Genomic DNA, 42,695 nt, shown 5'->3' with positions numbered 1-42,695 from the left:
GCTAAGTTCGGAATCGATAACCGCTGAAAGCATCTAAGCGGGAAGCGAGCCCTGAGATGAGTTTTCCCTGACGCTTTAAGCGTCCTAAAGGGTTGTTCAAGACTAGAACGTTGATAGGCAGGGTGTGTAAGCGCTGTGAGGCGTTGAGCTAACCTGTACTAATTGCCCGTGAGGCTTAACCATACAACACCCAAGGGGTTTTGATGGACTCAAAGATACAAACGCTTGAATGAGTTTGAAGAGAACAAGAAACAGCTTTCCGAATTTTAAAATTTGCTTGGCGACCATAGCATTGTGGACCCACCTGATTCCATGCCGAACTCAGAAGTGAAACACAATAGCGCCGATGGTAGTGTGGGGCTTCCCCATGTGAGAGTAGGACATCGCCAGGCTTTAAATTATGAACGACTTGTCAGCGACGACAAGTAGTCCACTGCGGAGTGGTAGTTCAGTTGGTTAGAATACCGGCCTGTCACGCCGGGGGTCGCGGGTTCGAGTCCCGTCCACTCCGCCACTTATNATTTGCTTGGCGACCATAGCATTGTGGACCCACCTGATTCCATGCCGAACTCAGAAGTGAAACACAATAGCGCCGATGGTAGTGTGGGGCTTCCCCATGTGAGAGTAGGACATCGCCAGGCTTTAAATTATGAACGACTTGTCAGCGACGACAAGTAGTCCACTGCGGAGTGGTAGTTCAGTTGGTTAGAATACCGGCCTGTCACGCCGGGGGTCGCGGGTTCGAGTCCCGTCCACTCCGCCACTTATTCGATAACCTCGCCTAGTGCGAGGTTTTTTCGAATCTAAAGTATACAAAGTTTTAGGGGTGTAGCTCCAATTGGCAGAGCAGCGGATTCCAAATCCGCGTGTTGGGAGTTCGAATCTCTCCACCCCTGCCACATTAAAAGGCTCTAGCAGAAATGCTAGAGCCTTTTTACTTTTCACAACTCCAAATTCCAGTCAACTATTCCCTCGTTTCGCTAGTTCTGATGAAATAATGTAAGTGCTTACTTATCTCAGCCTCATTTATTAATAGCCAAACCACAAACTTCATTTCTTTATGAGAATTATTCTCAATATTTTGTTACATTTTGGTCGTTATTACTAAAAGGCTACAAATATGGATATCTCTCGTCGTAAATTTATTCAATCATCTCTTGCTATATCGGCACTCACAGTACTTCCTGCTTGTTCAATGAAGCGATCTGTTGATGAGAAGGGAGGATATGTTTATGACTTAACTGCTGAGCCTTCGTCTGCTGAAATTGTACCTGGGTTTACTACTAACGTTTTGGGGTTCAATGGCCAGATCCCTGCGCCGACAATTCGCTGTCGGCAGGGCGAAAAAGTTACGATTCGTTTCACTAATAAACTATCAGAACCAACTACAATTCACTGGCATGGTTTAAGAATCCCTATCGAAATGGACGGGGTGCCTTTCTTGAGTCAGCCACCAATCATGCCCGGTGAAACGTTCGTCTATGAATTTACTCCGCCGGACGCGGGTACGTTCTGGTATCACCCACACATGAACAGTGTTAAACAACTTGGTATGGGCTTAGTTGGTCTAATTGTTGTTGAAGAGAGCACATCACCTCAGTTCGATGAAGAGCATGCTTTGATGCTTAAACACTGGCACCTTAATAAACAAGGTCAGTGGAAGGACTTAATGATCCCACGTCTTAGCGCTCGTATGGGCACTCCTGGGGAGTGGAGCAGTGTTAATGGAGTACATGAGCCTACTTATCAACTAAAGCAGCATGCAACGACTAGGCTTCGTATAGCCAATGTCGATAATACAATCACGTATCCTATCGCTGTTGAAGGTGCTGAGGCATGGGTTATTGCTATAGATGGTAACCCGATAAAGACACCTTATAAGCTGACTCAACACAAAATTGGTCCAGGTATGCGTGTCGACATCGGACTTATTGCTCCAAAGGCTGGCAAGCGTGTGAATGTGCTGCAAATGAAGGGACGTTTTCCTTTTTCCTTATGTGAGTTTGAGGTTGTAGATTCCGCGCTCATAGAAGGCCAAACACTTCCGCTATTACCTCTTAATCCTGTACCTAAGTTAGATCTCGCTAATGCAGAAGAGATCGATTTTGTGTTTGAGTGGGAAGGGGCGGTGTCGCCGGTTTCCAAAGACGGGAAATCCATGCCTAAGTTTTGGCTGACCAATAAAAGAGCCTGGGAGGGGATGAGTAAAGACAATATCCCAGAACCACTCGCTACATTAGAGCTCGGCAAGACTTATATATTCGATCTTAAGAATGTTACCCAATACCATCACCCGATCCATATACATGGTCATACGTTCACGGTACTTGAGTTAGATGGCAAAAAAATTGAGGAGCCTTTTCACACGGATACCGTGTTACTTGGAAAGAACGGCCGAGCGAAAGCGGCATTTGTAGCGGACAATCCCGGACGTTGGATGTATCACTGTCATGTGATTGAACATATGAAAACAGGACTGATGGGTTATATCGAAGTTAAGTGACACCTGTAACGTTTAATATTTGCGCATACATTCTTAGTTTCCATCCTCGCTTTTATCGGCTGTAAAGCTAGAATATAGGGACTGTTATTTGGGAGGATTCATGGGTCAGTTATCTATTTTAGGCTTTATTGCCATTGGTGGTGCATTTGGTGCTTGTTCACGTTATCTGATTTCAGAGCTGTGTGTACTACTGCTAGGGCGTGGTTTTCCTTATGGTACGCTAACTGTTAACGTGATTGGTTCTTTTATTATGGGTTTACTGATCGCTGCATTTGAAAATGAGATGGTTGCAACTGAACCATGGAGACAGATCATTGGCTTGGGCTTTCTTGGTGCTTTGACTACATTCTCAACTTTTTCGATGGATAACGTTCTTTTAATGCAGCAAGGCGCATTTTTCAAAATGGGACTAAACGTACTACTCAATGTGGTGTTAAGTATCTCTGCAGCATGGTTCGGCTTCCAACTTTTGATAAAGTCATAAAATCTTCTTACGATTTGTTAACAACTCGGCTTGGTTTATCCAAGCCGTTTTTATATACTCGATAGTACTTGTCGGAGTGCCATATGGCTGAGACCGTTAACTCGGGATCCGTTGAACCTGATCAGGCTAATACCTGCGAAGGGAACAAGAGTAGATATCTAACTAGAATCCCTCTAGAGATCTATCACCAGATCACAGCTGTATTTCTTACCGTGATCCCTCTTGTAGCATCAATCCGTCAAGCATTTTTATCCCAATAAATAATGGCTAAAAGCCAAGGAAAAATGCTATGTCGAGTCGTAAACGAGCAAGACTGGAAGCGAAGAATTTCATCGATTCTTTATCAGTACAACCTTATCCAAATTCAAAGAAAGCTTACATCCAAGGCTCTCGCGAGGACATTCAAGTCCCTGTACGAGAGATATCACTCGCTGATAGCCTTGTTGGTGGTACCAAAAAAGAGCCTGTATTTGAACCGAATGCACCTATTCATGTCTACGACACCTCCGGTGTTTATACCGACCCAACGCACGAGATAGACCTTTATAATGGCCTTCCAAAGCTAAGAGAACAGTGGATTGAAGAGCGTAGTGATACTGAACTATTAGATGATGTTAGCTCCGTGTACACCAAAGAGCGCTTAGAGGACGAAACCTTAGACGAGCTTCGTTACGGAAACCTACCTAGAATTCGTCGTGCGGCTGGCGAGCAATGTGTGACTCAGTTGCACTATGCTCGTAAGGGGATTATTACTCCTGAGATGGAATACATTGCTATTCGCGAGAATATGGGACGTCAGAAGTTCGCAGATGAGCAACTGAACCACCAACACCCTGGTCATAGTTTTGGCGCAAATCTTCCAAAAGAAATTACCCCTGAATTCGTACGTAAAGAGGTAGCTGAAGGTCGAGCTATTATCCCTTCAAACATCAACCACCCAGAATCAGAGCCGATGATTATTGGCCGTAATTTCCTCGTGAAAGTAAACGCAAATATCGGTAACTCTTCGGTAAGCTCTTCGATTGAAGAGGAAGTTGAGAAGCTGGTTTGGTCAACTCGCTGGGGCGGCGACACGGTGATGGACTTGTCGACTGGTCGAAATATTCATGAAACACGAGAGTGGATTCTACGTAATAGTCCAGTGCCAATTGGTACGGTCCCTATGTATCAGGCGCTTGAAAAAGTGAATGGCGTAGCCGAAGACCTTAACTGGGAAGTGATGCGTGATACCTTAATTGAGCAAGCAGAGCAGGGCGTCGACTACTTTACGATTCATGCTGGCTTGCTTCTTCGCTATGTCCCTATGACGGCTAAGCGTGTTACCGGCATTGTCTCTCGTGGTGGTTCTATCATTGCGAAATGGTGTCTTGCTCATCACCAAGAAAGCTTCTTATACACCCACTTCCGTGAAATTTGTGAGATATGTGCGAAGTACGATGTAGCACTTTCATTAGGTGATGGCCTACGTCCTGGTTCTATTGCTGATGCTAATGACGAGGCTCAGTTTGCTGAACTTCGCACCTTAGGTGAACTGACAAAAGTGGCGTGGGAATATGATGTACAGGTGATAATCGAAGGCCCTGGGCACGTTCCAATGCACATGATCAAAGAGAACATGGATGAGCAACTAGAGCATTGTCATGAAGCGCCTTTCTATACATTAGGCCCGCTTACTACAGACATTGCCCCTGGTTACGACCATATCACTTCTGGTATTGGTGCAGCGATGATCGGTTGGTACGGCTGTGCGATGCTTTGTTACGTGACTCCTAAAGAGCATTTAGGTTTGCCAAACAAAGAGGATGTGAAGACTGGTTTGATTACTTACAAGCTGGCGGCACACGCTGCTGATTTGGCAAAAGGGCATCCAGGCGCACAAATCCGTGACAATGCACTTTCTAAAGCGCGCTTTGAATTCCGCTGGGAAGACCAATTTAACCTAGCACTAGACCCGGATACAGCCCGCTCTTTCCATGATGAAACCTTGCCACAAGAATCAGGTAAGGTTGCGCATTTCTGTTCTATGTGTGGACCTAAGTTCTGCTCGATGAAGATTTCTCAGGAAGTGAGGGAGTACGCGAAAGACACAGAACAAGTAGCAGCGGATCAGGCCATTGAGATTAAGATGCTAGACAATCCGTTGGAAGGGATGCGTCAAAAATCACAAGAGTTCCGTGATACTGGCTCTGAACTTTACCATCCTGCCGTTGGTGCGAAAGAAGCTCAATTAGAGGAGTAATGACAGTGAAAATTCTAATCCCATCTCAATCTATTGAGTTAACGGGAGAGGTTCAACACTGTCTATTGGTTGCTAAGCGACAAGGTTTAGCAACCGATGCAGTTGAGTTGGGTGTCAGCCCAACTCAATACTTCTCTATCGTTGATTCTCATCACTCACTTGCTATTGGCTTTGCTTCCGATGTCGTTTCAGTTAAAGCGGCTCAGTTAAGCTCGCTTGATCATATCGTAAGTTATGACGAGTCTTTATCGCTGACAGATGTTCGCAATGCTTTAGCGCAATACCCTAATACGATACATGTTGGTGTAGCCGATGAGGCTGCGGTATTAGATATTTGGTCACACTTAAATGCCAATCGAGCTATCAAAAGTATTACCACTGACCATCAAGCAATAGATAGCCGCCATCACTTTGCGTGGTTCCTAACGCTATTAGCTCTAGATTTCCCACTAGAAGATGCACTGGTTCTTGCGCGCGCAGCGTCTAATGTTTCACGTGGAACATGGCCAAGCCATTACCAAGAGTTCCCAATTCCAGTGTTAGAAGACAAGCGTTTAGGTATTAGCGTTGGTTGGACTCATCAAGGAACGTCACTTTCATTCCCTGACTTGACGAAGAAAAGCCTTGGGCTATACCCAGTTGTCGATGATGTCGATTGGATTGAAAGGCTCCTTAAGCTTGGAATCAATACGGTACAACTGCGAATTAAGAACCCTCAGCAAGCTGACTTAGAGCAACAAGTCGCACGATCGATCGAACTTGGTCGAGAACATAACGCTCAGGTTTTTATCAATGACTATTGGCAACTTGCACTCAAGCATGGCGCTTTTGGTGTGCACTTGGGACAAGAAGATATTGAAGAGTCGAACCTTTCACAATTGAGTAAAGCGGGCATCAAGATAGGTCTATCGACGCATGGCTACTATGAGTTGTTACGCATCGTGCAAATAAACCCAAGTTACATCGCGTTAGGACATATTTTCCCAACCACTACGAAACAGATGCCATCCAAACCTCAAGGTTTGGTACGTTTATCTTTGTACCAACAGCTAATTGATACCATCCCATACACGGAAAAGCTTGTTGGTTATCCGACCGTGGCTATTGGTGGTATTGACCAATCGACGGCAGAGCAGGTATGGAATTGTGGTGTCTCCAGCCTCGCGGTAGTGCGTGCAATTACATTGGCGGAAGATCCAAAAGCGGTTATTGAGTTTTTCGAGGCTCTTATGAATGGCAACTCTTCAACCTTTACTGAAGAGGTTAGTCAGGAGTTGAGCCATGCTGAGTGACTTTGAATTTGTTCGCTATCAACGTCAAATTACATTACCTGAAATTGGTGAACAAGGACAAAGAAATCTACTAAACGGTCATGTGTTAGTGATTGGTTGTGGTGGTTTGGGGAATGCTGCGGCTCTTTATCTAGCGGCGTCTGGCATCGGAAAAATCGTACTGGTTGATGATGATTGTGTCGACTCGTCTAATCTACAACGACAGGTCGCGTTCAAAGAAAGCGATCTTGGTACAGCTAAAGTCGATGCACTGAAACTACAGCTGAGTGAGCTAAATGGTAGAAGCCAAGTTAGGACTATCAACAAGCGAATGGCAGAAAGCCAGTTAAAACTTGAAGTGATGCTAGCTGACGTTGTGTTGGACTGTACCGACAACTTCACGACACGCCAACAGGTTAACCAAGCGTGTTTCGAAGCTAACACACCATTGATATCGGGCTCCGCAATTGGTTGGAAAGGTCAGTTTGTTGTCTTCGATTACCAAAACCAGCAGGGGTGTTACCACTGCCTTTTCCCGTTTGACCACCATCCACAAACAACGCGTTGTAGTGACAGTGGCATCATTGGGCCTGTGGTCGGGACTATTGGAAACCTCCAAGCTCTTGCTGCTATTCAGCGCGTTAGCAGTGGCGAGTTTCAAGTGGCGACACATCAGCTCAAGCTGTTCGATGGTAAGAGCATGAACTGGCAAAACCTAATGGTCACGCAAGATATCGAGTGTCCGGTGTGCAATTCGTCAGTGACCAATAATTTAGAAGAAGAAGCACTATGAGCAACATAACTATTTCAATAAACGAGCAACCAGAGCGGGTCGCGCAATCATCTTCTCTTGCAGATATCATTCATTCGCTTTCGCTACCTGATTTAGGGTGTGTATTCGCTATCAATAACGCAGTTGTCCCACGCAGCCAGTGGCAACAAACCATCGTCAATGAAGGTGATTCTATCTCTCTTTTTCAAGCTATTGCAGGGGGCTAACCATGTTAACCATCGCAGATAAAACATTCCAATCAAGACTGTTCACTGGCACAGGCAAGTTCGCCAACAAGCATTTGATGGCGAGTGCTATCGAAGCTTCAGGTTCTCAACTGGCTACCATGGCACTGAAGAGAGTCGATATTCGTTCTGAACAAGACGATATCTTACAGCCCATTATTGATGCAGGCGTAAATCTACTTCCGAATACCTCTGGCGCGAAGAACGCGAAGGACGCCATTTTTGCTGCTCATTTAGCTCGTGAAGCGCTTGGCACCAATTGGCTAAAACTTGAAATTCACCCAGATCCAAAATATTTGATGCCAGACCCAATCGAGACACTTAACGCGGCTGAGCAACTGGTAAAAGATGGCTTCGTTGTTTTGCCTTATTGCCATGCCGACCCAGTGTTGTGTAAGCGCCTAGAGGAGGTTGGTTGTGCAGCTGTAATGCCGCTTGGTGCACCGATTGGTTCTAATAAAGGAATCGCTTCAGCCGACTTCTTAGAGATCATTATCGACCAAGCGAATGTCCCTGTGATTGTTGATGCTGGTATTGGTGCTCCGTCACATGCGGCTCGAGCAATGGAGATGGGTGCTGACGCTGTGTTAGTGAATACCGCGATTGCTGCTTCTCAACAGCCGGTTGAAATGGCGGTTGCTTTTAAGTTGGCCGTTGAAGCGGGACGTATGGCTTATCTTGCTGGTCTCGCAGGCCAAGTGTCTCATGCGGTTGCTTCCAGCCCGCTAACTTCATTCCTAGACGAGTAGTATTACTATGACGTTTGTTGATCGATTTAAACAGCTCAACTGGGATGACATTGGTATGTCGATCTTCAGTAAAACGGCAGCGGATGTTGAATGTGCCCTGAGTAAACCCAAACGAGACTTAGAAGACTTTAAGGCTTTGATCTCTCCGGCGGCAGAGCCTTACTTAGAGCAGATGGCACAACAATCGTTGGCGCTAACACGTAAGCGATTTGGCAACACGATGTCGCTTTATATTCCTTTGTATCTATCTAACTTGTGTGCGAATGCGTGTACGTATTGTGGTTTTTCGATGGAGAACCGCATCAAGCGTCGTACGTTAACTTTAGATGAAATTGATGCTGAGAGCGCAGCCATCAAAAAGATGAAGTTCGATAGCGTGTTGTTGGTTACCGGCGAACATGAAACGAAAGTTGGTATGAAATACTTTCGTGAGGTGTTGCCGAATATTAAAGCGCAATTTAATTACCTCGCGATGGAAGTGCAGCCGCTTGATCAAGATGACTACGCGGAGCTTAAAACACTAGGCTTAGACGCCGTGATGGTTTACCAAGAAACATATAGCCCAAGCACCTACGCTGAACACCACTTGCGTGGTAGCAAAATGGATTTTGAATACCGGCTTGAAACGCCCGATCGTTTGGCAAAGGCGGGTATTGATAAGATAGGTATCGGTGCTTTGATTGGCTTAGAAGATTGGCGAACGGACTGCTTCTTCGTGGCTGCTCACCTGGATTACTTAGAGCGAACGTATTGGCAAACGCGCTACTCGATTTCATTCCCACGTCTTCGTCCTTGTGAGGGTGGTTTGCAACCTAAGTCGATCATGAGTGACAAGCAGTTGGTACAGCTTATCTGTGCTTATCGACTATTAAACCCTGAGGTTGAGTTGTCTCTTTCGACTCGTGAGTCTGCAACGTTCCGCGATAATGTGCTGCCGTTAGGTATCACTAGCATGTCTGCGGCATCAAAAACGCAACCTGGTGGGTATGCCTCTGGTGAGGAAGAGCTCGAGCAATTTGAGATAAGTGATGAGAGAAGTGCTGCTGATGTTGAAGCCATGATTCGTCAACGTGGCTTCGATCCGGTGTGGCGAGATTGGCACAGCGCTTACTCTGGCTAACCCATTGATTGGTTGATGTTCCACGTGAAACATCAGTAATGTGATATCGACACATAAAAACGGCTACCAAAAGGTAGCCGTTTTCGTATCTAACTTAGCTAAAATGGTTTGGCTAAGTTGCCTATCTAGTAAGGCATTAAGCGTGAGCTAGTGGCGTTGTTGCTTGGCGTAGCCATTCTAACGTATCACCTTCAACTAGTGGGCTAACATCGTTCCACACTTTTTGGTGGTAATCGTTTAGCCAAGCAAGTTCCGGACGTGTCAGTAGATCGACGTTGATGTTGCGCTTATCGATAGGGCAACGTGTTAGCGATTCAAACGTTAGCACTGAGAAGTCGCCTTGAGTTGGAAGTTCAACAACCAGCTCTAAGTTTTCGATGCGGATACCAAATTCATCAGCACGGTAGTAACCCGGCTCGTTTGATAACACCATACCTTCAACAAGCGGAACGTCGATTAGCTTTTTGGAGATGCTTTGCGGACCTTCATGAACACTTAGGAAGTGGCCAACACCGTGACCAGTACCGTGGTCATAGTCGAAGCCTTCCGCCCATAAGTGCTGACGCGCTAGGATATCCAGTTGGAAACCACGAGTACCTTGTGGGAAGCGTGCGCGTGCAATTCCGATGTGACCCTTAAGTGCAAGAGTGAACTGTTGAATCATCTCTTCGCTTGGCTGGCCAATGGCGATAGTACGTGTGATGTCTGTTGTGCCATCTAGGTACTGACCGCCTGAATCGACTAGGTACAGAGTATTCATTTCTAGCTGACCCGGCTCAGGCTGGTTCTCATGGTTGTAGTGACACATGGCTGCGTTTCCGCCTGCCGCTGAAATTGTGTCGAAACTTAGGTCCATCAGGGTTGGATCTTGCTCACGGAATGACTGTACTTTGTCAGCTAATACCGCTTCGTTATGCAGGTTACCTTGCGCGACTTCTGCATCAATCCAAGATAGGAATTTTGCCATCGCCACGCCATCACGGATGTGACATGCTTTCATGCCTGCAATTTCAGTTTCGTTCTTCGCGGCTTTTGGCATTAGGCATGGGTCAGCGGCTTCAATGATATGAGCACCAGCATTTTGTAGAACAAGCGTGTACCAAGCATTGCTTGTGCCTGAATCAACTGACACATTCTTACCCTCTAAAGATTGAAGGCGAGCTTCAAGCTCTGATGGGTGAGAAACACGAATACCATTACCAACGTGTGCTTCGAAGCCTGCAGGGATACGAGCTGGGTCTAAGAAGAAATCGACACTTTCATCGGCGTGAATGATGGCGTTAGATAACACGACTGGTAGACGAGATACGTCTAAACCACGAATGTTGAGTAACCAGCAGATTGAATCCAATTCAGTAAGGATAGCGGCATCAGCACCTTTGGATTTTAGTAGACCTGCAATTTCAGCGCGTTTGCTTTCACTTGATTGGCCAACGGCGTCAGTTGCCATGAGGCGAACGTCAGATACAACAGGCTCTGGGCGATCAGACCAAAGCTCATCAATAGGATTTGTCGCTAACGTTGTAAGTTCTACTTTATCAGCTAGTTTAGCTTGGGCGCCTTTCAACCAAGCGGCTGTGTGCATGCGTGGGTCAAACGCAACTTTACTGCCTTGCGCTAGTGAATTGATGATCCAATCTAAAGCTGGTTCTTCAATAAGGTGGCGATACTCAAATAGCTCACCAGGTACTTGTTTGCGAACCTGAACGGTATAGCGACCATCAACAAAAATCGCCGCGTTTTCACGTGTGATAACAGCCGCACCTGCAGAACCAGTGAAACCGGTTAGCCAGTGAAGTCGCTCGTTATGAGCTGGAACGTATTCACCTAGGTATTCATCTTCGTGTGGAATGATAACAGCATCTAGGTGGTTTGCTTCAAGCCAAGCTCGAACCGCAGTAACGCGTTCCGCAGTGATATTGTGCATCTGTGTTTATCCTTATTGTTAGGGTCCTTGTTAACACTCACAGCCGATATACCTGTGAGGGGACTTATTAGGTCAATAAGCTAGCGCTTTTGTTCGTTTGCTGCAAACGCTGTACGCCATTTTTATCTAAGGTGCAGAGTTTTTTCTTTGATGATATCTCGCAGCCAAGTTAAGGCTGGGTCGTTTTCTCTATCACGGTGCCAAAACAGAGTGTATGCCATTGGTGGAAATTCCATTGGCAGAGGCACAACCACTAAGTCGAGCTGCTTCGCAACAAGATGGGTGAAGTGGCTTGGTGCGGTAAATACAAAGTCGGTGTAGGTACATAGGCTCGCCGCGCTGTTGAAGTCGGGCACTGAGATAGCGATGTCGCGTTGATGACCGAGGTCAGCCAACTTGTAGTCGAGTAGCCAACGATCGTTACCATCACACCTTACTTGAACATGGCGCTGTGCCAGATAGGTTTCTAGATCCCATTGACCACTTAAAGCGGGGTGGTTGCGCCTCAATACGCACATCTGCGCGTCGCGGTAGATCTCTTGCTCGCAGATATCATCTGGTGGCAGCATTGTCAGGCGTGCATCGTTGATGTCGATGTCTTTGCCTGTGAGGCCGATATCTAACTCACCAAGTTGTAACTTTTTAAAGGTTTGTTCTGTCCAAGCGTGGGTGTTGATATTTACTTTTGGTGCTTGGCGAAAGATCGCTGGTAAGAAGTGAGGAAGAATCAACGGGTAGACACTTTCAACTGCTGCAATATGAAAACTGTGGTCACTGTTGTTGGGAATGAATGTCTCAGGCTGGGTAAGCACATCAAGTTGATTGATCAGTGTTTCCAATCGTGGTTTTAGGAATACCGCTTTGGGTGTTGGGCGTAGGCCGTGTGCACTTCGCGTAAAAAGAGGATCATTAAATTGTTCGCGAAGTTTGGCCAATGACTTACTCACGGCTGACTGGCTTAGGCACAATCGATGCGCAGTGCGCGTAACACTCAACTCTTCCATTAGCACCTGCAAGCAAACGAGCAGATTGAGGTCGAGGCGCGATAGTTTATCGAGATTCATGTGAGTTTCCTTATTGGAATAATGCTAATGATTATATGCCATTTTTGTTCATATCTTTAGTTGGTTATTATGTACTTAAATTAACTCATCCGGAGAATCTTGTGCCTTCTAACGCGCTTCCAACCCCTAGTAAACTGCAGGTTGCTTTATTGGCAATGCTGGTTCTTTTTAGCCCTTTGGCTATTGATATCTATCTACCAGCTCTGCCACAGATTTCGACAGCGTTTCACGTGGAACATGCACTAGCACAAGATACGATTACTTGGTTTTTGTTTGCTATGGGTGTCGGCCAACTATTTGCCGGTCCTTTGGCGGATAAGCTAGGACGTCGAACCGTTGCATTGGGAGGTGTTAGTATCTATGCATTGAGTGCTTGCTTGGCGTGGGCAGCTCAATCGATTGATATGATGCTAATAGCTCGGCTGCTACAAGGCTTAGGAGCTTGTGCGACTTCTGTGGCAGCCTTTGCAACGGTTCGCGATCTATTTGGTCCAGAGAAGAGCGGCCGAATGATCAGCTACCTTAATGGTGCTATTTGCTTCATTCCTGCATTGGCACCGATTCTTGGCGCTTGGCTAACTCATCAATTTGGCTGGCGTTCGAACTTCAGCTTTATGGCGGGTTTTGCAGTCGTTGTCGGTACTATCTTATTCTTCCAAATGAAAGAGTCGAACCCGGTGACGGAAAAGGTAGCGGTGTTCAAACTAGAGCGCTACTGGTCAGTATTAAAAACACCTTCATTCCTATTCCACGCAACTCTATGTTTGATGGCGATGGCGGTGATTCTCGCTTATGTAACCTCAGCACCGGTGGTGTTGATGGAGAACCTTGGCTTAACCATGAAAGAGTTTACCTTCTGGTTCGGAGTGAATGCAGCGATTAACATCGCGGCTGCATTTACGGCTCCTAAATTTATGGACCGCTTTGGTACCTATAAAGCACTGGTGGTTGGTATCTCAATGCTAGGTTTAGCGGGCGTGATTATGTTGGTGCTTGCAGAGCATGCGACTCCAATCGCATTCATGCTTCCTATCTTCTTATCATCGGTTGGCTTTGCTTGGATTCTAGGTGCGGCTGCTGGTAAAGCGTTGGAACCATTTGGTGACCGTGCAGGTACAGCAGCAGCGCTATTAGGTTTATTCCAAATGAGTGGTTCGGGCTTACTTGTCGGCACCATGCAACGCCTTGATTTAACGTCACAAGAGATGATTGCGTTACAAATGTTCCTGATTGTTCCTGCGCTATTCGTGTTGGCGAGCAAGTCTGGTAAGTCGTGGCATGCAACGTTTGCAAAGGCATAAGCAATAAGGGTGGCAAAATATACAAATGGCGGTTTGCGAAACGTTAAAACATGGTATATTTGTCACTCATTGAAACGTAAGTCTCCAACGGAAAAATACTGTAATGTCATTAACAACCTACGAAATGGCGCGCGTCTTAGAACAAATGGAAGATGCACCTGAAAAGGTTATGTTTGGTAAATTGCTTAAAGAGCTAGGCAACCAAAGTGAAGAGCGTATTCGCAGTGCGGCAAAACAAGTTCCAATCGATACTTTGCGAGATATCATCTACCAATTTCAACGTGTGGTAGAGTCTCGTAAAGGTGAACAAGTTCAGCTATTAGCAAAAGAGCTAGCAGAGCAAGGCATCTCGGCTGAAGAGCTTCAGGCTTTTCTAGAAAAGTAAGCTTACCCCAGTTAAAAAAGAAACCACTCAATTGAGTGGTTTTTTGCGTTTGGGGATATCTATCTTTTAGTTAGCCTCTAAATTGCGCCTTCAAAACTCTATCTAGTGAAAACGGTCCAGCACCCCATACGATGACGATAAGAATCATCAATCCCCAAAGTTGGTGGTCGTAGAAGCCTTGATCCCACAGTACTGGATAAGAAACGACAGCAATAATGTTGAAAACAAACAGAGCGGCGGCCGTCGGGCGTGTTAACAAACCAAGCGCTAAGAATACCGGTAGGATTAATTCAGCAGCTGTTCCCATATAGGCTGCTAACTCCCACGGTAATAGAGGCACCTGATATTCCAATTCAAACAAGTAGAGAGTGCTATCCCAGGTCGCTATCTTAGTCAGCCCTGAGTTGAAGAATACCCACGCTACCCAAAGGCGACAGAAAAGAAGTAGCACAGGGACGAAAAGTGCCTGAGATTTCTCAATCAAATTGTCGTATTGAGCCATCATGTTAGTGACTGTGTTGTTATCCATATTATGTCTCCAATTCATCATTGATTGAAAAACCTGAGATGACGTTGAGCGCCATGACAGCATTCAGATGTTGCAGTAGTGAAGGTGTTACTTCTCCGAGCGCTTTACCAGATTGAAGCTCAATCAGCAGTTGGTGGCACTCCTTGGTTAGGCAATGGCTTTCGAGCTGTGAATTCTCAGCTCGGATTATTATTCCAAACTCTGCGCGATTGATGTCTAACCCTTCCAGTTGCTGTTGGTAGATAGCGTGTTCAAGCGCTAATACGGCATAGCAAGAATCGAATAGCGTTACCGAATACTTGAGGTGGAAAACCAAGGCGCCTTGCTGCTCTTGTGGCACGGAAGCTAAACAGGAGAGAGGCTGTTGATTCGGGGGAGTTGCACACGCGTGTCTCGCTAAACTGTCCTTTTGCCATTCATAGCGTGCCACTTCACTAAGATAAGGTGCAGCCTCTACAACCGAAGGAAAGGCTTGTATGGTTTGTTCGAAGTGCTCGCCATAACCACCGACATCTCCAGAGGTCGATGGGTAACTAAGAACATGTTGACGCGCCATTTGTTGGAAGCATTCCTCACCAACTAACATCTCAGTCAGTGGGTAAGTCGCAGCGAGAACTTCGCTTAAGCTAATCACAAAGTTATTGCGGTAAATTTGAATGCGTTGCTGATCGCTAAAATGATCGCTCACGATGTCGCAGTGCTCGCCGTCACTGTGATAGCGCAGTGCATTCGCAAACTCGGATTGAACATCCGCTAGGGAGTAGCTCATGAGGCGCGACTCCTTTGATTGTCATGTTGATATAGCTTTTCACTGGCTTTGGCTGCTTCTGCCAATAGAATTTGTGGCTCTGGAATATCTAAATCCCACTCAATCAAGGTGTGGCGAGAGCCATGTTGCTCTATCCACTGAGTGTAAAGTTGCCACACTTCATCACAGACGGGTTTGCTGTGCGTGTCTATCCAAATCTCACCTTGTTCGAGCTTCTTTTTGGTAAAACCTGCCAAGTGAATCTCTTCCACTTGGTTTGCTGGTATGCCATTGAGATACTCTTCACAGCTAAAACCATGATTAAACGATGAGACGAAAATATTGTTGAAATCGAGCAGTAAGCGACACTCGGTGCGCTTTTGTACCTCAGTCAAAAACTCCCATTCTGGAATCGTTGAATGCTTGAAGGCAAGGTAGCTTGATGGATTCTCAATTAACATTGGACGTTGCAAACTGTCTTGCACCTCAATGACGTTACGGCAGAAGACGTCCAACGCTTCTTCGGTATAAGGTAGCGGTAGCAGGTCATTGAAGTAGTGACCGCCAGTTTGGCTCCAACTCAAATGATCAGAAACCAAGAAGGGTTCGATATCATCAATAAGTGCTTTGAGTTGCAGCAAGTGCTGTTGGTTGATTCGTTCAACAGAACCAAGCGACAACCCGACACCATGACAGCTTATGTGGTGATGATGGCGAATCTCTCGGAGTTGTTGGCGCTGTGAAGAATGGGGTAAGAAGTAGTTTTCGCTGTGAACCTCTAACCAACTTACCAAATCAGAATTCTGGTTGAAGAAATCTAAGTGCGGTGTTCTAAGGCCAACCCCTACGTTGGGGTGAAGAGTTTGAGTCACAACGATTCTCCTTATAGGTAGTGGAGGTGAGCTGGTATTCAGCTCACCGTACTTAGTGGTTCAGCTATGCCTTCAAGGCATTATGATGATTGAGTGCTACCACCAGTTAACTTGCCACATAGTCCTTTAGGAACGACCACGAATGCATCGGATTGGTTGTCTTCTTTTGCTGTACCAGCACATGAACTTGTTTTAGTTGCACAGTCGTTTTGGCCAGCTTTTGATACGCCATAGCATTTTTCTTTCGCTGCTGCTTCCGCAGGTGCTGATGTAAGAACGGCACCGCCAAACGCTAGTACACTTGTGATTGCAGCTGTAACAGCAAGATTAGAATTTTTCATAGTCATTCCCTCTAGACTTAATAGTATTTACACATCGCAGGTTAATGAGTTGTTAACTTGCTTACTAAAAAGGATAGGAACAACCAGAAAATAATTTCACAGTATTATAAAAAATATCAAAATTAGTGATGATTAGGCTGTTAAGTGTTTGATTGGGTGATGTTATTTTTTGATTGTTTTTTCTTCTTAATATTCTAAACGCAGCCTAGTGTTTAGGTTATAATCAACTTTTATGTATAAATACCCAGTAGTGAGCATATCCAATGATAGATCCTTCGCTTTTACTCGATGGCCTAAACGACAAACAACGTGAGGCGGTCGCAGCACCTTTAGAAAACCTACTTATTCTGGCTGGTGCTGGTAGTGGTAAAACGCGAGTGTTGGTGCATCGTATCGCTTGGCTGCAGAGCGTCGAGCAAGCATCGCCGTTCTCTATTATGTCAGTAACCTTCACCAATAAAGCAGCGGCAGAGATGCGTGGTCGTATTGAAGAGTTGATGATGGGTAGCTCGTCAGGCATGTGGAACGGTACCTTCCATGGTATTTGTCACCGTATTCTGCGTGCTCACTACCTAGATGCAAAATTGCCAGAAGATTTCCAGATCATTGATTCCGATGATCAGATTCGTCTACTGCGCCGCTTAATCAAAGCGCAAAACCTCGATGAAAAGCAGTGGCCTGCTAAGCAAGCTTCGTGGTGGATCAATGGCAAGAAAGATGAAGGCCTGCGTCCGAGCCACATTGATGCCTACCATGATCCAGTCACTCAAACATGGTTAAAGATTTACTCGGCTTATCAAGAAGCGTGTGACCGTGCTGGATTGGTGGATTTTGCTGAGATTTTGCTGAGATCACATGAGCTACTGCGCGACAAGAAACACATTCGTGAGCACTACCAAGCCCGCTTTAAGCATATTCTGGTCGACGAATTCCAAGATACCAACAACATCCAATATGCTTGGCTGCGTATGATGGCGGGTCCTGATTGTCGAGTGATGATCGTAGGTGATGATGACCAATCTATCTATGGCTGGCGTGGTGCAAAAATCGAGAATATTCAGAAGTTCTTGGATGAATTCCCGGGCGCTTCAACCATTCGATTAGAGCAAAACTACCGTTCAACCAAAACCATCTTGCAAGCATCGAACGAGCTTATCTCAAACAACACCGAGCGAATGGGTAAAGAGTTGTGGACCGATGGTAACGATGGTGAGCCAATCTCCGTCTACTCCGCTTACAACGAGCTTGATGAAGCCCGCTTCACGGTAAGTAAGATTAAAGAGTGGCAAGAGAAAGGTGGTGCACTCGAAGATACCGCGATGCTTTATCGTAATAACGCCCAATCTCGTGTTCTGGAAGAAGCGTTGATTCAAGCTGGCTTACCATACCGAATCTATGGTGGCATGCGATTCTTCGAACGTCAGGAGATCAAAGATGCGTTGAGCTACCTGCGTTTAATGGGTAACCGTAACGATGATGCCGCTTTTGAACGTGTGGTTAATACGCCAACACGTGGCTTGGGCGACAAGACTCTCGAGACGATTCGATTTGCAGCGCGTGACCGTGGTGCGACGATGTGGCAAGCGAGTATCGCTTTGTTGGAAGAACAAGTACTGCCGGGGCGTGCAGCGGGTGCCTTAAGCCGCTTTATCGAGTTAATTAATGCCCTTGAAGACGACACGTTAGAGCTGAACTTACATGAGCAAACCGACCATGTGATTAAATCTTCAGGTCTATTTGCGATGTACGAGCAGGAGAAAGGCGAGAAATCGAAAGCGCGTATTGAGAACTTGGAAGAGTTGGTAACAGCAACTCGTCAGTTTGAGAAGCCTGAAGAAGCTGATGAGATGAGCATGCTAACAGCATTCTTAACGCACGCAGCTTTGGAAGCAGGTGAAGGTCAGGCTGATGAGTTTGATGATGCGGTTCAGCTTATGACTCTACACAGTGCTAAAGGTCTAGAGTTCCCAATGGTGTTCATGGTTGGTGTCGAAGAAGGTATGTTCCCAAGCCAGATGTCTGCTGAAGAAGCGGGGCGTTTGGAAGAAGAGCGTCGCCTATGTTACGTAGGCATGACCCGTGCGATGGAGAAACTGTACATTACTTACGCAGAGATGCGTCGTTTGTATGGACAAGACAAATACCACAAACCATCACGCTTTATTCGTGAACTGCCAGAAACCTGTCTGGATGAAGTGCGTATGAAAGCACAGGTCAGTCGCCCTGCGAGCAGTGGTCGCTTTAGCCAAACTGCAGTCAAAGAGAACTTTAATGAAACAGGCTTTAGCTTAGGTTCTCGCGTGAAGCACCCTAAGTTTGGTGAAGGGACTATCATCAACTTTGAAGGAAGTGGTCCACAGAGCCGAGTACAAGTGGCGTTTAATGGGGAAGGCATTAAGTGGTTAGTAACGGCTTACGCGCGTTTAGAGCAGCTTTAACTTGTTACTTCGACATCTAATAATCGTTCATTATTGAAAACAAAAAGAGCAGCCAATGGCTGCTCTTTTTTTATTGCGTATCGCTTTAAGCGATCACAATACATGACTGACTAGAAGAGAGTTTACAGTGCTGCAAGTGCCGCTTCGTAGTTTGGCTCTTCAGTGATCTCTGCAACCAACTCGCTGTGTGTTACCACACCTTTTTCATCAACTACAACAACCGCACGTGTTGTCAGGCCTGCTAGTGGGCCTTCAGCAATTGCTACGCCGTAGTCAGATGCGAACTCAGGTGAACGGAAAGTCGAAGCGTGTTGAACGCCTTCAATACCTTCAAGCTCGCAGAAGCGACCTGCAGCAAATGGGAGGTCAGCAGAAATACAAACAACAACTGTGTTCTCAAGTTCAGCCGCTTTTGCGTTGAACGTACGTACGCTCGTTGCACAAGTTGCTGTGTCGATGCTTGGGAAGATGTTTAGAACCACTTTCTTACCTGCAAGAGAAGCAAGAGTCAGTTCAGAAAGGTCGCCTGCAGTTAGTGCAAAGCTTGGTGCCTGCTCGCCAGTTTGTGGGAATGTGCCAGATAGCGGTACAGCTGCGCCTTTGAAGGTAACGTGTGACATGAATTTGTCCTTAATTTAATTATGGTTATGAAACTAGTTGAGCCTAGTAAGGCTTACGTTACTCGGAAGCGGCGAAGAAGTGAATGGTTTAAGTGTCAGAATTGTAATTAAGTTGAAGCGTTTCTTAGATTCGAGGAGGGAATGAAACAGCAATCGATAAGAGACAGATAAAGAAAAACCCCGAGAGCTTGCGCTCATCGGGGTCTATAGTCTTACTCGCAGCAATCCGGCTACTAAGTGTGCTCCATGCATCAAATCCATGATAGTGTGCTGTTATCCTTCAGCGTATTCCTTTCGTCGCCTTCCTAGCGGTGTCCTTGATCTTATCCTGATCTGCCAACAATCCTCGTTAGCGCGCGTCACTTGTTCCTTGAGCGGTGTCCTTTACATCGTCCTGATGTTCAGTCCTTTCCTCATCCAGAGGTGTCCATTGTCTTTCCTTAGTAGCAACCATCCTAGTTACTATTGCGTCCATTCAATGTCCATTTCGCTATCCATGCCGATTATTCATCCTGAGTAATCGAATCTTCATCCTGAAGATAACCAAGTCCTTGGCGTTTCCTGTTCCGTGTCAGCATCCTTCCGACACCATCCATACTACCGATTCCTTATTTATCAGCAATGGTGCATAAGTGAATTTCTATATAATTATTTGAACGATAAATGTACGTATTGTTTTATTTCAATTGGTTACGATATCTTAGTGCTTAAATTCGCAGTTAAATATCGATATTTACTCACTGCCTTGTGAGAGATCTCGCACAAGACAGGGAGTAAAAAGGGAGTATTTTCTCTTATTGGCCGATGGCTGCGCCTTCACGACGAGGGTCTGCTGCACCTTCTAGACCATCTTTTGTGATGCGAATAGCGTGTAAACCGGAGTTAAGATCGCGAATGTTAACTTCAAATCCCATCTTTTCGAGCTCAGGTTTAAAGTTTTCCGCCCATGTTCCTTTTTCCAGATCTAGCGTGCCGAAGCGGTTTAGGAAGTGCGGTTGGTTGATCGCTTGCTGGATATCCATGTCCCACTGGGTATGAGCAATGATCGCTTGCGCTACATAGCCTATGATGCGGCTACCACCTGGAGAACCAATCGCCATGTAAGGCTTATCGTCTTGCATGATGATAGTCGGTGCCATTGAAGAGCGTGGACGCTTACCTGGCTCAAGTCGGTTTGCGATAGGTTTGCCATCGTTGTGGGTCTTGAACGAGAAGTCGGTCAGTTCGTTGTTCAGTAGGAAGCCTCTTACCATCAAGCGTGAGCCAAATGCATTCTCAATGGTGGTGGTCATCGATACGACATTGCCTTCGCTATCGACAATATTGAAGTGGCTAGTGGACGGCAGTTCAATAGATACATCTTGGCTGCGCAGCATTGCGTGATCCCACGGCGGGGTGCCTGATGGCGCACTCTCTAGAGCCTTACCTGCGGTAATTAACTGGGCACGTTCCTGCAAATAGTCAGTATTCACTAACCCTTGAGCTGGCATTGGTACGTAATCTTGGTCTGCCATGTACATACCTCGGTCTGCGAAGGCTAGGCGAGAAGCGTCCGCTAACACTTGCCAAGATCTCGCATCGTTTGGCCCCCAGGATTTGAGGTCAAACTGCTCTGTCATCGCTAAGATTTGTCCAACCGTTAATGCACCTGAACTTGGTGGCCCCATGCCACAGATATCGTAGCTTTCATAAGCTGAACAAACCGGCTCACGTTGTTTGATTGAGTAGGTGTCAAAGTCTTTTTGTGCCAATACACCCGGATTGCCTTTGGCGGTTTGTACCGTGTTAATGATATCGGCAGAAATCTCACCTTGGTAAAATGCCTTAGCACCATCTTTTGAAATTGCATTCAATGTTGCAGCGTATTCTGGGTTCTTAAGTACTGTGCCTGCGGCTTTTGGACTGCCATCGGCATTAAAGAAGTAAGCTTTGGTTGTGGCAAAACGGCTCAGTCGTTCTTGGTCATTTTCAATTAAGGTGGCCAAACGTGGGCTGATGGTAAAACCTTTCTCAGCCAGTTGAGCAATAGGTTTGATCAGCGATGTCCATTCTAACTTGCCGTATTTCTGGTGAGTGTCCCACAACAATTGCACTGTGCCCGGTGTAGCAACAGAGCGACCACCAACAACTGCATCATAAAACTTAAGCGGTTGACCGTTTTCGTCTTGGAATAGACGTGGTGTCGCATCAAGTGGTGCGGTTTCACGGCCATCGTAGGTTTTAAGCTGTTTGTCCTTTCCATCAAAATAAACAAGGAAGGCGCCACCACCAATACCGGATGACTGTGGCTCAACTAAGCCAAGCATCAGCTGCACTGCAACCATGGCATCAATCGCGTTACCACCACGAGCAAGTACATCGGCACCAGCTTGGGTTGCCAGAGGGTTGGCTGCGGTAACCATCCAATCGTTAGCTTTTACGAGTTGCTTGGTTTCTAAACCACTACTTTGTTCGGGAGCGACGGAATCGGCAGCTTGATTTGCCCAACTGACGTGAGAGGCAAAAAGTAGGGTAGAAGTGGCGAGGGTTGTTAGTTTTGTTTTCCACTGCATGATCTTCTCCTTTTAATATGCAGAGCTAGATTGGCAGTGGAAAGATAAGATAGCCAGTGCGTTGTCAACGAATTGTAATCTTGATTCGAATTTAAGCGATTAAACCAGACAGCGACTGCCAAAGAATACTGACGCCAATAAGGCTGAACACAACACCACATAAGCCATCAATGTAGACTGTCGCTTCACTTAGTTTCTTTTGCAGTGCCTTCGTAGAAAGCATCCACGCTAATAGAGAGAACCAGAATAGTGATAGGCCGAATAGGATCAGCAGTGCAAACCCTTTCCCTGAAAGCGACATGTCAGCCGGTACCAAGCTCGACATCAAACTGATGAAGAACACTAACGCCTTGGGATTAAGAATATTGGTCGCAAAGCCTTTAGAAAATGCCTGACGTTTATTGGTCAGAATCAGATCTTTCGAATTGACCGTGTCTGTCTCTTCTTCGTGGTGGCTAATGAGTTGCCATGTTGCTTTTAACGCACCAAAGCCGAGATACAGTAAGTAGCTGCCGCCAGCCAATTGCATGAGCGCAAAAAGAGTTGGGTGCTGGTGGACTAGGTAACTGATGCCCGTCAGGCTCAGCAATGAATGCAGTAAGATCCCGCAAGACAGTCCGAGAGCAATGTATAAGCCAGTTTGTCGCCCGTGGCGTGTTGCGTTTTGTACCACAAGTGCAAAGTCAGGACCTGGGCTCATCAAAGCGATAAAGTGGATAGAGGCGAGGGTGACTAATATGGTGACTTCATTCATATCTGTTCCAATAACTGGGTTGTTCTGTTGAGAGTTGTTGAGCGCAGCTTACCGTGATTTCGATTCTCTCAATTGTAAATTATCAACACTTAGTTAATTTTCGATGGAGAAACACCAAATGCGGTCTTAAATGCTTTTGAGAAATGGGCTTGATCGTAGAAACCCACTTGATGGGCAACCTCGGTTCCGCCGACACCTGATTTAATCAATCTCATACCTTGCTCCATGCGTAAGCGGCTTAACCATGCATAAGGGGTGATGCCCATTTTGTTCTTAAAATGACGCTGAAATTGAGTCGTTGTCAGGTCACACAGCTCAGAAAGTTGCTCTAAGCGCACCGGCTGGTCAAGGTTTGCCATTAAATAGTCTTTGAGTGTATTCACTGATTGAGTACCAAGCTTCACCTGAGTTTTCGATCCAAACTGCGCGTAACGATCAACAATCGTCGAAAAACCTTCGAATGGCAGGCAATCTTGGGCGAGTTGACTGATATTTGGATTGATAAGTAGTCCATGAAGGTTACGCAATTGTAAAAAAAGTTGCTTGATCGGAGAGGATCAACTCAGAAAAGCTCAAAGCGTGACCATTTTGGCCGTGATCGGCAAGATCGCCAAACCATTGAGGTGAGACTGAAAATACACTTACTTGGTAACCCGATTCGAGCTTTGAATGACCATCATGCAGCTCATCAGGTGGCATCATCACCACTTGTCCGGCGCCTGCGTGGTAACTCGTCCCGTTATAGACAAACTTTTGCTGCCCTTGGGTGATTAGGCCGATATGAAAGTCCAAATGATAGTGGCGCTGAAAGGCAAACTCTTGGTATTGAGCTTGGATCAGGCTGATATCTTGGCTAGATGTCGAGTAGTAGTGGACTTTATCCATGGCATAAAAAAGCTTGGTCAAATTATCATCAATTCAACCAAGCTTATCTCTGTATCTTTAGATTGTCTTGTAAAAAACGATCAGTGTTAGCTTTTCGCTTGCTTACTCTTCTTGTTATTACGCAGACCGTCGAAGCTGAAGATCACCAGTGCGCCCCAAATGAAAGCAAAGGTAATTGCCTTATCCATGGTAAAGGCTTCACCGTAGATCAACACGGCAAGCAAGAACATCAAGCTAGGGCCAATGTATTGGAAGAAGCCCAATGTCGAAAGCTTGAGTCTGGTTGCTGCACCCGTGAAGCAAAGCAGTGGCAGAGTGGTAATTACCCCAGCAGCGACCAGCAGTAAATTTAGCTGCATTGGATTCGCTAAGAAATCAGAAGTTGCTGTGTCTGCAATGAATAACAAGTAGATCGCCGCCGCTGGCAGCATCACTAAGGTCTCAATAAACAAGCCAGTCTGCGCTTCTAGGTTCACTTTCTTACGGAGCAAGCCATAGAAACCAAAAGAAAAGGCCAGTGCAATAGCGACAACTGGAATCGAACCAAAGGCGATTAGCTGGATAAGCACACCGATAGCCGCAAGCGCCACCGCACACCATTGAAGCTTTCTCAGACGCTCCCCAAGGAAGAACATCCCAAGCAATACGTTAATCAAAGGGTTGATGTAGTAGCCAAGGCTGGCATCCAGCATATGATTGGCATTGACTGCCCAGATGAAGATCAGCCAGTTAGCGCCCACCAAGAGAGAGGTTGCCACCAAAAACATCATTTTCGGTTTTGAAGTCAGAGTATCGCGCACTTTGCGCCAACCACGACCAACGTGCAGCAGTAAAGCGAGTAGGAAAAAGGACCATACTACACGGTGGCTCAGGATCTCGAGAGGGGATACTTCACTGAGAGATTTGAAGTATATGGGAGCGATTCCCCACATGGTGTACGCGCCAATCGCAAGCAGTATTCCTTGGCGTGTACGCTGTTGTTCGTCTTGTGTCATGTCACTTTCTCTGGCACGAAGTGCTTATTAATAGGATTTATATTGAGAGTTGGTCAGTATAGGAGCGTTAACCCTTTTCACCTAACAATTTGCGGTTTAATTCGCCAGCATTCCACTCTACAATGTGCGACTTGCTTGCCGATGCTGCATGCTGACTTTATACCTCGATTAGGAACCACAATGACCGCCACTCTGATTGCTGAGCAAACACCAACTCCCGCGAATGATGCGCAAAACATCCTCGAAGATGTATTTGGCTATCAAAGCTTTCGCGATGGTCAGCAAGAGGTCATTGATTTGGCTGTTCAAGGCCGAGATAGCTTGGTGATAATGCCTACGGGTGGTGGTAAATCTTTGTGTTACCAGATCCCGGCTTTAGTCCGTGAAGGACTGACTTTGGTTATCTCACCGCTTATCTCGTTGATGAAAGACCAAGTCGATCAGTTGAAAGCCAATGGTGTAGCAGCGGAGTGCATTAACTCTTCTATGCCACGTGACCAGCTACTGAGTGTGTTTAATCGCATGAACTCAGGCCAGCTCAAGATGGTTTATGTGTCACCTGAGCGTGTGTTGATGCGTGATTTTATTGAACGCCTACAGGGTTTACCGCTTTCGATGATTGCGGTCGATGAGGCGCACTGTATCTCTCAATGGGGACATGATTTCCGCCCAGAATATGCATCATTAGGTCAACTTAAACAGTATTTTCCGCACGTGCCTTACATGGCGCTGACGGCAACCGCTGATGATGCAACGCGCAAAGATATTGTTTCTCGTCTGCAGCTGGTGGATCCGCATACCTATTTGGGCAGCTTTGACCGTCCTAATATTCGCTATAACCTTGTTGAGAAACACAAGCCAGTGTCTCAGGTGGTTCGCTACCTAGAAACTCAGAAGGGCAATTGCGGCATCATCTATTGTGGTAGCCGTAAAAAAGTTGAGATGGTCACCGAGAAGCTGTGTAACAACGGTATTCGTGCTGCGGGTTATCACGCGGGTATGGACACCGACGAACGTGCTTACGTACAAGAAGCCTTCCAACGTGATGATATTCAGATCGTAGTCGCGACGGTGGCGTTTGGTATGGGTATCAATAAGCCTAACGTGCGCTTTGTGGTGCACTTTGATATTCCACGCAATATCGAGTCTTACTATCAAGAGACCGGTCGTGCGGGTCGTGATGGCTTGCCTGCTGAAGCGATGATGCTATTTGACCCTGCTGATATGGGTTGGCTGCGTCGTATGCTGGATGAGAAAGAAGAAGGTCCGCAAAAGCAGGTTGAGATGCACAAACTGAATGCGATGAGTGCCTTTGCCGAAGCGCAAACTTGTCGTCGTCAGGTACTGCTCAACTACTTTGGCGAATATCGTGAGAAGCAATGTGGTAACTGTGATATCTGCTTAGATCCGCCAAAACACTTTGATGCGACCCAAGAGGCGCAGAAGGCGTTGTCTTGTGTGTACCGTGTGAATCAGTCGTTTGGTATGGGTTATGTGGTGGAAGTGATGCGCGGTATGCAGAACATCCGCGTGCGCGATAATGGTCACGATAAGCTCTCAACTTACGGTATTGGCCGCGACCACAGCCATGATTACTGGATCAGTATCTTCCGTCAGCTCATTCATAAAGGCTTGTTGTTCCAAAACATCACGCGCAACTCAACCTTGCAGTTAACTGAAGAGGCGCGCCCACTGCTACGAGGTGAGATGTCGCTAGAGTTAGCGGTACCTCGTCTAGACACTGCGGTACGCAATGCTAAGTCAGATAAGCTAAGCAGCAAGAACTACGATAAAAAGCTATTTGCCAAACTGCGTAAGCTACGTAAGTCGATTGCCGATGAAGATGGCTTACCACCATACGTGGTATTCAGTGACGCAACATTGATTGATATGGCAGAAGTTCTGCCGACGTCTTACGGTGAAATGTTGGCGGTAAATGGTGTTGGTCAGCGTAAGCTCGACAAATACGCCGACCCATTCCTAGATTTGATTCAAGAACACATCACAACACACGGCTAATAACAGAGGTAATAAATGGAATTTGGTTTAAGAGAGTATTTAGCAGAAGAAGGGCGCTTATTGGTGACAACACCGAGCTTTGACTTCGACTCTTACCCTGAAATTGGCGAACGCCTCGTTAGCTTGTTATCGGCTACGGTTGTTGAAAAGCAGTGGGATGCTGACATGCACTCATGGCTGGTGGATTTTGAAGGGTGCCAGATGTTCTTAAAATCAGAGCACTACAGTGAATCTGTGTGGTTTGAATCTCTTAGTCCAGAAGCGAGCCGTGAAGAGTTCGATTATCTAGCTGCCTTGTTCGAGCGTGGCTTCTAGCTGTTAACATTGCCTCTAAATCTGATTTCTCGCTACTGAGCTTTAAACACCTTCTAGCAATAAAAGTGAGAATAAACGTTTGCGTCTATTCTCACCGTTGCAGCTAAAATTGATTAATGTATAATCGCCCGCCGCTCGATAGAGCAAATGATAGATACATTTTTCATTCACATTATTGGTAAGAGCTTTCTTTATTTCGATAGAGAAATGACTCGATTTGGGTTCCCTCACCCCCAAACCAAACTAAAAAGGTACAGCATGAGTAACTTTACCCCTGCGCAACAGCGCAAAGCCCTAGCATTATTAGTTTTGTTCCACTTAGTGATTATTGCGTCAAGCAACTACTTGGTTCAGCTACCTTTTACCATCTTCGGTATGCACACCACTTGGGGCGCTTTCACTTTCCCATTTATCTTCTTAGCAACAGACCTGACCGTTCGCATTTTTGGCGCTCAGCTTGCTCGTAAAATCATTTTCTTAGTGATGTTGCCTGCACTGGCGGTTTCTTACTTCTTGTCGGTGGTGTTCTTTGAGGGGCAATTCCAAGGCTTTAGCCATCTGGGTGAATTTAACCTATTTGTAGCACGTATCGCTGCTGCAAGTTTCATGGCCTACTTGCTTGGACAAATCTTAGATGTTCATGTTTTCAACCGCTTGCGTCAGCTTAAGCAGTGGTGGATTGCGCCAACCTGTTCAACGCTTTTTGGTAATGCTATCGATACCATCGCTTTCTTTGCGATCGCTTTCTACCAAAGCCCAGATCCATTCATGGCTGAACATTGGACTGAGATTGCACTGGTTGATTACGGTTTCAAACTTATCATCAGCCTAGGTTTGTTTGTTCCTATGTACGGTGTGCTTCTGAACTACATCGTTAAGAAGTTAACCGCTGTGAACCCTGACTTTAAAGCGACAGGTGTTAACGCCTAGCTAGATGGAAGTGCGGTTATTCAAGGTCATCTCTGAATAACCGCCTTTCGTTCCTCTTTGTTTATTCCTTTCTATTTCAGCTCCACTAAGCTTGGCCTTCAAGCACTGTCTCAACACCAGCCCCTGCATCTTTATTACTCTTTCTTGGCACTGATACCTTATATTTCGAGTTCTTTGGGCTCACCTTAGTCACGCTTTTTTGTAGTAGCAGTGAATTAGGGTAGGTAATCACATTGCCCTCTGGATGGCGGATTAGGGTATGGAACATCTTTATGTCGAGTATTTTTCCTTCAATACCATCTCCATCGGCCACAATGATTGAGTCCCCAATACGGTAGGGGAAGACAAAGAAGATTAAGAAACTGGCGGTGATGTTGCTGAGTATTGACCACTGAGCGATAAAGCCAACACCAATGACCGTGAACACTGAAGAGATAAAAATCGAAAAGTTGCCGTAGCCGATGCCGCTGACAATCAAATAGGTCGCGAACAAGAATCCGAAGTAAATGATATTAAAGCAGCGATTGATAAAAGCAGTGCGTGTCGCATTGACGGTTTTTGTCTCTGCGAGTGCCTGAATGGCTTTTTCCGTAGAGTGTTTAAGAACCCAATAGATAAGAATGAACAGCAAAGCGAGTAGCAAGTCGTACTGTTTTAATGTCGCAAAAATGGTGTCGATGTAGCTAAGCATAGTAACCTCTAAATAGTTGAGGCTGCATTATTATGGCCGCTCGTTTCCAATACATCATTAAACCATTAGGTTTTATTTTCCTTTCTAGTTCGACTTTGCCCAAGCAGAGTAATCACTAATCATCGACTTGTTTTATTTGGTTAAGTAGTTGATATATAGTTCTTTATATTTCTGTTATATCCCTTTTATCTATAGGTAACGCTTTGGTGATGAAGCCATTTCGCCAATTTGTAGAATGGCCGGCCATTCACAACTTGGTTCGATTACTGATGATACTGATTACCATAAAACTGACGGTGTTCTGCTTTCTAAAGATAAAAAAGCAGGGCTATTTTGGAGCGCGTAACACTGTTTGCACACGTAATAACGTGGAGCCATCATAACCATGCTGACTCTATTTATTACTCAATTGATCCTACTGTGGCTAATGGTTGAGCCACTTCTCTCTGCGGCTAGGATGAATGCCATCAAAGCCAGAGGTGACTATGTACGTTGATTATCTCGCATCATTTAGCATGCTTTTATTACTGGAAGTGATTCTGGGAGTCGACAACATTATTTTCATCTCAATCTTGGTCGAGAAGTTACCCGTAAGGCTAAGAAGCCGTATTCGCAATCTAGGTATTGGCTTAGCGGTTGTTACGCGGATTGGATTGGTATTCTCGGTTACCTGGTTGATGTCGCTCACTGAACCTTTTGTTACCGTTTTTGAGCGCGGCCTATCAGGTAAAGATTTGATCTTGATTGTTGGCGGTGGCTTCCTGCTATTGAAGAGCTTTAAAGATCTATTGAATTGGTTGCTAGTAAAAGAGAAAAAAGAAAAGAACGCACTTGAAACCAGTGTCACCATGATTGTGCTACAGATTATTGCTATTGATGCAGTGTTCTCATTCGACTCGGTGATTACTGCAGTGGCTTTGGTCCACAATGTAGAGATCATCATTGCAGCTATTGTTATCTCTGCAATCATCATGTTGGCAGTTGCTGAAAAGATTCAAATAACCATTACCGCATATCCTGGCTTGAAGCTACTTGCGCTTTTATTCCTGATTTTATTGGGTGGCTTACTGGTTGTCGAAGGGTATGGTTTACATGTGAACAAAAGCTATTTGTACGTTGCTTTGGCGTTTGGATTGACGCTAGAAATCTGCCATATCTTACTGGATAGACAGCTTAACAAGGCGCAAAGAGCTTCCAACCCAGACAATGAGCGGGTAGAAGAGCGCGCCTTACAACACAGCGAGGTTCTATAGAGGCTATTACTCTAATTCTTTCAGAAGAGGCTCTAGGTTACTGTCGAAAAACAGTGGTGAGGCCATCTGTATTGCTTTGAGAGAAGAGTTGCCTTGCGTTGCCTTGATGTACAGCTCTTTTGCTGCACCCGCATTACCGCGAGACTCTTCCGCTTTCGCAAGCAGTAGGTAGGTCAATATCGACTGATTTTGCGGTGGCATCGACAACAAAATCTTCATCGCTTTTTCTGGGTCATCCTCAGAAAGGGCGATGATGGCGTTGGCGTCATAGGCGCGCGCCAGTTTCCCTTCCGCGAGCAGACGCTCGAGCCTTGGTTTAGCCTCTTGATTCAATGTCGCAATGGCTTGCTTTTTACTGCCCGAAGAAGCGTAGAAGGTGTTCATTACCTTGCCTATGTAATTGGCAACGAAAACAAGATCATTGCTAGGCTCAGCTTGTTGGGCTTTTGCAAAGTAGTCCATCACCATTGGTAACTCTGCCTCGTTATACAGCACTCCAAGACCACTGAGTGTGTATTTTAATGCGTCGGGCGTCATTGGCAGTTGGGAAATACTTTCTGTGAGCTCCTCTTTCGGTACCTTGATATAAAGAGCGTCTAGTATGTCATCTACCATACGATAGAGTGTGTGGTGCAGCTCTGGCAGCTCCGTTGGGTAGCGGCGGTTGAGATGCGATTGGTCAGAGATGTTATTGTGATAACGCATGGTGAGGCGAGTATGCTTACCGTCTCGACTTGGGCTCGTACCAAAGGTGAGTTTGATTGCTGCAATCTTTTGTAATGGCTCGCTGTGGACTATGCGTATGCCACTGTAAGCGCTCAAGTACTCAATGAACTTGGTGATGGTGCCGTATAAAACCGGGTCGTTTTTGACGTCATCGCTAATATCCAACATGACATAACGAAACTCATAGTGTCGGAGTTGGGTTGCAGGAGCGACTTTCTCATCTGGCGTGCTGCTCGATGCTGAATAAAGAATATAGCCAGACTCCATAACAACGATAGCGCCAAGTAGTAAACCAATCATCAGGTTTCTTTTATTGGGCTTAGTTTGCTTACTGGCATCAGTTAATGAGATGGTACGTCCCTCCCTTCAGCTAAACTTGAACTAGTTTAGTCTTTATAGGAAAGTGCCACATGAATAACTCACACATTATCGGAATTGACCTAGGTAAGAACTCTTTTCATTTAGTTGGTCATGACCAAGCTGGACATCAATTATTTAAGAAAAAGCTTACTCGCCAGAAATTACTAGAGTTCTTATCTTCCCATGAGCCTGTAATTATAGCCATGGAGTCGTGTGGCGGGTCTCATTGGNTTAATGAGATGGTACGTCCCTCCCTTCAGCTAAACTTGAACTAGTTTAGTCTTTATAGGAAAGTGCCACATGAATAACTCACACATTATCGGAATTGACCTAGGTAAGAACTCTTTTCATTTAGTTGGTCATGACCAAGCTGGACATCAATTATTTAAGAAAAAGCTTACTCGCCAGAAATTACTAGAGTTCTTATCTTCCCATGAGCCTGTAATTATAGCCATGGAGTCGTGTGGCGGGTCTCATTGGCTAGCTAGAAAGTGCGATGAATTGGGTCATACAGCTAAGCTAATCCCTCCTCAATATGTAAAGCCATACGTTAAAACCAATAAAAATGATTTCATCGATGCTGATGCTATCGCAGAGGCAGCTTCACGGCCAACAATGAGGTTTTCTTCAGCAAAAACCGAATCAGCTCAAGTGATATCTACCATTCGGAAAATTCGCAGCGGATATATTAGAGAGCGTACCGCTTGTATGAACCGAATAGGATCTATCCTTCTTGAGTTCGGAATAAGTTTGCCAAAAGGACACGCTAGTATGAAAGGTTTATTCCAGTGGTTGGTAGATAAGAATCAACACCTTCCTCCACTAATCATATTTGAATTGAGTGAGCTACATGAGCACTATCAGAACCTCAATGAACGTATAGATTCACAAGCAGACAAGGTCGAAAGAATTCTCGCTGACAATGAGCAAGTGAAACAATTAAAGACTGTTCCTGGCATTGGCCCAGTTATCGCTAGCGCTTGTATATCAACTGTCGGTAATCCAAATGACTTCAAAAACGGGCGAAATTTCGCTGCATGGATCGGGCTTGTTCCTGTTCAATATTCTACGGGCGGCAAGTCAACGCTACTTGGGATATCAAAACGAGGAAATAAAGAACTGAGAACGTTATTTATCCATGCCGCAAGGTCAATTTTATGGAGAGATAAGTCAGTCGAAAAATATTTTGGTTCATGGCTTATTGAACTTAAGAAACGAAAACCTTTAATAAGAACATAATCAGAATTTGCAATGAGAATTAAAGATGACACAACGGTTAGACCACCAGACTGAAGACCTGTTGCCCCAAACAGCAACTTAATATGCTTTTCATTTTGTGAGGACAGTCTGGCGCACACCTCATCATAGAGCTGAGACTAATGACAGTCTCTAATAGACTCTGAATATATTAGCGCAAATCAGCTCGTTATTTTTAACTCTACTTGCAATAACGGGACGTACCATATATTGGGGCAGTTTATCTGCTGGTGGCGATTGTTCTGGAGCGGAGGGCTGAGCTGTTGATGGTTCCGGTTCAGCGACTTGGTCAGTCTCGATTTTGCTTTGTATTACGTCCGCTTCAAACTTATAGCCACGCTTTTGCACGGTAATGATGTAGCTGTTGTGCTGTTGAGAGTTTTGCTTCAGAACCTTACGCAGCTCAAATACTGCTTGTGTGACCACTTGGTCACTGAGAATCATACCGCTCCAGACGTTGTTGATGAGTTCGTCTCGAGTATGAGTTTACCCAGGATTGAGGCACAAAAATTCAAGTAGCTTAGTTAACCGCTTATCTATGGTTACCGTTCTCTCGGCGAAGAGGATTTGCCCTTCATTTGGAACGAATAGCCACTCATCGACACTAAAACATGAATTCTTCTCAAGCATCCCTTTCTCCTGCATTCAAACGGCATCCTGCGTTCTATATTCACCTTATTAACTCTATTACATAATGTGATGAATTTGTTGTAATTTTCGAGTGAATTCTAAAAGGTGTGCGTGAGTTAAATATTTGAGGTGATGGATTAAGAGGGTTGCTGTGAGACATAAACGAAAAAGCTCCCGTGATAGGGAGCTTTCGAATATCTGTTGCGGCTGATTTAAGCTTGAGCGTTACTGCTCAGCAATCGTCAGTGGCCAGCCAATGTCTGTTTGTCTATTCGACTCAATCTCTAGCTCTGCAGCGGTTAGAGGGTTGTCGGCTAGCCATTGCTTAGAGAGTGTTAGAATTAGATTATTATCGTCAGCTGTTAGCGTAAACTCAGGCTCTAGCTCTGTGTTACGACGATGCGTTAACAGAATCGCCAGACGCAGAATACGTAGGATACGTTTACTGCTTGTGCCGGATACTGCGTGTTGCTCTGGCAATGATGTTAGCTGTTCACGGTAGCGTCGCGTTAATTCACCTAGGTAGTGTTTCTGTGCGCGGGTGAAACCAGGTAAATCTAGGTTCTGCAGTAGGTAAGCACTGTGTTCACCGCCTTTCTTGAAGTCGATGGTTAAACCGATTTCATGAAGTTTGGCTGCAGTTTGCAGTAGGACACCAGCTTGAGGTTCTGACACCCAAGCTTCACCGCCAGCTTGCTCTAACAGAGTCTGCGCTGCTGCTGCGACTTGGTCACCGTAGCTTACGTCCATCTGGTAACGTGATTGAACGCTCTTGATCGTACGAGCGCGGATATCGTCTTGGCGTAGCTCATCAACCATCTCGTAGGCTAGGCCTTCACGAAGTGCACCACCTGCGAGTGTCATCGAGTCGATCTTAAGCAGTTCAAAGATAGCAATCAGGATAGAAAGACCGCTAGGGAACACCAAAGCGCGCTCCAGAGTTAACCCTTCTATTTCTAGCTCTTCTAAGCGCTCAGTAATCATCGCTTGTTTTTGTAAGCGCTTAAGTTTGGTATGAGTGATAACCTCATCCATGCCTTGCGCTAACATGATTTCTTGCAGTGCTTGAACGGTACCACTAGCGCCAACACACACATCCCAACCGATATCTGTGTAGCTCTCTAAGATAGGAGCTAAAGTCGATTTCGCGGCTTCAATCGCGTTGTCGAAGTTGGTTGCGGTTAATTGGCGATCTTTAAAGTGACGCTCAAGCCAGGTAACACAGCCCATTTTTAGGCTAGTCAGCGCTTTTGCTGAGAAACCTTCGCCGATGATCATCTCGGTACTTGCACCACCAATGTCCACTACCAGTCGGCGGCCGCTGCCACCAGAAGTGTGTGCCACGCCTTTATAGATAGTCGCCGCTTCTTCTTCACCGGAGATAACATTGATATCGTAGCCAAGGATCTGATTCGCTTTCTCAAGAAAGATATCCACATTGGTTGCGGTACGTAGGGTCGCTGTACCAACAATGCGGATATTTTCTTTCGGAATGTCCTGCAGTCGCTCTGCAAAGAGACTCAAACAGTCCCAACCGCGCTGCATAGCTTCGGTACTAAGCGCATTATTTTCATCTAAGCCTGCAGCTAAACGCACTTTGCGCTTAATCTTAGCCATGGTTTGTACGCTGCCATCGATATGACGCACAACGAGCATATGAAAACTGTTCGACCCGAGGTCGATTGCAGCGTAAAGCGGGGGTGACACTGTTTGACTCATAAGCGACTAAGCTTCCTTGTTGTGACGCGGTTGGCGTGGGCGACGGTTCTGGTTTGGTTTACGGTTACCGTTGCGTGAGCCATTGTTGTTTGAGCGGCGTTGTTGCGGGTTACGTGTGCGTAAGCGCAATGGTGCTGGTAGATCTTCTAGTAGTGCAGAAGCGTCGTAGTCAGACACTGGGATCGCGTGCTCAATGTACTCTTCGATTGGTGGCAAGTTGATTGCGTAATCTTCACAAGCAAAGCTGATCGAATGACCACTTGCACCAGCACGACCTGTACGGCCGATACGGTGAACGTAATCTTCACAATCGTCTGGTAGATCGAAGTTGAATACGTGCGTTACTTGAGGAATGTGTAGGCCACGAGCAGCAACATCGGTTGCAACCAGTAGGTCAACATCACCTTGAGTGAATTGCTCAAGAATCTTTTCACGTTTCTTCTGTGGTACATCACCAGTCAATAGACCAACACGGTGACCATCGGCAGCCAAATGGCCCCAAACTGATTCGCACTTGTGCTTAGTGTTAGCGAAGATGATAGCGCGCTCTGGCCACTCTTCTTCTACTAGTGTCTGTAGCAGAGCCATCTTGTGTTCGTTAGAAGGGTAGAACAACTCTTCTTTAATACGGTGGCCTGTTTTACGCTCTGGCTCAACCACAACATGCTCTGGGTTATGCATGTGTTCGAAAGCCAACTCTTGTACGCGGTAAGACAGCGTCGCAGAGAACAGCATGTTCAAACGATCTTTAGGCTCAGGCATACGACGGAACAAGAAGCGGATGTCTTTAATGAAGCCAAGATCGAACATACGGTCTGCTTCATCCAGTACTACTGCTTGAATGTGGTTAAGGTTAAATACCTTTTGCTTGTAGAAATCGATAATACGGCCAGTGGTACCAATTAAGATATCTGCGCCTTCTTCGATCTTACCGAGCTGCTTGTCGTAGCTTTCGCCACCGTAAGCCAATGCTGCTTTGATACCAGTGCTTGCAACTAGAGATTCAGCATCGTTGAAGATCTGAATCGCGAGTTCGCGTGTAGGTGCCATAATAATCGCACGTGGCTGGTTAGGCTTACGCCCTTCATGCTCAGGTGTTTTTAGTAGGTGGTTAAAAGTAGCAGTAAGAAACGCAAGCGTTTTACCAGTGCCCGTTTGGGCCTGGCCTGCAATGTCTTGGCCGGTGAGCAGTACCGGGAGCGCCAAGGCTTGGATAGGGGTACAATAATCGAACCCTTTTTTCTCCAATCCTTCAATGACTTGCGGATGTAAATCCAAGTCGGCGAACTTTTGCTCTGTGATATGCGTCTTTTTCATTGCTATAGAATATCAGCTTAAGCTTGCAATACGAAAGTAAATACATTCCAATAGGGCATCTATTTACTGGTTATCATCCAACCAGTTCTAAAAAATACATTGGAGTGGAAGATGAGTGATAAGATTTTGCAGCTAACTGATGACGGTTTTGAGAACGATGTGATCAACGCTGCAGGCCCTGTTCTTGTTGATTTTTGGGCAGAATGGTGTGGCCCTTGTAAGATGATTGCGCCGATTCTTGATGAAATCGCAGACGAGTACGAAGGCAAGCTCACTATCGGTAAACTTAATATCGACCAAAATGCTGGAACACCACCAAAGTTTGGCATTCGCGGCATTCCAACGCTTCTTCTTTTCAAAGATGGCGGCGTAGCAGCGACTAAAGTTGGTGCATTGTCTAAAACTCAACTTAAAGAGTTCCTAGACGCTAACCTATAATCAGGTGAGCATTTGATAAAGAAACCGTGCAGTTAACAAATGCACGGTTTTGTTTTTTCTAAGCTATGGACTAGTCTTAGTTTTAGTGCTAATTTATCGCACGTTAATTGAACGAATTTCTCTTCTTGGTCGATCCTGTGACCGAATCCCTCTTAACTAGAAAACAGATCTTATTTTGACTAAACAAGCATCCACCACAATGAATCTTACAGAACTGAAGAACAGACCTGTGTCTGAACTTGTTAAACTTGGCGAAAGCCTAGGCCTTGAAAACCTAGCTCGTCTAAGAAAACAGGACATTATCTTCGCTATCCTTAAAGCACATGCAAAAAGTGGTGAAGACATCTTCGGTGACGGTGTTCTTGAAATTCTGCAAGACGGTTTTGGTTTTCTTCGTAGCGCAGACAGCTCGTACTTAGCGGGTCCTGATGATATCTACGTATCACCAAGTCAGATTCGTCGTTTCAACCTACGTACTGGTGACTCAATTGCCGGAAAGATTCGCCCACCCAAAGATGGCGAACGTTACTTTGCTCTACTTAAAGTAAACACGGTAAACCACGACAAACCAGACAACGCTCGTAACAAGATCCTTTTCGAAAACCTTACCCCTCTACATGCTAACGAACGCATGGTTATGGAGCGTGGTAATGGTGCGACAGAAGATATCACAGCTCGTATCCTTGACCTTGCATCTCCAATTGGTAAAGGTCAGCGTGGCTTGATTGTTGCTCCGCCAAAAGCGGGTAAGACAATGCTTCTGCAAAACATCGCGCAAAGCATCGCTCACAACCATCCTGAGTGTGAACTAATGGTTCTACTTATCGATGAGCGTCCGGAAGAAGTAACAGAAATGCAGCGCCTAGTTAAAGGTGAAGTAGTTGCTTCGACATTCGATGAGCCAGCATCTCGCCACGTACAAGTAGCAGAAATGGTTATCGAGAAAGCGAAGCGTCTTGTTGAACACAAGAAAGACGTGGTTATCCTCCTGGACTCAATCACTCGTCTAGCGCGTGCATACAACACGGTAGTACCTTCATCAGGTAAAGTACTAACTGGTGGTGTAGATGCAAACGCACTTCACCGTCCTAAGCGTTTCTTCGGTGCAGCTCGTAACGTTGAAGAAGGCGGTAGCTTGACTATCATCGCCACAGCACTGGTTGATACTGGTTCTAAGATGGATGAAGTTATCTACGAAGAATTCAAAGGTACAGGTAACATGGAACTGCACCTTAACCGTAAGATTGCAGAAAAACGTGTATTCCCTGCGATTGATTTCAACCGCTCTGGTACTCGTCGTGAAGAGCTTCTTACTAAGAACGATGAACTACAGAAGATGTGGATCCTGCGTAAGATTGTTCACCCAATGGGCGAAATCGATGCAATGGAATTCCTTATCGACAAGCTAGCAATGACGAAAACGAACGATGAGTTCTTTGACGCTATGCGTCGTCAGTAATCTTGATTAGCTGATAGTTATTAGAAAGCGCTGCCCTCGGGTAGCGCTTTTTATTTGCATTTTGTAGCGGCAGCTTGCAGAATGACCAAAAGTGTTACAAGGAAGTTAAAATGCAACATGGACTGTTGTCATCATTACTCTTGTCTACTTCACTGTTACTTTCACCGGTCGGTATTGTTAATGCCACCGAGATGTCCCCACATACAGTAGAGTCTTGGCTTGAGAATGATCAAGTAAAACTGAAAACTGCTGAATTGCTTGAGCTTGTCGTGCGTGATGAAGTGAATTCGTTACGCTTTGCACTTGAGCGCCTGACATTTCCCCAGCAAGAGGTGGCTCGTTACCAACTCTTGAAGAAGATCGAACAGCAAAAAATCGTACTCACACCGAAGATGTCTATCTTTGTGGAGCAACAGCTCGCTATTACGCCAACCTACCAAGTATTAGAGCGTGGTGATGGCTATGAATTTACGGTTCCAGCCTTTAATTATCCTTCGATAGCAAACCGCTTAATCAAGCAATTCCGTGCTGACCAAAATACATTGGTGTTTGTTCTCGATGCAGAGAAGCAGAATCTCAATCTTAAAGAGTGGCTAACTGGCTCTGAGCATCAGGTCCAAACTCGAGAGGCGCTACTCATAAGAGAATTGGATAGCTTGTCTCCAGAGGCTGTGAATTACTTAGCAAAACAGCTAACAGAGTCGCCGATAGTCAGCTGGTTACCCTCTACCGAAGTAGTGGTTCGATTGGCACAGGTGAGCGAAGACCCAGGCGTCTATCAAATCCTCTGGAAGATGAAAGCCGATTATCATAGCCAAGCTGAACTGATTCGTCTCGCTGAGAGTAAATCCCCATTTGCCTTAGAGCAGGTGATGGCTGCAACGAAAAACCCAAGATTAAAAGAAGAAGCGATCACTTTACTGACGAGAGTTAACCCACTTTCAGAAGAGGTGAAAGACTTTTTAGTTTCTCGCATGGCAATTGCTGATGATGCGCCATTGGTCGCTCGTGAGTTAGCCAAGCAAGGACACACTAATTGGTTACAAGAGCTCGTGAGTGACAACCCACAAGTCAAAAGTTCAGTGATCCAGCAAGTGCTTCCGTAACTGGGTTTTACCTCTCAATAACCTTACTAAAAAGGGGGATCTCACGATGCCCCTTTTTGATATACTGAGCGCAGAATAATCAGCATGTAGAAGTTCTATGAGTTTTAAAGATTTACGTGATTTTATCGACCATCTTGAAAGCATTGGTCAGTTGAAACGCATTTCTCACCCAGTCGACCCAGACTATGAAATGACCGAAATTAGCGACCGTACTCTACGTGCTGGTGGCCCGGCTCTTCTGTTCGAGAATCCGGTAGGTTATGACATGCCTGTTTTGACCAACCTATTTGGTACGCCTAATCGTGTTGCTATTGGTATGGGGCGTCAGGATGTAAAAGAGCTGCGCGAAGTGGGTAAGCTATTGGCTTACTTAAAAGAGCCAGAGCCGCCGAAAGGTTTTAAAGACGCGATTGATAAGTTGCCCGTGTTCAAGCAAGTATTGAACATGCCGGCTAAGCGTCTTCGTAAAGCAGCATGCCAACAAGTCGTGTGGCAAGGCGACGAGGTCGACCTAGATAAAATCCCAGTAATGAGCTGTTGGGCTGACGATGTCGCTCCACTACTTACTTGGGGTTTAACGGTTACCCGTGGCCCGAACAAGAAACGCCAAAACTTGGGCATCTACCGCCAACAAAAGATTGGTAAGAACAAAATTATCATGCGTTGGCTAGCTCACCGTGGTGGTGCGTTGGATCTACGTGACTGGGCTGAACAGAACCCAGGTAAACCGTTCCCAGTATCTGTAGCGTTTGGCGCTGATCCTGCAACGATTCTTGGCGCGGTAACACCAGTGCCAGATACCTTATCGGAATACGCTTTTGCAGGCCTGCTACGTGGTAGCAAAACTGAAGTGGTTAAATCGATCAGTAATGACCTAGAAGTCCCAGCAAGTGCTGAAATCGTGATGGAAGGTTACATCGATCCGAATGAATTTGCTGACGAAGGACCTTACGGCGATCACACTGGTTACTACAACGAGAAAGAAAAACACAACGTGTTTACCATTACTCATGTAACCATGCGTGAGAACCCGATTTACCACAGCACATACACAGGTCGCCCGCCAGATGAGCCAGCGGTACTGGGTGTTGCATTGAATGAAGTGTTTGTTCCTATTCTTCAAAAGCAATTCCCAGAGATAGAAGACTTCTATCTACCACCTGAAGGTTGTTCGTATCGAATGGCAGTGGTGACCATGAAGAAGCAATACCCTGGTCACGCTAAACGAGTGATGATGGGAGTATGGTCTTTCTTACGTCAATTCATGTACACCAAGTTTGTATTGGTGTGCGATGAGGATGTTAACGCTCGCGACTGGTCACAAGTTACCGCTGCGATGTGCAAACATATGGATCCTTCACGTGATACCTTGATGATAGAGAACACGCCAATTGATTCGTTGGACTTTGCATCACCGGTAGTTGGACTAGGTTCTAAGATGGGCTTAGATATCACTAAGAAGTGGGATGCCGAGTTAGCGTTGTCGCCTGATGTGCAATCTACGCCAGAAAACAGTGATCATATTGAAGGTGGACTAGCTGAATTAACCAAAGCTCACCCTGAAATTCTTGATATTCACCTGCAGAACGATAATGCCAGCATGGTTGTGGTATCGATAGATAAACAAGCCGCAGGTAATGGTAAGAAAATCATGGATGCGGTTTGGTCTCAATTTGATGAGAACCAATTCGTTATCGTCTGTGATGGCGATGTTAATGTGAGTGACTGGAACGACATTATCTGGGCAGTAACTACTAGAATGGACCCAGCGAGAGATACCTTGTTCCTTCAGGATGAAACAGGGCACTCCAAAATGGGCCTCGATGCCACCAATAAGTGGGAAGGTGAATGCTTGCGTGAGTGGGGTATTCCAATCACAAAAGATCCTGAACTGGTCAAAAAGATTGATAGCATCTGGGAACAACTAGGAATTTTATGAGCTACCAAGTAGTCTTGTATCCAGAAAACATCAGTTTCACAGTAGAAAAAGGGCAAACGGTCTTGGATGCTGCGCTCAACAGCGATATCTATTTCCCTAACCGTTGCCAAGTTGGCGCATGTGCTATGTGCATGTGCAAAAAATTAGAAGGGCAAGTGAGTTACCACCTTGAACCCATGCTCACAGAGAAAGAGCAGCAACAGGGTTGGATTTTCGCTTGCCAAGCATTTGCAGAAAGTAATTTAGTTCTAACCTTTGCCGATTAAGGGTTAGTGAGAGGAAGAACATGACTATTAAATGTAAAGTTAAGTCTATCGAGCCTTTGGCTTGTAACACTTACCAAATCCTGCTTCACCCAGAGACACCAGTCGCTTTTAAAGCTGGTCAGTACCTGATGGTTGAAATGGGTGAGAAAGATAAGCGTCCCTTTTCAATTGCGAGCAGCCCTTGTCGCCATGAAGGTGAACTAGAACTACACATCGGTGCTGCTGAACACAATGCTTATGCACTAGAAGTGGTTGAAGCAATGAAAAAGGCACAAGCTGAAGATGGCGATATCGCGATTGATGCGCCACACGGTGATGCGTGGATTAAAGAAGAGAGCGAACGTCCTCTACTATTGATTGCTGGTGGTACGGGTTTTAGTTACGTACGTTCGATCCTGGATCACTGCATTGCACAAAACAGCAAGAAAGAGATTCACCTTTACTGGGGTGCAAAAGATGAGTGCCAGCTATACGCGAAAGAAGAGCTTGTCGATATTGCAGAAAAGCATAGTAATGTACATTTCGTACCTGTAGTAGAAGAGGCGCCGGAAGTTTGGCATGGCCAAACTGGTAATGTGCTTGAAGCAATTACACAAAGCTTCGAATCACTGGCTGATTTTGATATCTATATTGCTGGTCGTTTTGAAATGGCGGGCGCAGCAAGAGACCTATTTACACAAAATAAAGAAGCAAAGCGTGACCATATGTACGCAGATGCTTACGCGTTTATCTAATAATTCCTTTAGATTTAGTGCAAAAAGAGAGCAGAAATGCTCTCTTTTTTATATTTAGGTGAACTATTAGACACTTAACCTCTATTTATTCATTTTTTATGAAAAAGTAGTTGCCAAGCTGAAAGGGTTCCCTATAATGCGGCCCCACTGAGACGGCAGGCGCCATAAGGCTTCAGCAATAATCAGTAAGACGGAAAGCGACAAAAAATTAATTTTCAAAAAGTGTTTGACACTGAATGTTAATTCGCTAGAATGGCCGTCCACTTCGAGAGGCTACTTGCTAAAAAGGAATGCTTAAGAAGTTAAGCTCTTTAACAATTTAAACCTATCAATCTGTGTGGGCACTCGTTGATGAATATCAAAAATGAAACTTCGGTTTCAACTTGATTTCAATGAACTGAGTGACCAATCGATAATTTATTATCGGCACAGTCAATTCATTATCATTCTGTTGGAATGATAATAGCTTTAAAATTACACAGTAGTTTTGAAGTCAGTATTCATTGAGTCGACAAAATCTTAAATTGAAGAGTTTGATCATGGCTCAGATTGAACGCTGGCGGCAGGCCTAACACATGCAAGTCGAGCGGAAACGAGTTATCTGAACCTTCGGGGAACGATAACGGCGTCGAGCGGCGGACGGGTGAGTAATGCCTAGGAAATTGCCTTGATGTGGGGGATAACCATTGGAAACGATGGCTAATACCGCATAATGCCTACGGGCCAAAGAGGGGGACCTTCG

Annotated in this window: 35 protein-coding genes, 3 tRNA genes, 4 rRNA genes, 4 pseudogenes and 1 riboswitch; of the genes and pseudogenes, 30 read left to right on the top strand and 16 right to left on the bottom strand. The window is 45.6% G+C overall.

The genetic code is table 11. The annotated features are described in order from the left end of the window. From L1D55_RS20380 to thiH, 14 genes are all read left to right on the top strand, one after another. Positions 1–183, top strand: a 23S ribosomal RNA gene (locus tag L1D55_RS20380); the annotation flags it as partial. Positions 184–276: 93 nt separating this feature from the next. Next, positions 277–392 (top strand): 5S ribosomal RNA (gene rrf / locus L1D55_RS20375). A gap of 45 nt (positions 393–437) precedes the next feature. Continuing rightward, positions 438–514 (top strand) — tRNA-Asp (locus L1D55_RS20370). 11 nt (positions 515–525) lie between these two features. After that, positions 526–641: ribosomal RNA gene (rrf, locus tag L1D55_RS20365) — 5S ribosomal RNA — on the top strand. A gap of 45 nt (positions 642–686) precedes the next feature. Further along, positions 687–763: transfer RNA gene (locus L1D55_RS20360), tRNA-Asp, on the top strand. 59 nt (positions 764–822) lie between these two features. After that, positions 823–899 (top strand) — tRNA-Trp (locus L1D55_RS20355). Positions 900–1,120: 221 nt separating this feature from the next. Then, the gene (locus tag L1D55_RS20350; RefSeq protein WP_239918641.1) at positions 1,121–2,503 is read left to right on the top strand and encodes a multicopper oxidase family protein; all 1,383 of its coding nucleotides are present in this window, start codon (positions 1,121–1,123) and stop codon (positions 2,501–2,503) included. A gap of 100 nt (positions 2,504–2,603) precedes the next feature. Continuing rightward, the gene (gene crcB / locus L1D55_RS20345; RefSeq protein WP_239918640.1) at positions 2,604–2,987 is read left to right on the top strand and encodes a fluoride efflux transporter CrcB; all 384 of its coding nucleotides are present in this window, start codon (positions 2,604–2,606) and stop codon (positions 2,985–2,987) included. Positions 2,988–3,049: 62 nt separating this feature from the next. Further along, a riboswitch (TPP riboswitch) is annotated at positions 3,050–3,148 on the top strand. Positions 3,149–3,276: 128 nt separating this feature from the next. After that, positions 3,277–5,226, top strand: coding sequence for a phosphomethylpyrimidine synthase ThiC (gene thiC / locus L1D55_RS20340; RefSeq protein WP_239918639.1), 1,950 nt, complete (start codon positions 3,277–3,279; stop codon positions 5,224–5,226). Next, a complete protein-coding gene (locus L1D55_RS20335) occupies positions 5,226–6,518 on the top strand; it encodes a thiamine phosphate synthase (protein WP_239918638.1) in 1,293 nt (430 codons plus the stop codon). Before thiC ends, L1D55_RS20335 begins: the two co-directional genes overlap by 1 nt. Continuing rightward, complete coding sequence (locus L1D55_RS20330; protein WP_239918637.1) at positions 6,508–7,290, top strand: HesA/MoeB/ThiF family protein; 783 nt, start codon at positions 6,508–6,510, stop codon at positions 7,288–7,290. Before L1D55_RS20335 ends, L1D55_RS20330 begins: the two co-directional genes overlap by 11 nt. Beyond that, on the top strand, positions 7,287–7,496 hold the full coding sequence (thiS, locus tag L1D55_RS20325) for a sulfur carrier protein ThiS (protein ID WP_239918636.1): 210 nt from the start codon (positions 7,287–7,289) through the stop codon (positions 7,494–7,496). Before L1D55_RS20330 ends, thiS begins: the two co-directional genes overlap by 4 nt. A gap of 2 nt (positions 7,497–7,498) precedes the next feature. Next, positions 7,499–8,263 carry a thiazole synthase gene (locus L1D55_RS20320; RefSeq protein WP_239918635.1) on the top strand — a complete coding sequence of 255 codons (765 nt, stop codon included), beginning with the start codon at positions 7,499–7,501 and terminating at the stop codon, positions 8,261–8,263. Positions 8,264–8,270: 7 nt separating this feature from the next. Beyond that, positions 8,271–9,383, top strand: coding sequence for a 2-iminoacetate synthase ThiH (gene thiH / locus L1D55_RS20315; RefSeq protein WP_239918634.1), 1,113 nt, complete (start codon positions 8,271–8,273; stop codon positions 9,381–9,383). 136 nt (positions 9,384–9,519) lie between these two features. On the opposite strand, the gene L1D55_RS20310 is transcribed toward thiH, so the two are convergent. Continuing rightward, complete coding sequence (locus L1D55_RS20310) at positions 9,520–11,310, bottom strand: aminopeptidase P family protein (RefSeq protein WP_239918633.1); 1,791 nt, start codon at positions 11,308–11,310, stop codon at positions 9,520–9,522. Between the two features lie 122 nt (positions 11,311–11,432). After that, positions 11,433–12,374 carry a LysR substrate-binding domain-containing protein gene (locus tag L1D55_RS20305; RefSeq protein WP_239918632.1) on the bottom strand — a complete coding sequence of 314 codons (942 nt, stop codon included), beginning with the start codon at positions 12,372–12,374 and terminating at the stop codon, positions 11,433–11,435. A gap of 101 nt (positions 12,375–12,475) precedes the next feature. Here L1D55_RS20305 and L1D55_RS20300 point away from each other — a divergent pair, with 101 nt between their 5' ends. Further along, entirely contained in the window at positions 12,476–13,675 is a 1,200-nt protein-coding gene (locus L1D55_RS20300; RefSeq protein WP_205416594.1) for a multidrug effflux MFS transporter, read from the top strand. A gap of 103 nt (positions 13,676–13,778) precedes the next feature. After that, positions 13,779–14,060 carry a hypothetical protein gene (locus L1D55_RS20295; protein ID WP_004741210.1) on the top strand — a complete coding sequence of 94 codons (282 nt, stop codon included), beginning with the start codon at positions 13,779–13,781 and terminating at the stop codon, positions 14,058–14,060. Between the two features lie 70 nt (positions 14,061–14,130). Here L1D55_RS20295 and L1D55_RS20290 read toward each other — a convergent pair whose 3' ends face one another. The 4 genes from L1D55_RS20290 to L1D55_RS20275 all read right to left on the bottom strand — a co-directional run bounded on the left by L1D55_RS20290 (position 14,131) and on the right by L1D55_RS20275 (position 16,550). Then, positions 14,131–14,589, bottom strand: a complete 459-nt coding sequence (locus L1D55_RS20290) for a DoxX family protein (RefSeq protein ID WP_239918631.1) — start codon at positions 14,587–14,589, stop codon at positions 14,131–14,133. Between the two features lies 1 nt (position 14,590). Beyond that, positions 14,591–15,358 carry a DNA-binding domain-containing protein gene (locus L1D55_RS20285; protein ID WP_239918630.1) on the bottom strand — a complete coding sequence of 256 codons (768 nt, stop codon included), beginning with the start codon at positions 15,356–15,358 and terminating at the stop codon, positions 14,591–14,593. Beyond that, positions 15,355–16,209 (bottom strand): DUF692 domain-containing protein, encoded by an 855-nt coding sequence (locus L1D55_RS20280; RefSeq protein WP_239918629.1) that lies wholly within the window; start codon positions 16,207–16,209, stop codon positions 15,355–15,357. Before L1D55_RS20280 ends, L1D55_RS20285 begins: the two co-directional genes overlap by 4 nt. A gap of 80 nt (positions 16,210–16,289) precedes the next feature. Beyond that, the gene (locus tag L1D55_RS20275) at positions 16,290–16,550 is read right to left on the bottom strand and encodes a DUF2282 domain-containing protein (RefSeq protein ID WP_004741206.1); all 261 of its coding nucleotides are present in this window, start codon (positions 16,548–16,550) and stop codon (positions 16,290–16,292) included. A gap of 263 nt (positions 16,551–16,813) precedes the next feature. Here L1D55_RS20275 and uvrD point away from each other — a divergent pair, with 263 nt between their 5' ends. Beyond that, positions 16,814–18,988 carry a DNA helicase II gene (gene uvrD, locus L1D55_RS20270; protein WP_008221520.1) on the top strand — a complete coding sequence of 725 codons (2,175 nt, stop codon included), beginning with the start codon at positions 16,814–16,816 and terminating at the stop codon, positions 18,986–18,988. A 122-nt stretch (positions 18,989–19,110) separates the two neighbouring features. Here uvrD and tpx read toward each other — a convergent pair whose 3' ends face one another. From tpx to rarD, 5 genes and pseudogenes are all read right to left on the bottom strand, one after another. Beyond that, on the bottom strand, positions 19,111–19,608 hold the full coding sequence (gene tpx, locus L1D55_RS20265; protein WP_004741204.1) for a thiol peroxidase: 498 nt from the start codon (positions 19,606–19,608) through the stop codon (positions 19,111–19,113). Between the two features lie 794 nt (positions 19,609–20,402). Continuing rightward, positions 20,403–22,160 (bottom strand): gamma-glutamyltransferase, encoded by a 1,758-nt coding sequence (gene ggt / locus L1D55_RS20260; protein ID WP_239918628.1) that lies wholly within the window; start codon positions 22,158–22,160, stop codon positions 20,403–20,405. A 91-nt stretch (positions 22,161–22,251) separates the two neighbouring features. Then, complete coding sequence (locus L1D55_RS20255) at positions 22,252–22,914, bottom strand: LysE family translocator (protein ID WP_004741201.1); 663 nt, start codon at positions 22,912–22,914, stop codon at positions 22,252–22,254. Positions 22,915–23,003: 89 nt separating this feature from the next. Next, positions 23,004–23,799, bottom strand: a pseudogene (locus L1D55_RS20250) (AraC family transcriptional regulator). A gap of 86 nt (positions 23,800–23,885) precedes the next feature. Beyond that, positions 23,886–24,794, bottom strand: coding sequence for an EamA family transporter RarD (gene rarD, locus L1D55_RS20245; protein WP_102423285.1), 909 nt, complete (start codon positions 24,792–24,794; stop codon positions 23,886–23,888). A 180-nt stretch (positions 24,795–24,974) separates the two neighbouring features. On the opposite strand from rarD, the gene recQ reads away from it, so the two are divergent. The 3 genes from recQ (at position 24,975) to L1D55_RS20230 (ending at position 28,058) form a co-directional block, all read left to right on the top strand. Further along, a complete protein-coding gene (gene recQ / locus L1D55_RS20240; RefSeq protein WP_008221506.1) occupies positions 24,975–26,813 on the top strand; it encodes an ATP-dependent DNA helicase RecQ in 1,839 nt (612 codons plus the stop codon). 15 nt (positions 26,814–26,828) lie between these two features. Further along, positions 26,829–27,128, top strand: coding sequence for a DUF3630 family protein (locus tag L1D55_RS20235; RefSeq protein WP_239918627.1), 300 nt, complete (start codon positions 26,829–26,831; stop codon positions 27,126–27,128). A 258-nt stretch (positions 27,129–27,386) separates the two neighbouring features. Continuing rightward, entirely contained in the window at positions 27,387–28,058 is a 672-nt protein-coding gene (locus L1D55_RS20230; protein WP_008221503.1) for a 7-cyano-7-deazaguanine/7-aminomethyl-7-deazaguanine transporter, read from the top strand. Positions 28,059–28,143: 85 nt separating this feature from the next. On the opposite strand, the gene L1D55_RS20225 is transcribed toward L1D55_RS20230, so the two are convergent. Next, the gene (locus L1D55_RS20225) at positions 28,144–28,749 is read right to left on the bottom strand and encodes a mechanosensitive ion channel family protein (RefSeq protein WP_171369274.1); all 606 of its coding nucleotides are present in this window, start codon (positions 28,747–28,749) and stop codon (positions 28,144–28,146) included. Positions 28,750–29,210: 461 nt separating this feature from the next. On the opposite strand from L1D55_RS20225, the gene L1D55_RS20220 reads away from it, so the two are divergent. Then, a complete protein-coding gene (locus L1D55_RS20220; protein WP_239918626.1) occupies positions 29,211–30,002 on the top strand; it encodes a TerC family protein in 792 nt (263 codons plus the stop codon). 6 nt (positions 30,003–30,008) lie between these two features. On the opposite strand, the gene L1D55_RS20215 is transcribed toward L1D55_RS20220, so the two are convergent. Beyond that, complete coding sequence (locus L1D55_RS20215) at positions 30,009–31,028, bottom strand: hypothetical protein (protein ID WP_239918625.1); 1,020 nt, start codon at positions 31,026–31,028, stop codon at positions 30,009–30,011. Between the two features lie 110 nt (positions 31,029–31,138). Between L1D55_RS20215 and L1D55_RS20210 the strand changes: the two are divergent. Beyond that, a pseudogene (locus tag L1D55_RS20210) lies at positions 31,139–31,318 on the top strand (IS110 family transposase); the annotation flags it as partial. Positions 31,319–31,388: 70 nt separating this feature from the next. After that, positions 31,389–32,312: pseudogene (locus L1D55_RS20205) on the top strand (IS110 family transposase); the annotation flags it as partial. Between the two features lie 165 nt (positions 32,313–32,477). On the opposite strand, the pseudogene L1D55_RS20200 reads toward L1D55_RS20205, so the two are convergent. From L1D55_RS20200 to rhlB, 3 genes and pseudogenes are all read right to left on the bottom strand, one after another. Further along, positions 32,478–32,813, bottom strand: a pseudogene (locus L1D55_RS20200) (winged helix-turn-helix domain-containing protein); the annotation flags it as partial. A 387-nt stretch (positions 32,814–33,200) separates the two neighbouring features. Further along, a complete protein-coding gene (gene gppA / locus L1D55_RS20195; RefSeq protein WP_239918623.1) occupies positions 33,201–34,694 on the bottom strand; it encodes a guanosine-5'-triphosphate,3'-diphosphate diphosphatase in 1,494 nt (497 codons plus the stop codon). Between the two features lie 6 nt (positions 34,695–34,700). Further along, complete coding sequence (rhlB, locus tag L1D55_RS20190; RefSeq protein ID WP_128159081.1) at positions 34,701–36,011, bottom strand: ATP-dependent RNA helicase RhlB; 1,311 nt, start codon at positions 36,009–36,011, stop codon at positions 34,701–34,703. A 111-nt stretch (positions 36,012–36,122) separates the two neighbouring features. Here rhlB and trxA point away from each other — a divergent pair, with 111 nt between their 5' ends. The 7 genes from trxA to L1D55_RS20155 form a co-directional block, all read left to right on the top strand. Further along, positions 36,123–36,449 (top strand): thioredoxin TrxA, encoded by a 327-nt coding sequence (gene trxA / locus L1D55_RS20185; RefSeq protein WP_004741193.1) that lies wholly within the window; start codon positions 36,123–36,125, stop codon positions 36,447–36,449. A 199-nt stretch (positions 36,450–36,648) separates the two neighbouring features. After that, positions 36,649–37,908 carry a transcription termination factor Rho gene (rho, locus tag L1D55_RS20180; RefSeq protein ID WP_004741192.1) on the top strand — a complete coding sequence of 420 codons (1,260 nt, stop codon included), beginning with the start codon at positions 36,649–36,651 and terminating at the stop codon, positions 37,906–37,908. 110 nt (positions 37,909–38,018) lie between these two features. Beyond that, complete coding sequence (locus tag L1D55_RS20175; protein WP_239918622.1) at positions 38,019–39,014, top strand: hypothetical protein; 996 nt, start codon at positions 38,019–38,021, stop codon at positions 39,012–39,014. 97 nt (positions 39,015–39,111) lie between these two features. Beyond that, positions 39,112–40,953, top strand: a complete 1,842-nt coding sequence (gene ubiD, locus L1D55_RS20170) for a 4-hydroxy-3-polyprenylbenzoate decarboxylase (protein WP_239918621.1) — start codon at positions 39,112–39,114, stop codon at positions 40,951–40,953. Beyond that, positions 40,950–41,219, top strand: coding sequence for a 2Fe-2S iron-sulfur cluster-binding protein (locus L1D55_RS20165; protein WP_008224727.1), 270 nt, complete (start codon positions 40,950–40,952; stop codon positions 41,217–41,219). The genes ubiD and L1D55_RS20165 overlap by 4 nt, the downstream gene beginning before the upstream one ends. Positions 41,220–41,239: 20 nt before the next feature. Continuing rightward, complete coding sequence (gene fre, locus L1D55_RS20160; protein WP_004741188.1) at positions 41,240–41,953, top strand: NAD(P)H-flavin reductase; 714 nt, start codon at positions 41,240–41,242, stop codon at positions 41,951–41,953. Positions 41,954–42,474: 521 nt separating this feature from the next. After that, positions 42,475–42,695, top strand: a 16S ribosomal RNA gene (locus L1D55_RS20155); the annotation flags it as partial.

The sequence above is a fragment of the Vibrio sp. Isolate22 genome (genome assembly GCF_022398115.1).
Classification (GTDB): domain Bacteria; phylum Pseudomonadota; class Gammaproteobacteria; order Enterobacterales; family Vibrionaceae; genus Vibrio.
This window is presented reverse-complemented; position numbering and strand designations above follow the sequence as displayed.

What these genes read in the sequence shown, in the direction of transcription:
- gppA (WP_239918623.1), bottom strand. Translation starts at nt 34,694, where the DNA reads ATGAGTCAAACAGTGTCACCCCCGCTTTACGCTGCAATCGACCTCGGG.
- L1D55_RS20330 (WP_239918637.1), top strand. Translation starts at nt 6,508, where the DNA reads ATGCTGAGTGACTTTGAATTTGTTCGCTATCAACGTCAAATTACATTA.
- rarD (WP_102423285.1), bottom strand. Translation starts at nt 24,794, where the DNA reads ATGACACAAGACGAACAACAGCGTACACGCCAAGGAATACTGCTTGCG.
- L1D55_RS20335 (WP_239918638.1), top strand. Translation starts at nt 5,226, where the DNA reads ATGACAGTGAAAATTCTAATCCCATCTCAATCTATTGAGTTAACGGGA.
- L1D55_RS20235 (WP_239918627.1), top strand. Translation starts at nt 26,829, where the DNA reads ATGGAATTTGGTTTAAGAGAGTATTTAGCAGAAGAAGGGCGCTTATTG.
- L1D55_RS20290 (WP_239918631.1), bottom strand. Translation starts at nt 14,589, where the DNA reads ATGGATAACAACACAGTCACTAACATGATGGCTCAATACGACAATTTG.
- ggt (WP_239918628.1), bottom strand. Translation starts at nt 22,160, where the DNA reads ATGCAGTGGAAAACAAAACTAACAACCCTCGCCACTTCTACCCTACTT.
- L1D55_RS20225 (WP_171369274.1), bottom strand. Translation starts at nt 28,749, where the DNA reads ATGCTTAGCTACATCGACACCATTTTTGCGACATTAAAACAGTACGAC.
- fre (WP_004741188.1), top strand. Translation starts at nt 41,240, where the DNA reads ATGACTATTAAATGTAAAGTTAAGTCTATCGAGCCTTTGGCTTGTAAC.
- L1D55_RS20295 (WP_004741210.1), top strand. Translation starts at nt 13,779, where the DNA reads ATGTCATTAACAACCTACGAAATGGCGCGCGTCTTAGAACAAATGGAA.
- L1D55_RS20320 (WP_239918635.1), top strand. Translation starts at nt 7,499, where the DNA reads ATGTTAACCATCGCAGATAAAACATTCCAATCAAGACTGTTCACTGGC.
- rhlB (WP_128159081.1), bottom strand. Translation starts at nt 36,011, where the DNA reads ATGAAAAAGACGCATATCACAGAGCAAAAGTTCGCCGACTTGGATTTA.
- rho (WP_004741192.1), top strand. Translation starts at nt 36,649, where the DNA reads ATGAATCTTACAGAACTGAAGAACAGACCTGTGTCTGAACTTGTTAAA.
- L1D55_RS20175 (WP_239918622.1), top strand. Translation starts at nt 38,019, where the DNA reads ATGCAACATGGACTGTTGTCATCATTACTCTTGTCTACTTCACTGTTA.
- thiH (WP_239918634.1), top strand. Translation starts at nt 8,271, where the DNA reads ATGACGTTTGTTGATCGATTTAAACAGCTCAACTGGGATGACATTGGT.
- L1D55_RS20350 (WP_239918641.1), top strand. Translation starts at nt 1,121, where the DNA reads ATGGATATCTCTCGTCGTAAATTTATTCAATCATCTCTTGCTATATCG.
- ubiD (WP_239918621.1), top strand. Translation starts at nt 39,112, where the DNA reads ATGAGTTTTAAAGATTTACGTGATTTTATCGACCATCTTGAAAGCATT.
- L1D55_RS20275 (WP_004741206.1), bottom strand. Translation starts at nt 16,550, where the DNA reads ATGAAAAATTCTAATCTTGCTGTTACAGCTGCAATCACAAGTGTACTA.
- trxA (WP_004741193.1), top strand. Translation starts at nt 36,123, where the DNA reads ATGAGTGATAAGATTTTGCAGCTAACTGATGACGGTTTTGAGAACGAT.
- L1D55_RS20220 (WP_239918626.1), top strand. Translation starts at nt 29,211, where the DNA reads ATGCCATCAAAGCCAGAGGTGACTATGTACGTTGATTATCTCGCATCA.
- tpx (WP_004741204.1), bottom strand. Translation starts at nt 19,608, where the DNA reads ATGTCACACGTTACCTTCAAAGGCGCAGCTGTACCGCTATCTGGCACA.
- recQ (WP_008221506.1), top strand. Translation starts at nt 24,975, where the DNA reads ATGACCGCCACTCTGATTGCTGAGCAAACACCAACTCCCGCGAATGAT.
- L1D55_RS20215 (WP_239918625.1), bottom strand. Translation starts at nt 31,028, where the DNA reads ATGATTGGTTTACTACTTGGCGCTATCGTTGTTATGGAGTCTGGCTAT.
- L1D55_RS20285 (WP_239918630.1), bottom strand. Translation starts at nt 15,358, where the DNA reads ATGAGCTACTCCCTAGCGGATGTTCAATCCGAGTTTGCGAATGCACTG.
- L1D55_RS20305 (WP_239918632.1), bottom strand. Translation starts at nt 12,374, where the DNA reads ATGAATCTCGATAAACTATCGCGCCTCGACCTCAATCTGCTCGTTTGC.
- L1D55_RS20310 (WP_239918633.1), bottom strand. Translation starts at nt 11,310, where the DNA reads ATGCACAATATCACTGCGGAACGCGTTACTGCGGTTCGAGCTTGGCTT.
- thiC (WP_239918639.1), top strand. Translation starts at nt 3,277, where the DNA reads ATGTCGAGTCGTAAACGAGCAAGACTGGAAGCGAAGAATTTCATCGAT.
- uvrD (WP_008221520.1), top strand. Translation starts at nt 16,814, where the DNA reads ATGATAGATCCTTCGCTTTTACTCGATGGCCTAAACGACAAACAACGT.
- L1D55_RS20230 (WP_008221503.1), top strand. Translation starts at nt 27,387, where the DNA reads ATGAGTAACTTTACCCCTGCGCAACAGCGCAAAGCCCTAGCATTATTA.
- thiS (WP_239918636.1), top strand. Translation starts at nt 7,287, where the DNA reads ATGAGCAACATAACTATTTCAATAAACGAGCAACCAGAGCGGGTCGCG.
- L1D55_RS20165 (WP_008224727.1), top strand. Translation starts at nt 40,950, where the DNA reads ATGAGCTACCAAGTAGTCTTGTATCCAGAAAACATCAGTTTCACAGTA.
- crcB (WP_239918640.1), top strand. Translation starts at nt 2,604, where the DNA reads ATGGGTCAGTTATCTATTTTAGGCTTTATTGCCATTGGTGGTGCATTT.
- L1D55_RS20255 (WP_004741201.1), bottom strand. Translation starts at nt 22,914, where the DNA reads ATGAATGAAGTCACCATATTAGTCACCCTCGCCTCTATCCACTTTATC.